The following is a 56,252-nucleotide window of genomic DNA, read 5'->3' on the forward strand; positions in this document are numbered from 1 at the left end:
CGGCAGTCCTTCGACGACGCCCGCTCGGTCCGGAGCTGGGACGGGGCCGGGCTCGACGGCCCGCCGCCCACCGGCCCGCTGTCCCGGCAGGCCTGGTGCTACGGAACCCCGGGCATCACCTGGGCGCTCTGGGACGCGGCCGACGCGCTGGGCGACCGGGAGACCGCCGACTGGGCGGCGCACGCCTTCACCACCGTCGCCGACCAGTACGACATGGCCTTCCACCTCTACGGGGCCCCGCTGACCGACCGGCTCGGGCTCTGCCACGGCGCGGCGGGCGTCCTCGTCGTGGCGGACGCCTTCCACCGCTGGGCCCGGGTGCCCGCCGCCGCCCCGCTCGCCGCCCGCCTCACCGAGCACCTGGGCAGCCGCCTCCCGGACGCCCTCGCCGCCGCCCGCCCGTCCGCCGCCCTCCTCGACGGGGCCCCCGGCGCCCTCGCGGCGCTGCTCACCGTCACCCACCCCGCCTCGCGCGACTGGCTGCCCTGTCTCGGGCTGCGCTGACGGGGCCGCAGCGCCGGCCGGGGTCACCCGGCAGACCCTCAGCGCAGGTTCCGCAGGGCGAACCACAGCTCCGTCCGTACGTCCATGTCGTCCAGGTCCGCGTCCAGCAGGGCCGCGCAGCGGGTGATGCGCTGGCGGACCGTGTTGCGGTGGATCCGCAGGGCGGCGGCCGTCCGGTCCCAGCTCCCGTGCAGGCTCAGCCAGCAGCGCAGCGTCTCGGCCAGCGGTTCGGTGAGCGGGGCGAGCAGGGCGCGGGCGTGCGCCTCGGCCCGGTCGGCGGGGACCAGCGCGGCCAGGCCGGTGCCGGCGGGGTCGCGGTGGTGCGCCAGCGGGGTCCGGGTGGCGACGGCGCGGCCCAGGGCGCGGGCGGCCTGCCGGTCGGCGTCGGCGAGGGCGGGGAGGGCGGCGGGGGCGGAGGCGCCCAGGACCCAGCCCGGCTGCGGGGTGATCCGGCCGCCGCCGGGGAGCGCGGGGACCAGCACCCGTACCGCGTCGCCGCCCCGGCCCGCGTCGACCAGGGCCGAACCGAGCGCCGCCCCCAGCGCCCCCGTGGTCAGCGGGTCCACCGGCCTGTCCCCGCTGCGCCGCGCGTGCACCACCGTCCACTCCTCCGCGCCCCCGAGCAGCGGCGCCACGTCCTGCGGGCCCGCGCCCAGCAGCAGCCGCACCAGGGCCGCCGACCGGCCCGCCGCGTCCGCGCCCTGGTGCGGGGCGGCCAGCAGGGAGAGCAGCACGACCGCGACCCCGGCGATCGTGTGGTCACCCGCCTCCCGCCGGTCCGTCGCCAGCGCCAGGACGAGCCCCTGCCCGCCGCCCAGCGCGTACGCCGACAGCCGGGTCTCCCGCAGCGTGTCCCCGGCCGACGCCGGACCGGGGCGCTCCCCGGCCGCGACCACCCGGACCAGCCGGGCCAGCGCCGCCCGGACGTCCGGCGCCGGAAGACGGCCCGAGGCGTGCAACTCCTCGCCCTGGGCGGTGAGCAGGACGGCCCGGCCGCCCAGCTGGACCGCCAGCTGGCGCAGGACCGCCGGGACCGGGTCCGGGCGGGCCGCCGCCGAGGCCAGCGCCTGCTGGGCCCGCGTCACCCGGCGCAGCTCGCGCAGGCGGGCCTCGGCCATCAGCCGCCACACCGCGCGGGCGATCGCTGTGAACGGCGTACCCGGCCCCACCTCCACCAGCGGGAGCCCGTGCCGCTCGCACGCCTCGACCAGCCCCCGGGGCACCGTGTCGAACACCGGCGTCACCCCGAACCCCAGCGCCGCCGCCCCCGCCTCCACCAGCCGGGCCACGAAGGTGTCCGGGTCCGTCAGCTGCACCCCGGCCGTCAGCAGCAGCTCACCGCCGAGCAGATACGGGTACGGGTCGGCCATCTCCGAGGTGTGCACCCACAGCAGCTCCGCGTCGGCCGACCCCGCGATCAGCCGCAGCCCCAGCTCCTCACGGGCGAGCAGCTCCGCCAGCGGCACCGGGGGAGTGGGCGGCGGGGCCGGGGACAGGGGGGAGCCGGGCGGGATCTGGGACATGGACGATCCATCCATACAGAACGGCGATGATGGATGAAACGTACTCTTCAGCGCGGTGCGCGGGCCACCTACCGTTCTTCCTGTCGGAACATCGGACACGTACGCCGCCTGCCACCCCCGGCGGCACGCCACCCGCGTACGTGATCGAGAAGCGAAGGAAAGGCACCCCACATGAGCAGCAACGAAACGCCGCGCGGCCCCGTCGACTCCTCCCGCGTCCCCCGGTACGCCGGCCCCGCCACCTTCGCCCGGCTGCCCCGCCTCGACGAGGTCGGCACCACCGACGTCGCCGTCGTCGGCGTGCCCTTCGACACCGGCGTCTCCTACCGCCCCGGCGCCCGCTTCGGCGGCAACGCGATCCGTGAGGCCTCGCGCCTGCTGCGCCCGTACAACCCGGCCCAGGACGCCTCCCCGTTCGCGCTCGCCCAGGTCGCCGACGCCGGGGACATCGCGGCCAACCCGTTCAACATCAACGAGGCCGTCGAGACGATCGAGGCCGCCGCCGACGACCTGCTCGGCACCGGCGCCCGGCTGATGACGCTCGGCGGCGACCACACCATCGCCCTGCCGCTGCTGCGCTCCGTCGCGAAGAAGCACGGCCCGGTCGCCCTGCTCCACTTCGACGCCCACCTCGACACCTGGGACACCTACTTCGGCGCCGAGTACACCCACGGCACCCCGTTCCGCCGCGCCGTCGAGGAGGGCATCCTCGACACCTCCGCCCTCTCCCACGTCGGCACCCGCGGCCCGCTCTACGGCAAGCAGGACCTCACCGACGACGAGAAGATGGGCTTCGGCATCGTCACCTCCGCCGACGTCATGCGGCGCGGCGTCGACGAGATCGCCGACCAGCTCCGCCAGCGGATCGGCGACCGCCCGCTGTACATCTCCATCGACATCGACGTCCTGGACCCGGCGCACGCCCCCGGCACCGGCACCCCCGAGGCCGGCGGCCTGACCTCCCGCGAGCTCCTGGAGATCCTCCGCGGCCTCGCCTCCTGCCACCTGGTCTCCGCCGACCTCGTCGAGGTCGCCCCGGCGTACGACCACGCCGAGATCACCTCCGTCGCCGCCTCGCACACCGCCTACGAGCTGACCACGATCATGTCCCGGCAGATCGCCGCCGCCCGGACGAAGTGAGCCCGCACGGCACCCGCCGACGGCCGGTGCCGACTGCGCCGCCCGCATGACACCGGCACACCTCGCCGGGTGATGTGAGCCGCACAACGCGTGTCTCGTACAACTTTTCCGTTCCCCAGGAGTCATGTGTTTCGGGCGTGCCGGGCGCGCGCCCGAAACGATGACTCGGGGAACGGGGAAGCCTCATGACCGCTGGATCCCACATATCCCGCCGCACGCGGGGCGCGCTGTCCGTCGCGCTCGCGGCCGGCGTACTCGCACCGGTGGCGCTCGGTGCCGCACCCGCCGCCGCGGCGACGACACCGACGGTGAGCTGCACCTCCGGCAAGGCGGGGCTCGCCGCCAAGCTGTCGAAGGACATCACCGCCGCGCTCAAGAACCGTAAGTCCACCACCGCCGTGGCGCTCTACGACCGCACCACCAAGACCAACTGCACCCTGCGCGCCACCAGCGCGTACGACTCCGCCAGCGTGGTGAAGGCGACCGTGCTGGCCACCCTGCTCTGGGACAACAAGAAGCAGAACCGCTACCTCACCCAGCGCGAGATCAACCTGGCCACGGCCATGATCACCAAGTCCGACAACGACGCGACCACCAGCCTGTGGAAGCAGCTCGGCGTCACCAAGATCAAGGGCTTCCTCAAGGCCGCCGGGATGACGCACACCGTGCCCGGCTCCGGCGGCTACTGGGGACTCACCCGGATCACCGCCCAGGACGAGCTTCGGCTCCTGCACCTGCTCACCGTGAAGAACAGCGTGCTCAGCGACAACTCCCGCGCCTACGAGCTCGGCCTGATGAAGAAGGTCGTCTCCGCCCAGCGCTGGGGCACCCCGGCCGGAGCTCCCGCCGGGGTGACCGTCCAGGTCAAGAACGGCTGGCTGCCGCGCGCCACCCACGGCTGGCGCGTCCACAGCATCGGCGCCTTCACCGGCAAGGGCCACGACTACGCCATCACCGTGCTCACCCACGACAACAAGACGATGAACGACGGCATCAACACCATCCAGGCCGTCGCCCGCGCCGTCCACAAGGACCTCAACCCGGCGGTCGCCGCGAGCACCACCACGACCGTCGCCCCGCCCGCCGCCCCGCAGGAGGCCGTCCCCGCGGTCCCGGAGGCCCCCGCCGTCCGCATGCTCACCGCGACACCGCAGCGGTCGTAGACCGACGGCCTACGACCTGATCCGCCGGACACGCCCTGAGGCCCGTCTTTGTAACGGCGGGATGAAATCCGAGGCCGGCCGCGTTGGTGCCTTCCGGTAGACCAGGTCTGACGGGAGGCACCGGTGACGGACGCAGAGGCAGAGGACGCACAGCGCGCGGCACGGACCCCGGGCTGGGCCCGGCGGCTGTGCGGCTACGCATGGCGCTACCGGCGCAATGTGCTGCTGGCGCTCGGCTCTTCGCTCGCGGGCATGGCGGTGATGGCCCTCGTCCCGCTGATCACCAAGGTGATCATCGACGACGTCGTGGTCGGCCACACCCGGTCCCTCGCCTTCTGGACCGGGCTCCTCATAGCCGCCGCCGTGCTCGTCTACGTCGCCACCTACATCCGCCGCTACTACGGCGGCCGGCTCGCCCTCGACGTACAGCACGACCTCCGCACCGAGATGTACGGGACGATCACCCGGCTCGACGGGAAGCGGCAGGACGAACTCTCCACCGGCCAGGTCGTCGGCCGCGCCACCAGCGACCTCCAGCTGATCCAGAGCCTGCTGTTCATGCTCCCGATGACCATCGGGAACATCCTCCTCTTCCTCATCTCCCTCGTGATCATGGCGTGGCTGTCGCCGCTGCTCACCCTGATCGCCGTCGCCGTCGCCCCCGCGCTCTGGTACATCGCCCGCCGCTCCCGCGCCCGCCTCTTCCCCGCCACCTGGTACGCCCAGGGGCAGGCCGCCGCCGTCGCCGGAGTCGTCGACGGGGCCGTCTCCGGCGTCCGCGTCGTCAAGGGCTTCGGGCAGGAGGAGCAGGAGACCGGCAAGCTCCGCGAGGTCGGCCGCCGCCTCTTCGCCGGGCGGCTCCGCACCATCCGGCTGAACGCCCGCTACACCCCCGCCCTCCAGGCCGTCCCCGCCCTCGGCCAGGTCGCCATGCTGGCCCTCGGCGGCTGGCTCGCCACCCGGGGACAGATCACCCTCGGCACCTTCGTCGCGTTCTCCACCTACCTGGCCCAGCTCGTCGGCCCCGTCCGGATGCTCGCCATGGTCCTCACCGTCGGCCAGCAGGCCCGCGCCGGCGTCGAACGCGTCCTGGAGCTCATCGACACCGAACCGACCATGAAGGACGGCACCAAGGACCTCCCGGCCGACGCCCCCGCCGGCGTCGAGTTCGACGACGTCCGCTTCGGCTACACCGAGGACCACCCCGTCCTCGACGGCTTCTCGCTGACCATCGAACCCGGCGAGACCGTCGCCGTGGTCGGCGCCTCCGGCAGCGGCAAGTCCACCGTCTCCCTCCTGGTCCCCCGCTTCTACGACGTGACCCACGGCGCCGTCCTCGTCGGCGGCCACGACGTCCGCGAACTCACCCAGTCCTCGCTGCGCGCCGCCATCGGCCTCGTACCGGAGGACAGCTTCCTCTTCTCCGACACCGTCCGCGCCAACATCGCCTACGGCGTCCCCGACGCCACCCAGGAACAGATCGACCAGGCGGCCCGCGCCGCCCGCGCCGACCGCTTCATCGCCGAACTGCCCGAGGGCTACGACACCAAGGTCGGCGAGCACGGACTCACCCTCTCCGGCGGCCAGCGCCAGCGCGTCGCCCTCGCCCGCGCCATCCTCACCGACCCCCGGCTCCTCCTCCTCGACGACGCCACCTCCGCCGTCGACGCCCGCGTCGAGCACGAGATCCACGAGGCACTGCGCCAGGTGATGGCCGGGCGCACCACCCTGCTCATCGCCCACCGCCGCTCCACCCTGAACCTCGCCGACCGGATCGCCGTCCTGGAGAACGGCCGCCTCGCCGACATCGGCACCCACGAGGAGCTGGAACGCCGCTCCCCGCTCTACCGTCGGCTGCTCACCGACCCCGACGAACTGGGCGGCACCTCGCCCGGCCACCGGCCGCCCACCCCCGCCGCCCCCGGCATCGAGGACGACCGCGCCCTCCAGGAGGAGCTGGACGCCGAGTTCGACGCCGAGCGCGGCATCAGCCCCCACCTGTGGGTCCGCAAGGAGGAGCCTGGCGATTCCACGACCGCCGGGATGCCCGCCACCCCCGAACTCCTCGCCCAGGTCGAGGCGCTGCCGCCCGCCACCGACACCCCCGACATCGACGAGGCCCGCGCCGTCCGCGCCGAGGACTCCTACGGGCTGCGCCGGCTGCTGCGCGGCTTCGGACTCCCGCTGCTGGTCAGCCTGGCGCTGGTCGCGGTCGACGCGGGCGCCGGGCTGCTGCTGCCGGTGCTGATCCGGCACGGCATCGACCAGGGCGTCACCCAGCTGGCGCTCGGCGCGGTCTGGGCGGCGTCCGCGCTGGCCCTGCTGGTCGTCCTCGTCCAGTGGGCCGCCCAGACCGGCGAGACCCGGATGACCGGCCGCACCGGCGAACGGGTGCTCTACTCGCTGCGGCTGAAGATCTTCGCCCAGCTCCAGCGGCTCGGCCTGGACTACTACGAGCGCGAGCTGACCGGCCGCATCATGACCCGGATGACCACGGACGTGGACGCGCTGTCCACGTTCCTCCAGACCGGACTGGTCACCGCCTTCGTCTCGGTCGTCACCTTCCTCGGCATCATGGTCGCGCTGCTCGTCCTGGACGTGCAGCTGGCCCTGGTCGTCTTCGCGACACTGCCGTTGCTGGTCGTCGGCACGTTCTTCTTCCGCCGCAAGAGCGTCCGGGCCTACGAACTGGCCCGGACCCGCATCAGCGCGGTCAACGCCGACCTCCAGGAGTCCGTCTCCGGGCTGCGGATCGTGCAGGCCTTCCGCCGCGAGCGCGACGGCGCCGACCGGTTCGCCGACCGCAGCGACCACTACCGCGAGGCCCGGGTGCGCGGCCAGTGGCTGATATCGGTCTACTTCCCGTTCGTCCAGCTGCTGTCCTCGGTGGCCGCCGCCGCCGTGCTGATCGTCGGCGCGGGCCGGGTCGACAACGGCACCCTCACCACCGGCGCGCTCGTCGCCTACCTGCTCTACATCGACCTGTTCTTCGCCCCGGTCCAGCAGCTCTCCCAGGTCTTCGACGGCTACCAGCAGGCCACCGTCTCCCTCGGCCGCATCCAGGAACTGCTCCGCGAACCGACCTCCACGAAGGACGCCGACGAACCGCTGGACGTGCTGTCGCTGCGCGGCGAGATCGCCTTCGAGGACGTCTCCTTCGCGTACGGGGGCGGCGGGACGGCCGACGACGACGCCGAGGCGGCGCTGACCGGCGTGGAGCTGCGGATCCCGGCCGGGCAGACGGTCGCCTTCGTCGGCGAGACCGGTGCGGGCAAGTCCACCCTGGTCAAGCTCGTCGCCCGGTTCTACGACCCGACCGGCGGCCGGGTCACCGTCGACGGCACCGACCTGCGCCGCCTCGACCTCACCGCGTACCGGCACCGGCTCGGGGTCGTGCCGCAGGAGGCGTACCTCTTCGCGGGCACCGTCCGCGACGCCATCGCCTACGGACGGCCCGACGCCACCGACGCCGAGGTGGAGGCCGCCGCACGGGCGGTCGGCGCCCACGACATGATCGCCACCCTGGACGGCGGCTACCTGCACGAGGTCGCCGAGCGGGGCCGCAACCTCTCCGCCGGGCAGCGCCAGCTGATCGCCCTGGCCCGCGCCGAACTCGTCGACCCGGACATCCTGCTCCTCGACGAGGCGACCGCCTCCCTGGACCTGGCCAGCGAGGCCCTGGTCAACCAGGCCACCGACCGCCTGGCCGGCCGCCGCACCACCCTGGTCGTCGCCCACCGGCTGACCACGGCCGCCCGCGCCGATCGGGTCGTGGTGATGGACCACGGCCAGGTCGTCGAGGACGGCACCCACGACGAGCTCCTCGCCCTGGACGGGCGCTACGCCGTGCTGTGGCGGACCTTCATCGGGGAGGACGAGCCCGCCACGGTGTGAGCGGCGGGCCCGTCCGCCGGGTCACCCGGCGTCGTCGGAGCGGTCGGAGATGGCGGAGATCTTCCCGGTCCGCAGATCGGAGCGGACGGTCAGGTACGTGTACGTGGGGTGCTTCCCGGCGCTCCAGGTGAGCCGCACCGTCGTCCAGGTGTGCCCGGCGGCGCTGTCCTCCGGGGTGACCCGGAAGTCGAGCGGGGTGTTCTGGGCGCGGAACACCCCGTCCGCGTGGTTGCGCCGCTCCCAGGCGTCCAGCTGGGACCGGAACCGGGGCGTCAGGTAGAACGCCCGCAGCTCGGCGGCGACCTTCTTGTCGGCGTCCCGCGCCGACACCGCGTCGATGTAGGCGCCGTAGAAGTGGGCGACCTGCTGGTGGGCCGAGCTGCTCAGCCCGGCCCGGGCCGGCGCCCGGTCCGGTGCCTGGGCCGCCCGGGGGCCCGCCGCGACCGCCGGGACCGCGGCCAGGGCGGTGAGCAGGGCGGCGGCGAGCAGCGTCCGGCGGACGGGGCGGCGGAGCCGGGGGCCCGACGGGGTGCGGAGAGGAGGCATGAGGGTGTTCCTGCCTTTCGTGCGGTGCTGTTCCGTGGAGCCATGCTGGCGCCTCGGCCGCTCCACGGACCGGGCACCGCGCGCGCAACCTTCGGACGGGCTTCCCGCGTCGTACACCTGTATGCGCATGTACCGAATCAGGGTGCGTATGTTCGAGTGATGATGGGGCGACGGGTGACCACAGCGACGGAGAGGCCCGGGGAGTCCGCGGACACCGCCGGAGACCGGAGCGGCAGCAGGGCCGGGGCGGTGCGCCGGGGGCTGGTGCGACCGGTGGTCCTGTCCGTGGTGGCCGCCCTCGGGCTGGTGCTCGGCGGCCCCGCGGTCGCCCCGGCGGGGGCCGTCTCGGTCTGTGCCGGGCGCCCCGCGAAGACCGTCCCGTTCGGCACCGGCGAGCTGCGCGTCTACAAGAGCCGCTCCTACGCCTGCGCGCTGGCGGTCGCCAAGAAGTCCGGCCCGCGCCGCGCGATGTCCGTGACGATCCAGGCACGCGGCGGCCAGCCCGTCACCGACAGCGGCCGGTACACCAAGCAGGCCGGCCCGGTGACGGTCCACGCCCTCAACCGCTGCGTCCGCGCCACCGGAAAGATCTCCGGCAAGTCCGGCTCCACCGGCTGGATCCTCTGCTGACCCTCCCTCCGGAGGTACGACAGCCCTTAGGCTCGCCGCCGACAAGGCGAATCGAGGGAGGTCGTATGCGCAAGGCGTTGAGAGGGTTCCTGTCGCTCGCGGTGCTCATCGGGACGGTGGGGGTGACGGGTGCGTCGACCGGGGCGGCCACCGCCGTCGGACCGGCCGCGGTGACCAGCGGGGCCGGAACCGCCGGCGACGGCACAGGCGCGGACATCACGGACATCAAGGACCGTCTCCTGGCGATCCCCGGAATGAGCCTCGTCCAGGAGAAGCCGTACGAGGGCTACCGCTACTTCGTCCTCGAATACACCCAGCCCGTCGACCACCGCGACCCGTCCCGGGGCACCTTCCAGCAGCGGATCACCGTTCTGCACAAGGACACCTCCCGCCCGACGGTCTTCTCCACCAGCGGATACAACGTCTCCACCACCCCCGGCCGCGCCGAGCCGACCCGGATCGTCGACGGCAACCAGGTCTCCCTGGAGTACCGCTACTTCACCCCGTCCCGCCCGTCGCCCGCCGACTGGTCCAAGCTCGATATCCGGCAGGCCGCCGACGACCAGCACCGGGTTTTCACCGCGCTGAAGCGGATCTACCCCGCCAAGTGGCTGGCCACCGGCGCCTCCAAGGGCGGCATGACGGCCACGTACTACAAGCGTTTCCACCCCGGCGACATGGACGGCATCGTCGCGTACGTGGCGCCCAACGACGTCGTCGACAAGGAGGACTCGGCCTACGACCGCTTCCTCGCCCGGGTCGGCGACAAGGCGTGCCGCGACCGGCTCGGCGCCGTCCAGCGCGAGGCCCTGGTGCGCCGGGCGCCGCTGGAGGAGAAGTACCGCGCGTACGCCGCCGAGCACGGCTACACCTTCGCCACCACCGGCTCGCTGGACAAGGCGTACGAGGCCGTGGTCCTGGACTACTACTGGACGTTCTGGCAGTACAGTCGGCCCGCCGACTGCGACACCGTCCCCGCCGATGCCAAGTCCGCCACCGACCAGGAGATCTGGGACTCCGTCGACGCGATCACCGGCTTCTTCGCCTACACCGACCAGGGCCTGGAGAAGTACACCCCGTACTACTACCAGGCGGGCACCCAGCTCGGTGCGCCGACCATCCGCCAGCCCTGGCTCGGCAACCTCAGCCGCTACGGCTACCAGCCGCCGCGCGCCTTCGTACCGCGCGCCATCCCGATGAAGTTCCAGCCCTCGGCGATGCGCGACATCGACGGCTGGGTGCGCCACCACGGTGAGCGGATGCTGTACGTGTACGGCGAGAACGACCCGTACGGCGCCGAGCCGTTCCGGCTGGGAGCGGGCTCCCGGGACAGCGCCGTCATGACCGTGCCCGGCGGCAACCACGGGGCCACCGTCGGAGCCCTCGCCGAGAGCGACCGGGCGTGGGCCACCGCCGCCGTACTGCGCTGGGCGGGCGTCGCCCCGGCCGCCGTGCGGGACGACCCGGCGAAGGCGAAGCCGCTCGCGGAGTTCGACGCCCGGCTCGACAAGCAGGACGTGAGGAACGAGCGGCAGCTGCGCCCGTAACCGGCCTTCGGGCCGGGGTGTACGTGCGACGCGTCGTGCGCGTATACCCCGGCCCGCTTGCTAGGACAGGGCCTGGCCCTGGCTCTGGGTACGGCGGCGACGGGTGAACATGAGCAGGCCCGCGCCGAGCGCGCCGAGTACGGCCGCTCCGGTCGCGTAGAAGCCGACCTGCGCGCCGGTGCTGGCGAGGAAGCCGCCTTCGTCCTTCGGCCCGGCGGCGGGCGTGGACGGGGCGGGCGCCGGCTGCGAGGACTTCTCCGACTCGGACGGCTGCGGCGCCGGAGCGCCCGGCGTCGAGGCCGAGGGGGTCGGGGTACCGGGCCGGGCCGGCGGCTGCGACGGCTGGTCGGGCGTGGACGGCTTCGGCGTCGGGGTGCCGGGCTGGGCCGGTTCGGGCTTGCAGGTGAAGGCCGGGGAGCCGGTCCACGGGTAGTTGTGGGTCTCGTTGCCCGTGCCGTGGGTCCGCATGTCCCCGCCGACGTACACCCGCCCGTTGGTGCTCGCGGTGAAGTCCGCGGAGGCCTTGGGAGCGAGGATCGAGCCCATGAAGTTCCCGCCACCGCCGAGGGTGAGCGAGGTGGAGCCCTCGAAGTTGTACAGGATCCGCGAGGCGGCGTCGCCGAAGTCGGCGGAGCTGTAGACGTCGACGCGGTCGTTGTTGAAGCCCACGGACATCGGCGATATCGACACCGGCTGCGAGCCGGTCACGTTGACCACGACGGAGTCGCCGTCGGGGATGGACGCGAAGCCGAACGACGAGGCGCCGTCGAGCTCGGCGGCGGTGATCTCGAAGACCTGGAGCGTGCCGTTGCCCGCGCCGGTGCTCTTGAAGGTGACGGTGTCGCCCGAGCGCGTGGTCGTGCCGGTGGCCTTCAGCTTCCCGAGGGAGGACGACTCGGTGCCGATGGTCCTGTCGAAGGACTGATAGGGGCTGAGGGCGGCGTCGGTGCCCAGGCCGGACGAGCGCTTCCCGCCGTTCGTCTCCAGCTCGCCCTTCTCGTCGATCTTCTTCCCCACCTGGACGGCGCCGCCGTAGCCGGACTTGGACGTGATGCCGTGGCCGACGTCCACCCTCGTGCCCTTGGCGATCGTCAGGTCACCGCCGACCGCGAGCATCAGCTCGCCCGCGTCCGGCAGGATCCCCGATCCGGCCCCGACCCGTCCGACGTTGAAGACGCCGCCCGAACTCTTGGCGAACGTCGCGTCGCCCTTGACGACGAGCAGCCCCTCCGCCTCCGCGGACGCGCCGTCGACGGTGTAGTCGCCTCCGGCGAAGAGGGCCACGTTGCCGTCGATGAACTGCGGGGTGTTGCCGATGCCCGGAAGCTTCCCGGAGGACGGGCAGTACTGCGACTCGCCGTCGGTGGCGGCGACGGGGGTCGCGAAGGCGCTGCCGGTGCCGAGCAGTCCGAGGGAGAGGAGGACGGCGAGTGCGCTTCCGGTCCGCCCGGCATTTCTTCCGGTGACGTGCATGATTTTGATCCTTGTCTTTTCTTCGGGAGGGGCGCGGCCGGGCATGGCGAATCGACTCGCCCGCGCGGTCGGAGCATGTGGAGAGGAGGAGCGGCGAGGAATGAGGGACGGGGTTACAGGGCCGCGGAGTTACGGAGTTACGGGGTGTGGAGTACGGGCGCGATTACCGGTACGGGTACGCATTCCCGTACCGGCCCGATTCGCCGTGCCGGTCCGGCCTTCCGTGCGAGGACGAGTTCCCGTTCCGGTGGGGATCCCGGTCGGTGGATTCGGTCTCCGCCCGAAGGGCCGCCCGGGTCAGTGGCCCGTAGACGCCCGACTCCTCGGGAATGTTCCGGGCCTTCTGATAACGGATCAGGGCGATTTCCACGGCCGCCGTGAAATTCCCGTCGGCGCTTCCCAGATACAGCTGGAGCTGTTGCAGCCTGCGCTGGAGGTCCGCGACCTCGCGGCCGGTGGATCCCAGGGCGAGGCCCGGCCGGTCCGTCGGGCGTGTCCGGTCCCGTGGGGGTGACGGGCGGTTCGCCGGCGGACCGGCCGGAGTGGAGGGGGCCGTGGGCGGCGACGCGGACGGGGTCGTGGACGACGTCGCGGCGGGCGGCGTGTCGGCCGTGGCCCGGGTGTCCGGGGCCTGGGCCCGTGCCCGGGCCTGGTCCGGGCGCGCCGTGCCGGTGGGCGGGGCGGAGGGGGAGGGCGGTGTGACGGAGTCCTGGGAGGAGAGGTTGGTGGAGATCGGGGCGACGAAGTCGGACCGCCGGGCGGTGAACGCGTCACAGACGAGGGAGACCGTGATCGCGACGCCGACCCCCACCGTCACCGTGCCGATGAGCAGCGCGGGGGACTGCTTCCGCCCCTTCGCGGAACGCCGGGCGGACCTGCGGACGGCCGGAGCCGGCCGGGACGGACGCGACGGCCGCGAGGACGGCGAGGAAATACCCGGCACGGGATTCTTTTCCCCGAACGGCCCGAAGGAACTGACCGGACCGACTGGACCGACCGGACCGACCGGACCGATAGGACTGGCGGAATGGGCGGGGTCGAAGGAATCGGTGTGACCTGCGGGGCCCGCGGGCTCGAAAGCGCCGGCGGACTCGAAGAGTTCGAGGTCGGCCGGGCGGACGCCCTGTCCGTTCTCACGGGAGGTGGACACCTTTCCGAAAACCCGTTCCTCGCCGGTCGGCACCCGGCCGGGTGCCGACCGCGGTCCGCATTCTTCTTCCGGTGTGCGCGACGCGAATTGCTGAAAGCCCACGTGCTCCGAGCTCCTTGTCCGGGCAGTCCGACAGAACTTGTTCAACGTGCGGGGGTTCGGGGCCGCCTTACCCGCCCGAACGGCGCATGCGCGCAGGCGGGGAGAAGGTCGCGCGACACATCGAGAACTCCAGGTTGTGGCGGAACCGAGGGTGTGGGGAGGAGGTTCCGTGACCTTCGCGCAGAACGTGAGCAGGAGTCAACTTAGAACAAAGCGCAACAAGGTGGCGATGATCGGGCATGCCACCTTAATTGGAAATTAAAGCGTGACGCACCTCACATCGCGGAGGTGGGAAGTGGGCTCCGGGCGGGGCCCCGGGCCGCGCCCGGCGGACATGACGACGGACGGCGCGCGGGACCAGGTGGTCCCGCGCGCCGTCCGTCGTTCCGGCGCTCCGTTGTTCCGTCGTTCCGCGTCGCCCGAGGCGTCCCGGGCGTCGCGGAACGACGGGGCCCGTCTCAGTACTTCAGGCCGTACCCCACCGGGTGCAGCACCCGGGCCGGGTCGTCCGCGCGCTGCACCGGGACCGGCAGGGTACCGCGCGGCGCCACCCGGCCCGCGATCACCCGGACGGCGGCCCGCAGCTCCACATCGGTCCAGGAGTACGTGGCCAGGTTCGCCGCGAAGCCGGTACCGGCCAGCTGGGCGACGTCGTACGGGTTGCGGATCGCGACCGTGATCACCGGGATCCCGGTCGCCGCCAGCGCGCTCACCAGGGTGCGCTGCGAACTGTTCGCCGTGACGTTGTACGTCGCCACGACCACCGCGTCCTTGCCGCGCGCGGCCTCCACCGCGCGGGCGATCACCGACGCGCTGGGCGCGGTGCCGGTGGAGAGCGCGGTCGCCGCGAAGCCCAGCTCGCCGAAGGCGGTGGCCAGGGTGGTGGTCGGCGGGCCGGTGGTGCCGGACGGGGACGCCGGGTCGGCGCCGACCACCAGCAGGTTCTTGTGCGAGCGGCGGGAGAGCGGCAGCACCGCCCCGTCGTTGGCGAGCAGCGTGGTGGTGCGCTCGGCGATCCGGTCGGCGGCGGCGAGATGCGCCCGGGTGCCGACGGTACGGTCCACGCCCGCGTGGCTGACGAACGGGTTGTCGAACAGCCCCAGCTTCGTCTTCAGCCGCAGGATGCGCAGAATCGATTCGTCGAGCCGGGCCTCGGTCAGCTCGCCGCTCTTCACGGCCCGGAGGACGGCGTTCCACGCGACGGCCAGGTCCGGCGGGTTCAGCAGCTGGTCGACGCCCGCCTTCAGGGCGAGGACCGGCACGCGTTCGTCGCCGTACTTCGTCCGCACCCCCTCCATGCCCAGCGCGTCGGTCACCACGACACCGTCGTAGCCCAGCTCCTCGCGGAGGATGCCGGTGAGGATCGGGTGGGAGAGCGTCGCCGGGTCGCCCGAGGGGTCCAGCTCCGGGACCACGATGTGCGCGGTCATGATCGAATCGATGCCCGCCGCGATGGCGGCCCGGAACGGCGGCGCGTCCAGCTCGGACCACTGCGCCCGGGTGTGGGTGATGACCGGCAGCCCGGTGTGGCTGTCGGTGCTGGTGTCGCCGTGGCCCGGGAAGTGCTTGGCGGTGGAGGCGATCCGGCTGCTCTGGTACCCCTTCACCTGCGCCGCGACCATCCCGGCCACGGACTGCGGGTCGGAGCCGAAGGAGCGTACGCCGATCACCGGGTTGGCCGGGTTGACGTTGACGTCGGCGTCCGGGGCGTAGTTCTGGTTGATGCCGACCGCGCCCAGCTCGGCGCCCGCGATCTGCCCGGCCTTACGGGCGTCGGAGCGCGAACCGCCCGCGCCCAGCGCCATCGCGCCCGGCATCAGGGTGGCCGGCTCGCCGACCCGGCAGACGATGCCGTGCTCCTGGTCGGTGGAGACCAGCAGCGGCAGCGGGGTGGGCCCGGCGAGGCCGGCGCGCTGGATGCCGTTGGAGAGGTCGGCGATCTGGTGCGGGTCGCGGGTGTTGTGCGCCCAGGCGAAGTAGATGATCCCGCCGACGTGGTACTTGGCGATCATCTCGGCGGCCGTGCGGACCCCGATCTCGGCCAGGTTGGCGTCGATGTCGGCCTGGTCGGGCTCGGTGGCGGAGTGCCCGTACACCCGCATCACGAAGAGCTGCCCGACCTTCTCCTCCAGGCTCATCCCGGAGACGATCCGCCGGATCCGGCGGTCGGTGGCGGCTGATTCGTGCGGCCCGCTGCTCGCGGACCTCGGGGCGGCGAGGGCGCCGGGGGCCAGGCCCGCGCCGGTGACGGCGGCGACCGCAGTCGCCGCGGTGGCGGTGAGGAGGGTGCGTCTGGAGGTGCGGTGGTGCACGTGAGCTCCTTCGGCCGTACTCGGGGACGAGAGGTGGGGAAAGAAACCTCTGGTGAAAGAAACTGCCAAGGAGCACGGATATCCAGAAAATAACTTCCGGTCAAGGGCTCGGACCGTTCCGGCCCGCGCGGCGTGGCCCGCATTACCGGCCACTGCGGGTGGAATCGGTCAGCGAGGCGGGGGCGGAGGGGCAGAGGGCGCGAGGCGCGGACAGCGAGGCGGGGGCGGTGAGGGAGGGATGGCGGGGCAGGGCCGGTGAGCGAGGGGCGACAGGGCAGGGGGCGGCACGGCGGCCGACGGACCGGTCAGCCGACGGGGCTCAGCCCCACCGCCGCCCCGTGCGCCCGCAGCGCCGCCACCGCCGTCGTGATCGCCGGGCGCCGGGCCGCCTCCGTACGCCACAGCGCGTACAGCCGCCGCACCGGCACCGGGTCGAGCTCCACCGCCACCACCCCCGCCGGCAGCGGCCCCCGCCCCAGGCGCGGGATCATCGCGACCCCGAGACCGGCGGCGAGCAGGGCGAGCTGGGTGTGGTTCTCCTCCGCCTGGTGCCGCAGGTCCGGCTCGCACCCGGCCGCCCGCAGCGTCCGTACGAGCCAGTCGTGGCAGACCGTTCCCGGCGGCTGGCAGATCCACCGCTCCTGCGCCAGCTCCTCGCGCCGTACCGAGCTCCGCCCGGCCAGCCGGTGCCCCTCCGGCACCAGCAGATCGCAGCGGTCGTCACCGAGCACCGCCTGCGCCACGCCCTCCGGGGCGGGCAGCGGGGCGATGTCCCAGTCGTGCGCGACCGCGAGATCGATCACGCCCTTGGCCACCAGATCGACCGACAGATGCGGATCGACCTCGGTCAGCCGGACGTCCAGCGCCGGATGGTCCCGGTCCAGCTCCGCCAGCACCCCGGGCAGCAGCCCGCGCGCCGCCGACGCGAACGCGCCGACCGACAGCCGCCCGGTCGGCAGCCCCCGGCGCTCCTCCAGCGCCGTCTCGGCGCGCTCCACGATCGCCAGCAGCTCCTGGGCGGTGTCCGCGAGCCGCAGCGCCTCCTCGGTCAGCGCGACCCCGCGCCCGCGCCGCTCCAGCAGGGTCGTACGGGTCTCCCGCTCCAACTTGGTGATCTGCTGGGAGACCGCCGACGGGGTGTAGCCGAGCGCGGCGGCGGCGGACGCCACCGATCCGTGCACGGAGACCGCGTGCAGGGCGCGCAGCCGGGGCAGATCCAGCACGGTGCCTCCCGGAGGGTGATTCATTAGCGTTGCTCAATTCCACCATGAAGGAATCCGCGCTGGTGCTACATGGTCGGGGCGGGTGATGCTCGCCGCATGCGTCCCTTCCACATCGCCCTGGCCGTCCTGGTGGCCGCCGTCTGGGGTGTCAATTTCGTCGTCATCGAGCTCGGCCTCGACCACTTCCCCCCGCTGCTCTTCTCCGCCCTCCGCTTCCTGGCCGCCGCCCTGCCCGCGGTCCTGTTCGTCGGCCCGCCCAAGGTCGCGTGGAAGTGGATCGTGGGTGTCGGGCTGGCCCTCGGGGTCGCGAAGTTCGGCCTGCTCTTCATCGGCATGGACCGGGGCATGCCCGCCGGGCTCTCCTCGCTCGTGCTCCAGGTCCAGGCCGTCTTCACCGCCCTCTTCGCGGCCCTCGCGCTGGGCGAACGGCCGGGCGGAATACGGGTGTTGGGCATGGGAGTGGCACTCGCGGGCATCGGGTTCGCGGCGGTCGACGAGGGCGCGAGCGGGCCCGTGCTCGCCTTCGTCCTGGTGATCGCGGCGGCGGCCTGTTGGGGCGTCTCCAACGTACTGACCCGCAAGGCCGCCCCGCCCGACTCGCTCAACTTCATGGTGTGGGTCTCGACCGTGCCGGTCCTCCCCCTGCTCGGCCTCTCCCTCCTCTTCGAGGGCTGGGACCGGGACCGGGCGGCGCTGGCCGCGCTGGACTGGAGCGGCGCCGGGATCGTCGTCTACGTCGCCTGGATCACCACCGTCTTCGGCTTCGGCGTCTGGGGCTTCCTGCTCCGCCAGTACCCGGCCTCCTCGGTGGCACCGTTCACCCTGCTCGTGCCGGTCTTCGGGATGTCCTCCGCCGCACTGCTGCTGGGCGAGTCGGTGAGCCCGCTGCGGTGGTGCGCGGCGGCCCTGCTGGTCGGCGGGGTGGCCCTGACCTCCCTGGCAGGGGCGCGCCGACCCCGTACGCGGGAGGCGGTGCCCGGCCCCGAGCGGGTCACGGCCGGGCGGTAGCCGCCCGGGCTCAGGACCCGCCGACCGGAGGCTGCCGCGCCAGGAACTCCTCGAAGGCCGCCGCCTGTTGAGGGCTCATGTACCCCTGGCGCGCCTGCCGGGCCCGGTCCCTGAGCCATGCCGCGTCCTCGGCGCCCACCTGCACGGCGACCACCATCCCGCCCCGGACGAAGCTCACCCGCCGTCCGTCACCGCGTACGCAGCGGACGTACGGGCCGTACTCCAGCGGATCGGCCAACGCCTCGACCCGGAGCCGGCCGACCTCCCACACGGGCCCGCCCTCGTCCTCGGCCTCCTCGCCCTCTTCCTCGTCCTGCGGTACGGGTTCGGGCGCGGGAGGCTCGGCGCGGGCCCAGTGCTCCCACTCGGCCACCTTCCCCGCCGGAAACAACACGCTCACCGGCACACCGTGCTCGGCGAGCATGACCTGTTCACCGGTGGACTCGACCAGGGAGACAAGACGTTCGTAGTCGATCGGGGCCGATTCGTACCCGCGCTCCACAACGATCCTCACGGCATCATCCATGGCCCCGGACGCTACCGGCGGCCACCGACAACGGCGGTTCCGTGTGCGTCCGTATGCCAAGCGACCGGCTCCCGGCGGCCGGTTGCGATCAGTCGGCCACCGGTGCGGCGTCGTGGGCCGCCGCGATCCGGTCGACCTGTTCGGCCACTGGTTCGTCACGAGCCCGATCGTGCGATGCCACGCGGGTGGGCGGCCCTGCCCATACCCTGAAGTGACGAGCTGTTCAGAGAGGGGCAAGGCCATGCCGCGCGACGCTACTCCGGACCCGTACACCGACCCGCTCGTTTTCGGGCAACGCATGCAGATCCTCCGGGTGAAGCGAGGCATGTCCCGCCCGGTCGTGGCCGGGCTTCTGGGCATGTCACCTTCGTGGGTGAAACAAGTCGAGACGGGGCAGATCGGCATGCCGCGACTTCCGGTGGTGCTGCGGATCGCCGAGCTGCTGAGGGTGGGGAACCTCTCCGACCTCACCGGAGACCAAAGCGCGACCATCGACCTGTTCATCGGGCCGGGGCACTGCCTTCTTCCGGCGGTACGGGAAGCCGTGAACGCGCTGACCCTGAGCGGGGGGCGCGAAGCGCCGTCGGCCGCGCATCTGGCGGCCCGGCTCGCGACGGCGTGGAACGCGCGGCACAGGGCGCCGAACCACCGCGAGGTCATCGGCGCGTTGCTGCCCGACCTGATCCGCGACGCCCAACTCACCGTCCGGGAGGCCGACTCGGCCGCTGACCGGCGGGCGGCGCAGGCCGTCCTGTCCGAGGTGTACAGCCTCAGCCAGTTCTTCATCGCGTACCAGCCCGACTCGGCGCTGCTGTGGCGGGTGGCCGAGCGCGGAATGGTCGCGGCCCAGGAATCCGAGGACCCGCACGCGATCGGTGTAGCGGCATGGCTGGCCGCACAGGCACACCGTGACGCAGGCCCGGGCCACTTCGACGCGGCGGACAGGGTCACCATGGAGGCACTGGCCCACCTGGGGCAATTCCTTCCCGACGCCGATGACCGCGTGCGCGCGATCGCCGGGGCCCTTCAGTTCGAAGCCGGGTACACGGCTGCTCGCCGGGGTGCGAAGGGGGAGGCGCAGGGCTGGTGGGACAAGGCCAAGTCCATGTCGGAGAAGCTCAGCCCCGGTTACTACCACCCGGTCACCAGCTTCTCGCGGGCCATCATGGGGGCGCACGCCGTCACCATCGCCGTAGAACTCCGCGCGGGCGGCGAGTCCGTACGGCTGGCCGTGGAGGCGGACGCGACCGCCATTCCGTCCCGGCCGAGGCTGGCACGTCACCGCATCGAGGAGGCGCGCGCCTACCAGCTCGACGGGCAGGTGGAGACCGCACTGGCCACACTGGAACGCGCGCACAGGGCCGCCCCGGAGACGATCCGCTACAACGGGTACGCGCGCCGGATCGTGCTGGAGGAGACGGAGTCGCGCATCCCGGCGCGACGGCGACGCGCGGCCGTGCTGGCCGACCAACTCGGCTTGCTTGCCGCCTAGGTCGAACGAGTGGGCGAGGGGCAGGATTCCTGCCCCTCGCTCCATTCACACACTTCTAACGTGCTGAGCTCCAGTCCACACATGGAGCCGAGCATGCCAATGACGATCAAGGTGTACGAGGTCGACCGGCACGGCTTCACGACACGCGTCGTGAAGCCCAAGACCGTGGTCACCCCCGTCGAGTCCGTCCCCATCTGCCACGCGTACCCGGTGTGCCGGTGCAGACGCTGCACCGGCATGACCGGATGGTGCGACTGGCACAAGGGGCCGTCCAGCACCGCCGCTCCGGTCGACGTCATGGGCGAGGCGCCGGGTTCCGTCGTCTCGCGGTACGCGTGCGCACCGTGCCGGGAGCAGCGGGGGATCCGCCTCGCCCCCGAGCAGCCGTGACCGCACCGGTCTGCCGCGCCTACCGCGGCCGCACCTGCCTCTGCCGCATCCGATCCCTTGACGATGACAAGGACCGATCTTGAGCACCTCGCCCGCAGAACCCGTCGAGCCCGTCCAGACGCCGCAGGTCCCGCAGGAACACCAGGACCCGCAGCCGGCCGACTCGAACCCGGTCCTGGAGAACCTGGAGTGGTTGCAGCGGACGCGGGCCGACCGGCTGGCCGCGAGGCGCGGTCAGGGATGAAGAGGGGGCTACCGGGCTACCGCCCCATCGTCCTCAGCAGATAGTCCCGCCCGGCGGTCAGCAGCCCCGGGAGTTCCGCTGCGTTCGGGTGCCAGCGCTTCTCGTACTCCCAGCAGAGCCAGCCGTCCGGGTCGTCCCCGTCCAGCGTCGCGAGGCAGGCCGGGAGGGGGAGCACCCCGGTGCCCAGGAGCATGGGGGTGGTGTCCTGGGCCGAGGCGACGTCCTTGACCTGGACGTAGCCCAGGTGCGGGGCCAGTACGGCGTGGCTGGCTACCGGTTCCTCGCCGGCCAGCCAGGTGTGCATGACGTCCCAGATCGCGCCGACCGAGCCGTGCCCGACCGTTCCGACGATCCGGGCCACGTCGACCCCGGCCCGGTGCGAGTCGTGGGTCTCCAGCAGGAGGCGTACGCCCCGGTCGGCGGCGTGCGGGGCGGCGGCGGCCAAACGGCGGGCGGCGATGGCGTCGGCCTCGGAGGCGGGCAGGCCGCCGCCTCCCGGGAAGACCCGGACGTTCGCCGCGCCCAGGTCGTGCGCCAGGTCGATCAGCCCGGCCAGCTCCGTCAGCACCGGCGCGTCCGCGCCCTCGGCGGCGGCCCGTACGTACCCGGCGACGGTCAGGATCTCCACGCCGCCCTTGCCGAACTCCTCGGCCACGGCGTCCCGTTCGTCCTTCGAGAGGCCCGGGTGCACCGGCTCCTCCGGGTGGGCGCGCAGCTCCACCCCCTGGTAGCCGTGGTCGGCGGCGAGCCGGACGACTTCGGCTACCGGCATCCCGGGCACTCCGAGGGTCGAGAAAGCGAGCTTCACGTGGTGATCCTTTCGCCGTGGTCCGGCCGCCCATCCGGCCCGTGCTCTGCGGGGCTCCCGGAGCGGCCGTCCCAGACTAACCAGCACCCCGGCGGTCGGTGCCCTGCCGGGGCCGCACCACCCGCCCGGCCGCCGCGTCCGCGTGGGCGGGCAGGCTTTCCCGGGGCGGCTACGCCTTGTGGGTCACCCAGAGCATTTCCGCCGGCCAGCGGTGTGCCCAGTCGGGCGGGTCGGTCCGGTTGTAGCCGTTGGCCGTTCCGGGGTCGGGCCGGGGCTCTATGAGGTCGTCGATGACGAGACCCGCGCCGCGCAGGACCCTGATCCAGCCGCCGTAGGTGAGCTGGTAACTGACCGCGCCCTGGCCCTCGTCGATGGCGTCCAGCCCGAAGTAGTCCTGGTGCAGCGTCGTGGTCGCGCGGCTGGCGGTTTCGTCGTAGCAGGCTTCGAACCAGGGGCTGGCGACGTTGAACACGAGGCGCCCACCGGGGCGCAGGACGCGCGCGGCCTGTGGGACGGCCAGGTGCGGGGGCGCCCAGCTGAGCCCGCCGTAGTCGCAGAAGACCAGGTCGAAGCTGTCGGCGGCGAACGGGAGGCGTTCGGCGGCGCCCTGCACCAGCGGATAGCGGGCCGCTCCCATCGCGCGAGCCGCCGCCGTGAGCTGGGCCTCGGACAGGTCGAGCCCGATCACGGTGGCCCCCTCGGCGGCGAGCACCCTGGACCACTGGCCGGCGCCGCAGCCGAGTTCGAGGACGCGCTTGCCGGTGACGTCGCCCAGGGCCCGCAGCTGCGCGTCGGGGATGGCGTACGTGCCCCACAGCCGGGGCGCCGCGCCGATCTGCGGGTCGTGTTCGCGCTGGTAGGAGCCGCTGATCCGATTCCAGAACCGGCGGTTGGCTGAAACGCTGTCCATGCGCCGACCCAAGCACCGCCTGCCGGGGCGGTCAACACGATTGCGCCGCGACGACCGGGAGGCCCTCCCCGGGCCCTCCCCGGTCAAGGCACGAGGCCCCGACTGCCGGGATACGCCGGGTCGTCGGTGATGCGGACCTCCTGGGGCGCGTCCCGGGGGAAGGTCCAGATGCGGCCGGCGGTGCTGATCGCGGTCACCGTCGTGTCGTCCAGGGTGACGGCGTGGAACGGATCGGACCAGTTGGAGACGGCGAGCCACTCCAGGGTGCCCTCGTCGTCGTCCCGGGCCAGGGCGACCCAGCCGATGGAGCCGTGGTGGGCGGATTCCCCCGCCCAGGCGCGGCCCCCCGCGTGGACGTGGGTGGCGAGGGCGGAGTCGATCTCCACCCAGCTTTCGGTGCTCCACTCGGTGGCGCGCAGCTTCTCGGTCCAGTACCAGCTCTCGGCCCGTGGGTCGTCGGGCCGGTCGTGCGGCCGCATGCGCAGCAGGTCCATCACGACGAGGGAGCCGTCGGCGAACACGAGGAAGTCCCCGTCGGGCGCCTCCCGGTCGCGCCACCGCCGACGCACCTGCCGGGCCATGGGCGACATCGTGGCCGGATCGTTCATGCGCGGCATTGTGGCACGCGGCCCCGTGCGGGGGCCGAGGGCGGCCAAGGCCGTCAAGGCCGTCAGGGCTGCCGGGGTGGTCAGGGCTGCCGGGCGATCGACGTGACCGCGCGGCTGGGCAGCGGACTGGAGTAGACGACGCTGGTCGTGACGGAGCCGAGTCCGGCGATACGGCCCGTCGTCGTCTCCAGGTGCCGCATGGAGCGGGCGAGGACCTTCAGTACGAAGCAGTCCTCGCCGGTCACGTGGTGCGCCTCCACGATCTCGGGTGTGGTTGCCAGCAGGTCGTGGAACGGCTTGTAGTTGCCCGTGGGGTAGCGGAGGCGGACGAAGGCCAGGATGTCGAGCCCCAGCCGTTCCGGGTCGACCACGGCGGAGTAGCCGCGGATCGCCCCGCTCTCCTCCAGCCGCCGCACCCGTTCGGTGACGGCGCTGGGCGACATGGACACGGTCCGCGCCAGCTCGGCGTAGCTGGCCCGGCCGTCCTGCTGGAGGGCTTCCAGGATGCGGATGTCGGTCTCGTCGAGGGAAACAATGGCCATGGTCGACGAATACCACGGGATCCCCTGTCGCTGCCGAGGACGGCCGGGGATCTTCGGTTCCGGGCCTCGGTCGCCCCGCATAGCGTTTTCCTCATGACCGCGACCACGATCACGACTGCAGCCATGACCTCGACCTCGACCACACCCCGTACCGCCCCGAGCCCCGCCCTGAGCGTGCCGCCCGCGGCCCCGGCCGAGGCCGCCGCCTTCTTCGCCGCCCGGCTCGCCTTCCAGGCGGACGTCTCGGACGTCCGCGCCTCGCTCGACGCCGGTGACCCGGGCTTCGTCCTCGTCGACTCGCGCGGGGGCGCCGCCTGGGCGCAGGGCCGGGTTCCGGGCGCCCTCCACCTGCCCACCGCCGACATCCCGGACCGGGCCGGGGAGCTGCTCGACCCGGCGGTGCCGGTCATCACCTACTGCTGGGGGCCGGGCTGCGACGGGGCCACCCGCGCGGCGCTCGCCCTCGCCCGGCTCGGCTACCGGGTCAAGGAGATGATCGGCGGCATCGAGTACTGGATCCGTGAGGGCTTCCCCGTCGAGACCCCGGCCGGTGTCGAGCGGCGCGACGCGGATCCGCTGACCGCCCCGGTCGGCTCCGTCAGCTGCGCCTGCTGACGGCGGCCCGGCTGACCGGCGGCCCGGCGGAAGACGCACCGTCCGATCGCCCACAGGGACGGTCCGCGCCAGCAGCCAACCCCCCTGGTTCTGGCCCGAGTTCCAGGGGCGCCGGACCGGGACCCGGCCGCCCCGAAAACCGAGGCGCGGTGGGCCCCGGCGTGTGATGATCATTTCGGTGCGCCGGGGCCGCCGGTGCTCCATCACACCCTTGGGGGTAGCAATGAGCCTGTTCTCCGGACGCCCGGTACGACTCAGATCCGGTGCCGCCGCAGTGGTGGCGGCCGGTCTGCTGGCCGTCGGCCTCGCCGTGCCCGCGTTCGCCGCCGACGACCCGTCGCAGACCGACCAGTTGTGGATCAACGAGACGTCCGAGCTGACGCTTCCGCTCGGCATCGACGGCGGTCAGCCGCAGTCCCGCACGGTCGACATCGGCCTCTCCCACGACAACGACAACTTCACGGTGACCGACGGGAGGCTCGCCGTCGACGTCTCCGGTCTCGCCGGGGTCGCCGAGGTGACCTGGCCCGACAACTGCACGCCGAGCGGGACGAGCGCGGTGTGCGACGTCCCCGTGGTGCCCGTGATCGGGGACGGCTACCACCGGCAGGTGTCCCTGACGGTGCGCGCGGCCGACGGCGCCGAGGTCGGCGCGCGGGGCAGGATCACCTACGAGGCGACGGCGACCGGCGGACCCGACGGCACGCTCTCCGCCCCGCACGACAGCTTCGACACCACGCTCACCGTCGGCTCCGGGCCCGACCTCGCCATCAACCCCGTCCCCGCCGTCGAGAAGGGACGCCCCGGCGACGAGCGGACGATCCCGTTCAAGGTCACCAACAACGGCAACGAGAGCGCGCACGGATTCACCGTCACCCTCTCCGCCTCGTACGGTCTGACGGACCTGACCCGGTACGGTGCCTGCGCCTACACCACGACGGACGGCACCGACTACGCCCCGATGGCCCACGCCACCTGCACGTTCGACCAGGTGCTGGCGCCGGGGGACTCCTTCGAGCTGCCCGAGCCGCTGACGGTGCGGCTCGCCCCGCACGCGCTGAACGAGCGGCTCGACATCGACGTCCAGCCGCGTGGCGGCGCCCAGGACACCGAATCCGAGAACAACTACACGGTCGTTCCCCTCGGCGCCGAGAACACCGCGGACTTCTCCGTGACCGGTGACGCCGTCTCCGGCGCCGCGGGCGAGACGCGCACCGCCGAACTCACCTTCACGAACAACGGTCCGGCCTGGTTCGGCAACCTCGGCTCCGGCGACCCGGTCGCCCAGGTCCGGCTGATCGTGCCCCAGGGCACCACGGTCACCGGCGCACCGTCCGGCTGCACCCCCCGCACCCTCACCGGCGGCTACTACCCGAACCGGGCGGGCGCCCCGCGCTACGACTGCTCCCTGCGGTACTGGGTGATGGAGGACACGCAGCGCACCTTCGCGTTCTCCGTGCGCATCGACACCGTGGTGCCCGGCGCGACCGGTGCCGTGAGCATCCACCCCGTCTTCGGCGAGTTCGGCACGTACCCCTTCGACTTCGACCCGGACCTCGCGAACAACACGGCCCTGCTGGCCGTCAACTGACCGGCCGTGGGGGCGGGGCGGCCCGCCCCGCCCCCACGTACCCGGACGGCGGTCCGGCCCCCTTCAGTCCCGTTCGGCCGCGCATTCGGCGGAGAACGCGCAGAGGGCCGCCCGGTCCGGGCGGCCCGTCTTGCTCAGCAGGCTTGCCATGTGTTTCTCCACGGTGCGCGGTGAGATCGACAGCCGCCGGGCGATCTGCTGGTTGCCCGGCCGCTCCGCCAGCAGGACGAAGACCTCGTACTCGCGCGGCGTCACCCCGTTCGTCCGCAGCAGGGCGGGGATCCGGTCCCAGCCGCCCCGGTGCTGGCCCACGCTGGCCCCCGCCTGACGCAGCGCCGCCCGGCACGCGGCGGCCACCGGCTGGATGCCCGCGCCGTAGAAGTGCTCCTCCGCCGTCCGCAGCCAGCCCACCGGCTCCCCCCAGCCCTCGTCCAGCGCCGCCCCGGCGACCAGCCGCAGCCCCAGATGGCGAGCGAGCGGGAAGGCGGCGGCCTCGTCGAAGGCCGACCCGATCGTCTCCCCCGCCAGCTCCGTCCGGCCCGCCCGGCCGTGCAGGACGCCCTCGGCCAGCCGCAGGAACAGCTGGTTCCAGGCCAGGTCCGCGCCGGGGCTCGCCAGGATCGCGTTCAGCTCCGCCCGGCCGCCCAGCCCGCCCCGCCGTTCGATGATCCGCAGCAGCGGGCGCAGCCCGTAACGCCCGCTCAGGTAGAAGAAACTGGGATGTTCGCGCTCCCAGGCCAGCGAGGAGTCCAGCGCCTCCAGCGCACTCTCCCGGTCCTCCTCCAGCAGCGCCGCGAAGGCCCGGCAGAGCCCCAGTTGCAGCGGCACGAGCAGGGACTCCTCACCGCCCGCCCGGCGGAACCGGGCCAGCGCCCGGTCCAGGTCCCGTCTTCGGCCCCGGTGCGCGGCCAGCGTCGCCGAGGCGAGCAGCAGATAGCGGTGCGCCCCTAGATTGCGGACCCGGGCGCTGGCCGCCAGCGACCGCTCGATGATCGCGTGCGCGCCGTCCCACTCGCCCCGCATCACCGCGTTCATGGCGAGCAGCCCGTCCACGGTCTGCGTCGGCACCAGCGCGCCGAGCGACTGGGCGGCGGTCCGGGCCGTCTCCAGCCGGACCGGGTCGCCGGTCCGCATGAACGTGTTGGCGCCGAGCCGGACCAGCGCCTCCACCCGCCACACCGGCAGGGCGTGCTGCTCGGAGACGGCGAGCATCCGCTCCAGGCACGCGTCGGCCTCGTCGAAACCGCGCTCCCGGGCCAGTAGCGCCAGCAACTGCCAGGCCTGGCACGCGACCACGGGCAGGCTCCGCTCCTCCGCGACGGCGGCGGCCCGGCGCGCGGCCTCCTGCGCCCGTTCCTGCCGCCCGTCGCCCGCCCGGCCGGGCAGCAGGGCGAGGTGCCCCTCCACCACGTCGAGCGCCGCCGCCGGCTCGGGCCCGACCGCCGCGCCGAACATGGACCGCGCGGTACGGATCTGCCCGGCCGCCTCGTCCACCCGCTCCGCCATCACCGCCGCCCAGGCGATCCGGACATGGGCCTCGCCGCGCTGCTCGGCGGCGTCGGAGCACGGCGGTACCGGGGGCAGCTCCGCGGTCAGCGACAGGGCCGTGTCCAGCTCACCGGCCTCCGCGTGGGCGATCGCCAGGGACTCCGTGATGGACCGCAGATCGCTCTCGTGGGCGAGCGCGCGGGCCCGCTCCAGCAGCGTCACCGCCGAACCGGACGCGCCCGCCGCCAGCATCCGCCGCCCGACCCCGGCGAACTGCCGGGCGGCACCGTGCCGGTCGCCCCCGGCCAGTTGCAGCGTCGCCATCAACTGCCGCTGCTCGTCGCCGAGCCGGTTCTCCACCCCGGCCAGGGCCAGGGCCGCCCGGCGCGCCGTCGCCGCCCGCTCCGCCGGGGCCAGCGACGCCACCAGGGCCTCGGCGGTCAGTGTGTGCCGGAAGGTGTAGCGGTCGGGGTCCGCCCCGTCGGGGGCGATGATGTTGGCCTCCACGGCGGCGCGCAGATGGCTGAAGAGCGTACGGTCGTCGAAGCCGGTGACGATCTGGAGCACGGTCACCGAGAACTGGCTGCCCAACGTCGCCGCGCACAGCAGCAGTTCGCGTACCGGCTCGTCGAACCGGTCCAGCCGCCGCGACCAGCTGCGCACCACCCCGGTCGGCACCGAGGCGTCCGGGTTGGCGTGCTCCTCCCACCGGTCGTCGGTCCGGCGCAGCTGCCCCGAGTCCAGCAGATCGGCGAGGAGCACCTCCACCAGGTACGGATTGCCGCCCGCCCGGTCCGCCAGCCGCTCGTGGGTCGCCGGCGGCACCTCGTCCGGGCGCGCTTCCAGGCAGGAGGCGATCATCTCCCGTACGTCCGGGTCGCCGAGCGGGGCCAGCTCCCGCACCGTGGCGACCTGCCGCTGTTCCGCCGAGCGCACCAGGTCCAGCGCGGCGCCGGGCTCCGGGCGCAGCGTCCCCAGCAGCAGGACCGGCAGGTCCGCCACGTTGTCGATGACGTACTCGACCACCGCGATGGTCTCGGTGTCGGAGTCGTGCAGGTCCTCCAGCAGGATCACGCAGCCGTGCTCCTGGCCGAGAACCGACAGCAGCCGCAGCAGCGCCTCGGCCAGCTCCACCACCGTCTCCGGATAGCCGGGCGCCGAGCCCTGGCGCCACTCCGGCACCAGCCGGGCCAGCGCCGGACGGTACGGGTCCAGTTCCGGGTCGGTGGGGGTGCCGGCCGCCCGGAACCGGGACGACAACGCCTCGATCAGCGGGCGGAACGGCACCACCAGCCCCGTCGACGTGGCCCGGCCGCGCAGCACCGGCATGCCCCGCTCGTACGCCCGGTAGGCGCACTCGCCGGCCAGCCGGGACTTGCCGATGCCCGCCTCCCCGACGAAGAGGACGGCCCGGCCCGAACCCCGCGACGCGGCGTACAGGGCGTTGCTCAGCAGGTCGGTCTCAGCGACACGCCCGGCAATCACCGACGAAGTGGCACGCATGTGCGCAGGCTACTTGAGTCGATGACTACCGGTCAGCGTGTCAAGTCGCTTGATCTCAAACGGAATTGGCTGAAATTTGGGTTCTCAGTTCCAGGTCATCGTGGTCCAGGGCAGGTCCCCGGTCATCTCGCCCACGGTGTCGGCGGCGCCGAGGATTCTGCTCCGCAGCCCGAGGCGGCCACCCGCGCCCAGGGCTATTCCACCCACGGGGTGCTCGTTGCCGGCGTCGTCGAGCTCGACGGAGCGGAAGGCGGAAGCTTCGGTGGTCTGCATGGTCTGCCTCTTCTCATTTCGTGGGAGGTTGGTCGTGCGCGAGTGGTTCGTGAGGGGCGCGTGGGTGGTGCGTGAGTGGTTCGTTGGTGGTGCGTGGGTCGTGCGCGAGTGGTTCGTTAGCGGTGCGTGGGTCGTGCGCGAGTGGTGCGACGAGGGGTGAACGTGAGAGGGGAGGGGGCTCACGGACCCGCGAGCAGCAGCACCGACGGCACCCGGTCGGGGAACCCGGCCCGCAGCAGCCCGTGCCCGATCCCCGCGAGCCCGGTCAGCAGCCCCGGATGCGGCACCTGGCCGGGAGTCCCGCAGCGCGGCTCCGTACGGTCGGCCGCCGCGAGCAGCGCCCCGGCCCGCTCCACCCAGCGGGTGCGGGCCCCGGCCGGTTCGCCCAGGCGCAGCAGTTCGAGGACGCCGAGCTCGCCGTGGCACAGGCTGTCGTCCGGCGGTGGCGCGGCCTCGGCGATGTCCGCCGCGGCCCGGTGCGCCCAGCCGGACAGCTCCGGGTCGGCGCGGGCCGCCGGGCTGTCCAGCACCGCCAGCGCCACACCCGTCCGCCCCCGGCACCAGGAGGCGCTCCGGTCCACCGCCCCGGTCGCGGCCCGCAGCGCGGCGAGCCCCGAGGCGCGGTACGGTTCGCCGCCGCCCGCCCCGGCGAACCGCAGCAGCGCCCAGCCGACCCCGGCGGACCCGTCGGCGAAGCCGGGCGCCTCGGGCAGCGGTGCCCCGCGCAGCGCCCCGGCGCAGCGCTCCGCCGCCCGCCACACGTCGTCCCGGCCGGTGATCCGGTACCCGGTGAGCAGCGCGGCGAGCCCGCCGGCCGTGCCCGCGCGCACCCCGCGCTCCTGTTCTGCGGCGGCCGCCGCACCCGTCAACCGCAGGGCGGGCGGCACCAGTTCGGCCAGGCGCGGGTCGTCCAGGATGTCCGAGACCTGGGCGAGCGCGTACGCGATCCCGCCGATCCCGGCGAAGGCGCCCGAGCCCACCGCGCCCAGATCGTCCGGGCGGGTGTGCAGCAGGTCCAGCAGCCCGGCGAGCGGGGAGAGCGCGGCCCGGGCGGCGGTGGCGTACCGGTCCGCCCCGGTGAGCGCGGCGAGCTGGGCCAGGAAGCACGCCGTACCGGTGTAGCCGCCCGCCAGATCGGCGGCCATCGGCGTCAGCCGCCAGTACCGCTCGTCGAGCAGCTCCAGGCCGATCCAGTTCAGCCGGGCCTCGCCCGCGTACCCCTGGGAGACCAGCTCGTCCCCGACCGACCGGGCCGCCGCGAGGAGCTGCTCCGGCTCCGGGGCGGTCGCGGCGGTACGGGCCCGGCGCGGGCCGGAGCGCGACACATGGGCGGGCTCGCGCGAGGTGGTCACCATCGCGGCCCGGATGATCCGTTCCTGGTCGTGCCGGTCCACCGTGTCCATCGCCGAGAGCTTCGACCGGACCAGGCAGAGGCCGGTGTCCGCGAGGGTGCCGGGCAGCAGCCGGCCGGTCCCGCTCCACAGGTCGGCGCGCTCGGGCAGGGCGGTGAAGAGGGGGACGTCGCCCGCCCACAGCTGGGCGATCTCCTCGTCCAGGATGCCGGGCAGCGCGGCGGAGCCCAGGGTGCCGGTGCCCAGGAGGGCGAGCACCCGGTGGCGTTCGGCGGCGTCCTTCATCAGGTCCGGGTGGGTCGACTCGTCCAGCAGCGAGGCGTAGATCCAGGTGGGGCGCGCCACCACCCGCACCTCGTCATGGGCGAAGCGGTCCAACGGGCCACCCGGGCGCAGGAGTTCGGCACGGGCCCGCATGAGCGCGGTGTACCCGGCGCGGAACCCGGCGCACAGGGCGCGGGTGAAGGCGGACGGGTCCGCGGGCGTTCCGGTCAGCCGGGGCCGGTTCGCGGAGCCGCCGATCCGGCCCGCCCGGCGCACCAGCCGCATCCGGTCGGTCCCCGCGTCGGCCCAGTCGACCCCGCACACCGGGGACTCGGCCGCCTGCCCGCCGCCGATCCCGGACATGTCGAGCGCCGACTCGTCGCCGACGAGCAGTTGCGGCAGGAGCCCCACCCGGTGCACCGAGCGGTGCAGGGCGCGGGCCGCCGGATCGTCCGAGGTGGCGACGGGCAGCGGCGGGTGGAACAGCGTCTCCACGTCCACGAGGACCGGGTACTCGCCGTCCGCGATCAGGTTCTCGTGGTGCAGATCGGTGCCGTCCAGCACGTGCAGCAGGGCCAGCAGCGCGCCCTGGCGCCGGTAGAAGGCGTCGACCTGGCGGGCCGCGTGGCAGGGCCGCTCCGCGACGAACTCCACCCAGCCGTACGGGCCCCGGTCCAGCAGGGCGAGGGCGCGCAGCCCGGGGGTGCCGGGCAGGGTGTTGAACCACTGGACCAGCTCGTTGAAGTGCCGGTGCGCGGCGAGCGGGCGCGGCTTGTAGACGAGCCGGGCACCGTTCTCGAACCGGAGCAGCATCACGGTGCGCCCGCCCCGGTGGCCGTCCCCGGCGCCGGGCTCGACGCCCACCAGCCGGCTCTCCTCGGCCGCCGTGCCCCAGGGGGCGCGGACTCCGGGCAGCGAGGACCGGTCGGTGGCGTACCGGGCGAGCATCTCGGCGAGTGCGGCGGCGGCGTCGAGCGCGGTGCGGGCCAGGATCCGGGCCAGTACGGGGTACCCGGCGCAGAGCGCGGCCAGCCCGGACCGGGCGCCGGTGCGCCGCAGGAAGTCGGTGAACCGCGCCTCGGGGCCGTCCCCGGTCAGCCGCCCCTCGCGCCGCGCCGTGTGCAGCTCCAGGACCAGGGTGCGGGCGGCCTGGCGGGCGAGGCGCCGGGCGAGGTGGCGCTCGAAGTCGGCCTGCACGGCGTCCAGATCGGCCCACCGATCCAGCCGCCGGGGCAGCCCGTCCCGTAACCGCCGGGCCGCGTGGACGGTGAACGGGGCCACCACGTGCTCGAAGCCGCGCAGCCCCGACAGGTCCTCGCGGTCGTCGATCGCCACCCGCTCGGGCGCCTCCGTGACCGCCTCTTCGGCGAACACCGCCCAGTCCGGGGTAAGTTCGGGCGACGGGCGGCTGTCCGCCGGTAAGGCGTCGGTCAGCGCGGGGCGCCACCACGGGCCGTCGGCGGACACGGTCCCCGGCAGTCCGGACGGGGCGGCGGAGGGAACCGCCGGCCCGGCCGGACATGACGCGGAAGCGACACGGGGCCGCTCGTCGCCGCCCGCACGGATCTTCTGGATCTTCGCCATCGCACCTCCTCGGTCCGGCGCCGGCACCACCGGTTTCGCCGCGCCCCATACTTCCGGCGCGGCCCCCGGGGTGCATGGGGGCAACACCCCCATCTTTCCTTCCCCGCCCCGAACGGTGCCCGGGGCCCTTGTCCGCCCGCTCGCCGGTCGCCCAGACTGACGGACGGATCGCGGCAACGAGGCTGCTGCGTACAGGACTTGAGCGGGCCGACGGTCGAACGGCCAGAACGCGAACGGTCATGACTCGAACGGTCGTGACTCGGGCGGGCGTGACTTCGACGGCCAGGACTTCGACGGGGGACTGATGGTCAGGGAAGCCGAACGCGCGCTGGGCGCATTCATCCGCAACCACACGACGGACAACGGGCGCCGCGGACGCATCGCGATCGTCGCTCTGCTGCTGGGCCTGGTCGCCCTGGGCATCGCCATCCCGGTGACCTTCGCCGTCTTCGACCAGAACGGCACGGGCACGGAGGTCGCCGGACTGCTGTGGGGCGCCGCGCTCATCGGCGTCTACGGCGGGGTCTCCAGCGGCCTGCGGACCCTGCGACGGCACGGCGAGATCTTCGTCCTGCGTGAACAGGGCCTGGTCTACAAGCGGACCGGGGAGACCAGGGTGCTGCCCTGGACGGAGATCCTCGGCGCGGTCGACCGGGGGCAGAACCACGCCCTGGGGCGGTTCATGGGCTGGGACGTCCACCTGGTCATCCGGCCCCGGGAGGGCGGCCGGCTGCTGCTGACCGGCTACACCGAGGACGCGGCCCGGCTCTCCGGCGAGATCCGGGCCGCGGTGGCGGCCGCCGCACGGTAGCGCGGGCGCACGGCTCCGGTCGGGACGAGGTCCGACGCGAAGGACGGGCCTGACGGGAAGGGGCCCCGCGCGACGTACCGGTGGGCGTCCTGCCGGGTGGCGCGGGGGTGTCAGCCCGGCAGAACGATCAGCTTGCCGCGGACATGGCCGCCGGCGCTCTCCCGGTGCGCGTCGGCCACCCGGGACAACGGGTACGTCCCTGCCACGGACACGTCGAGAACGCCGCTCAGGACCAGCGTGGCCGCCCGTTCGAGCCGCTCACGGATCGCGTCGGGCCCGGCGAAAGCGAAGCGCACCCCGTGCTCCGCCGCCCGGTGGTCGGCGATGGTGACCACACGTGCCGGCCCGCCGGCCAACTGTACGAGGGCGGCCAACGAGCCCTTCCCGGCGGCGTCGAACGCAGCGTCGACCCCCTGCGCCGCCACGGCCCGTACCCGCTCGGCGAAGCCCTCGCCGTAGGCCACCGGCTCGGCGCCCAGGGAACGCAGATACGCGTGGTTCCGCTCGCTCGCCGTACCGATCACGCGCGCGCCGAGCTGCCGGGCGAGCTGCACGGCCACGGACCCGACGCCACCGGCGGCCCCGTCCACGACCAGGGTCTCCCCGGACTTCACGCCGAGATCGTCCAGCACCTGGTACGCCGTGTTGACGGCCACCGGCAGCCCGGCCGCCACATCCCAGGACACCCCCTCGGGCTTCCGCGCGAGCTGCGCCGCCGGGGCCAGGGCGTACTCGGCGCAGCCGCCGGAGCCGATCGAGCCGAACACCGCGTCACCCGGCGCGAATCCGGCCACGTCCGCGCCCACCGCCGCCACCACACCGGCGACGTCACCACCGGGAACGAAGGGGAACTCCACCGGCATCATCTCCGCGACGGCCCCGCTGCGCAGCTGCCAGTCCAACGGGTTGACCCCGGCGGCACGGACCTCCACCAGCACCTGCCCGGGGCCGGGGCGGGGAACCTCGCGGTCCACCACGCGTAAGACCTCGGGGCCGCCGTACTCCGCGAACTCCACGGAGCGATACGTCCTCGTCATGCTCGAACCTCCGTACACGTAGTTCATACGAGGCCGAACAGTATCCGTGACGCCATGTCAATTCCCTGACCGACGCGGGACGTTACCGCTATCGCACCCGGGGCGGCGCCGTCGAGCCGCGCACCATCAGCTCCGCCGCGATCGTCTCGACACCCCCGGCCGGCGGGTTCTCCTTGCCCATCGCCAGCCGCCCCGCCCGCGCCCCCGCCTCGAACAGCGGCAGCCGTACGGTGGTCAGCGCCGGGACCGCGTCCACCGAGAACGGCAGGTCGTCGAAGCCCGCCACCGAGACGTCCCCGGGGATGCTCAGCCCCCGGTCCCGGAGCGCCGCGCACGCGCCCAGCGCCACCGTGTCGTTGGCGGCGACGACCGCCGTCACCTCCGGTTCGCGGCGCAGGAGTTCGAGCGTGGCGTCGTAGCCGGAGCCCCGGTCGTACGGGCCGTGCACGGTCAGCCGGTCCTCGTCGCCGCCGAGCCCCGCCGCCCGCATCGCCTCCCGGTGGCCCTCCAGGCGGTGCCGGGTCGTGGTCCGTTCCAGGGGGCCCGCGACATAGCCGATGCGGCGGTGGCCGAGGGAGAGGAGGTGCTCGGTCAGGCGCCGGCCGCCGCCCCGGTTGTCGAAGGCGAGCGCCGCGACGACCGCCGAGCCGTCCGGCAGCGGGGGACGCCCGCACAGCACGACGCGGGTGCCCGCGTCCGCGAGCCGGACCAGCTTGGCGGCGACGGCGGCCTGGTGCTCCGGGTCCTCCACCGCGCCGCCGGTCAGCACGACGGCGGCGGCGCGCTGGCGCTGGAGCAGGGTGAGGTAGGTCAGCTCGCGCTCGGGAGAGCCGCCGGTGTTGCAGACCACCGCCAGCTTCTCGCCGCCCGCCCGGCCGGAACCGTCCCCCGGCCCGCCGATCTCGGTCTGCGCGGCCCCCGCCATGATCCCGAAGAACGGGTCCGCGATGTCGTTGACGAGGATGCCGACCAGGTCGGAGGTGGCCGCCGCCAGCGAGCTGGCCGGGCCGTTGAGGACGTAGTCCAGCTCGTCCACCGCGCGCAGCACCCGCTCCCGGGTGGCGGCCGCCACCGGGTAGTTGCCGTTCAGGACGCGCGAGACCGTGGCCGGTGACACCCGGGCGCGGGCCGCCACATCCGCCAGGGTGACCGTCATCGCTCTCCTCCGATGTTTCGGGCCGGGCCCTCTTGTCCGCGCCGCTGTCGGCAGGCTAGCGTCACCTCGCATAGAAAGCGCTTGCTACGACGGGCCGGCGCCGACGAGGGTGGAGGAAGTTTCGTGACACGCAGGACAGTGCGCATCGCCATGAACGGCGTCACGGGTCGCATGGGGTACCGGCAGCACCTGGTGCGCTCGATCCTCGCGATCCGCGAGCAGGGCGGCCTCGACCTCGGCAACGGGGACGTGCTGTGGCCGGAGCCGGTGCTCGTCGGCCGCCGCGCCCACGCGCTGGAGGAGCTGGCCCAGAAGCACGGCCTGACGGAGTGGTCCACCGACCTCGACGCCGTCCTCGCCGACGACAGCATCGACATCTACTTCGACGCGCAGGTCACCTCGGCCCGGGTGGACGCGATCAAGAAGGCGATCGCCGCCGGCAAGCACGTCTACACCGAGAAGCCCACCGCCACCGACGTCGAAGGTGCCCTGGAGCTGGCCCGGATCGCCCGGGACGCGGGCATCAAGCACGGCGTCGTCCAGGACAAGATCTTCCTGCCCGGCCTGCTCAAGCTGAAGCGCCTCATCGACGGCGGCTTCTTCGGGGAGATCCTCTCCGTGCGCGGCGAGTTCGGCTACTGGGTCTTCGAGGGCGACTGGCAGGAGGCGCAGCGCCCCTCGTGGAACTACCGTGCGGAGGACGGCGGCGGCATCGTCGTCGACATGTTCCCGCACTGGGAGTACGTGCTCCACGAACTGTTCGGCCGGGTCACCACCGTCCAGGCGCACGTCCAGACGCACATCCCGCAGCGCTGGGACGAGCAGGGCAAGCCGTACGCCGCCACCGCCGACGACGCCGCGTACGGGGTCTTCCAGCTGGCGGGCGGCGCCGTCGCCCAGATCAACTCCTCCTGGGCGGTCCGCGTCAACCGCGACGAGCTGGTCGAGTTCCAGGTCGACGGCACGCACGGCTCCGCCGTCGCCGGGCTGCGCAACTGCCGCGTCCAGCACCGCTCCGCCACCCCCAAGCCGGTCTGGAACCCCGACCTCCCGGTCACCGAGTCCTTCCGCGACCAGTGGCAGGAGGTTCCCGACAACGCGGTCTTCGACAACGGCTTCAAGGCGCAGTGGGAGCTCTTCCTGCGCCACGTCGTCCTCGACGAGCCCTACAGCTGGGACCTGATGGCCGGTGCGCGCGGTGTGCAGCTCGCCGAGCTGGGCCTGAAGTCCCACGCCGAGGGCCGCCGTCTCGACGTCCCGGAACTCTCCCTCTGAGGACGTTCCTCCGAGGATGTTCCTCCGGGGCCGTTCCCTTGAGGACGTCCTGTGACGACGTCTCCGCGATGACGTCCCTGTGACGACGTCTCCGCGATGACGTCCCTGTGACGACGTCTCCGCGATGACGTCCCTGTGACGACGTCTCCGCGATGACGTCCCCGTGACGACGTCCCTGCGACGACGTTCCTCCCGGGCGGCCGTCCCGGAGCAGACCCCGAGACGGCCGCCCACCCCTCGTCCCGAAGCCCGGAACCGCCCCCGGGACGACTCGTCCCCGCCTTCCGCCTTCCGCCTTCCGCACCGTGCACCGGAGCTGATCCGCGTATGACCATCCACCTCCCGCAGGGCCCGTACGAGCCCCGCACCACCCCGCTCGACCTGGCCCCCGGCGGCAGCCCGCTCGCCTCGCGCACGGTCTTCTCCGCCGCCCACGTCGTCGCCGACCCGTACGCCGACATCAGCCCGGACTCCCCGGCCGCCGTCGACTGGGACGCCACCCTCGCCTTCCGCCGCCACCTCTGGTCCCACGGCCTGGGCGTCGCCGAGGCGATGGACACCGCCCAGCGCGGCATGGGCCTGGACTGGGCCGGGGCCGCCGAGCTGATCCGCCGCTCCGCCGCCGAGGCGAAGGCGGTCGGCGGCCGCATCGCCTGCGGCGTCGGCACCGACCAGCTCACCGGCCCCGCCACCCTCGCCGAGGTCCGGGCCGCCTACGAGGAGCAGTTGGCGCACGTCGAGGAGAGCGGCGCCCAGGCCATCCTGATGGCCTCGCGCGCCCTCTCCGCCGCCGCGAACGGCCCCGAGGACTACCTGGAGACCTACGCCCACCTGCTGCGCCAGGCCACCGAACCGGTCGTCCTGCACTGGCTGGGCCCGATGTTCGACCCCGCGCTCGACGGCTACTGGGGCTCCACCGACCTCGACGCCGCCACCGACACCTTCCTGAAGGTCATCGCCGAGCACCCGGACAAGGTCGACGGCATCAAGATCTCCCTCCTGGACGCCGAGCGCGAGATCGACGTACGCCGCCGCCTCCCCGGCGGGGTCCGCTGCTACACCGGCGACGACTTCAACTACCCCGAGTTGATCGCCGGCGACGACCAGGGCTTCAGCCACGCCCTGCTCGGCATCTTCGACCCGCTGGGCCCGCTGGCCGCCCACGCCGTCCGGGTGCTGGACACCGGCGACGTCCAGGGCTTCCGGGACCTCCTCGACCCCACCGTCGAGCTCTCCCGCCACCTCTTCCAGGCCCCCACCCGCTTCTACAAGACGGGCGTGGTGTTCCTCGCCTGGCTGGCCGGGCACCAGGACCACTTCACCATGATCGGCGGCCTCCAGTCCGCCCGTTCGCTGCCGCACCTGGCGAAGGCGTACGAACTCGCCGACCGGCTGGGCCTGTTCCCCGACCCGGAGCTGGCCGAGTCCCGGATGCGCGCCCTTCTCACGGTCAACGGAGGCACCCGATGAGCGACGGCCGTCTCTCCATCAACCAGGAGACCATCAAGCAGTGGTCCCTGCCCGAGCTGGCCGAGGGCTGCGCCAAGGCGGGCATCGACAAGGTCGGCCTGTGGCGGGGCCCCGTCCAGGAGTACGGCGTCGAGCGCACCGCCGCCCTCCTCGCCGACCACGGACTCACCGTCACCAGCCTCTGCCGGGGCGGCTTCTTCACCGCCGTCGACGAGGCGGAGCGCGCCCGCGCCCTGGACGACAACCGGACCGCGATCGACGAGGCGGCGGCCCTGTCCACCGACACCCTCGTCCTGGTCTCCGGCGGCCTCCCCGCCGGGGACAAGGACCTGCACGGCGCCCGGGAACGCGTCGCGGACGCCCTGGCCGTACTCGCCCCGTACGCGGCCGAGCGCGGCGTACGCCTCGCCATCGAGCCGCTGCACCCGATGTTCGCCTCGGACCGCTGCGTCGTCTCCACGCTCTCCCAGGCACTCGACCTCGCGGAACGCTTCCCGGCCGGGCAGGTCGGGGTGGTCGTCGACACGTACCACATCTGGTGGGACGACCAGGCCCTCGCCCAGATCGCCCGTGCGGGCGCGGGCGGCCGCATCCACTCCTTCCAGCTCGCCGACTGGATCACCCCTCTCCCGGCAGGCGTCCTGCTCGGCCGGGGCCAGATCGGCGACGGCTCGGTGGACTTCCGCGCCTTCCGCTCGGCGGTCGAGGCCACCGGCTTCGACGGCCCGATCGAAGTGGAGATCTTCAACGAAGCCCTCTGGGCCCGCGACGGTGCCGAAGTCCTCGCGGAGGTGGCCGCCCGCTACGCGGAACACGCCTGCTGACACCGTTCCGGCCGGTCTCTTGCCCCAAAGGCAAAGAGATCGTCAAGGAGCCCGGCCCTGTACAACCGTTCCGCCCCCGCCCCGGTCATACGTTGCGTCGGGTGCTTCCGGGGAGGGATCTGGGGGGATCTGGGAAGCCCTGACGGTGGGGGAAAACGAGGGGGGTCCGGTCATACGACCGGGCCCCATTTCGTTCTGCCTGTGCACGGAAGATACCGGTTGGCGGACCGCACAGCCCCCTGCTACGGTCGCGGAGGCCGTGCAGGAGAACAAGGAGGTGGTACCCGTGAACGCAGTATCGACATGGGTGCTCCCCTCCGGGGTCATGGTCGGACGGTAGAAGAACGTCCGGGAGCGCCTTCACGAGCACTCCCGAAAGGCACGACCGTGCATTTGGAATTCACTTCCGAACAGCGTCTCGACGGCCACGTCCTCGAACGCGAATTCACCCTCGGCGAGATCCCCGGCATCCTGTGGACGCCCGCGGCCGCCGCCCCTTCCGCACCGGTGCCGCTGATCCTCATCAGCCCCCCGCCGATCGGACTGCCCAGGACCCGCACCCGGCTGGCCGGACGGGCCCGGCACTACGCGACGGAGTACGGCTTCGCCTCGGCCACCCTCGAACTCCCCGGCAACGGCGACCGGCCCCGCTGGGACGACCTCGAACAGGCCCGCGCCGACCTGCGCCGGGCGATGCGGGCCGGTGAGCCGGTCGGCGACGAGATCATCGACGCCCTCATCCTCCCGCTCGTCGAGAAGGCCGTACCGGAATGGCGGGCCGCCCTGGACGCGCTCCTCGCCCTGCCCGGCATCGACGGTCCGGTCGGGTACGAAGGGGGAGTCATCTCCCTCGGCATCCGGCTGGCCGCGGTCGAGCCGCGCATCGCGGCCGCCGGGCTCTTCGCCGGGAGCTTCGTACCCGCCGCCATGTACGAGGAGGCCCGCCGGGTCACCGTTCCGCTGCAGGTCCTGCTGCAGTGGGACGACGAGGGGAACGACCGGCAGGCCTCCCTGGACCTGTTCGACGCCTTCGGTTCCACGGAGAAGACCCTGCACGCCAACATGGGCAGACACACGGGCGTCCCGCAGTTCGAGGTGGACGCCGGAGCCCGGTTCTTCGCCCGGCACCTGAGGCGGTAGCACCGACCGGGCCGTCGCCGTCCTCGTTGTCGCCGTCCGAGCCGCTCGACGCGGACGGCGACGGCCCCTGGTTCCTGCCTGCCCCGTGCCCCCTGCCCCCGCCTCCGTCACGCGTCGAACTCGCCGCGCCAGGCGAAGTCGAGGAGAGCGCTCGGGAGGTAGCCGGATTCGACTTCGATCGGGATGCCGTTGGCTTTGGCCAGGCAGGCGACGGCCAGGGGAGCGCCATGTGCGTCTACGTGGGGAATTCTCCGCACCAGTTGCGTCCGAGGAGGGTGCCGGGCACGTACTCGGACTCGACCTCGATGGGGAAGCCCGCGTCGTGGGCGAAGCAGGCCATGGCGAGCGGCGCGAGCGCGACGAGGCCCGTGACCAGGTTGGCCCGGTCCTCGTGGGACCAGTACTCCTTGTGCCATTGGAGGGCGGCGGCGAGGGCGCGGTTGAAACCCGCGTGGTCGTTGCGGACGATCCGGTGGAACATCTCCATCGGCGGGTAGAGGAGCTTGCCCGTCACCTCCTGGTTGGCGCTGGTGTCAGAGTCCGCGCCGCTAATGGCGGCGACCAACTTCGGGCCGAGGTCGTCGCCGCCGAGCCAGTAGGTCTGGAGAGCATCGATCCAGGCGTAATCGAACTCGTCGTAGGGGGCGCCGTTCTCCCGTAGCAGGGACAGGGGCACGCGACACAGGGCGGTGATCCTGTCGCGTTCCCGGCACACCACGGCAAGGTAGAAGGCGATGAGCCAGGTGCTCGGGCCCACGTACGGCTGCGGGCCGGTGGCTTGGAGCGTGCGGTCCTTGTGCGCGATGCGGCACTGGACGTGGCTCTCGGTCGTGGTCGCGGCAGCGAACACGGCGGAGCCGAGCTGCATCGCGTTCACCCAAGCGTTCCATGTGGGGAAGAGCGACCCTCGCGGATTCAGCAGGCAGTTCCCTTTGGCCACCATGAGGCAGGTGTCGAGGGCCTCGCCCAACCCGGTGGAGTCCGCCTCCAGCCCGTCGATCCACCTGTCGGCGCTCTCCTGGAGAACGGCGAGGCCCGCTTCCGCGTGCTCAGTGGGGAAGGGATGGCGAGGAATGATCGAGACCAATGTGTTTCCTTTTGTGGCGGTTGGGTGGGGAGTGCCCGAGGCGTTCCGTCAAGATGCCATGCGATCGGACTACGATTTCCGGTGGCGACAGGTGAAGTCCCTTGGTGGCGTCCGATGGCGTCACGTGTCGAACTCGCCCACCCAAGAACGGTCCAGGAGACGGATGGGCAAGTAGTCGGACTCGACCTCGATGGGGAAGCCCGCGTCGTACGCGAGGCAGGCCATGGCCAGCGGCCCGAGGGCCAGGAACCCCGCAATGTCGCCCGAGCGCTCCGGCGCGCTCCAATACGCCTTGTGAAGTTCCAGAGCCTCCGCGAGCGCTTGGTTGAACCCGGCGTGGTCCTTGCGCAGGAACTGGTAGAAGAGGTTGATCGGCGGATACAGCACGCACTGGAGCAGATCACGTGGCGTGATGGTGGCGATGGCCGGATGGGACTGCTCAATGGCCGCCGTGAGTTTCTCCGGCAGCCCCGGCTGCTCGTGCCAGTACGTCTGCAGGGCGTCCACCCAGTGGTAAACGTATGAGTCGCCCTCGGCACCGGACGCTCGCAGGAGATCGAGCGGAATCCGGCACATCGCGTCCATGCGGGGCTGGTCCCTGCAGACGATGACGAACCAGAGCGTGGTCAGCCAGTTCCCGCCGTTCGCGAAGAACTGGGGCCCCGTGGCCTCGATGGAGCGCACCTCGTGTGCGATGCGCGCTTCGATCGAGCCCTCGGTGGCGGAGGCGGCGGCGAAGGCGGCTGAGCCCACCTGCATGGCGCAGACAGTGGAATCCCAGGTGGCGAAACGGTTTCCGCGCGGATTGAGAGCCTGATTCATCTGCATCTGCAGGAGTGCCTCGTTCAGCGCCATACCGAAATTCGCAGGCGAGGAATCCAGGTTCTGAATGCGTTCCTCGAATTCCGCTGCCAGGCGCTCGGTGGCCTGTTGGTCGACCGTAGGAGTGGTGTGCCGCTCCACCGCCACCGTCATGAACTAATCCTGACTCTTCTTCTGATTGGCGCCGATAGGAGGATCCTCCTCCTATCGGTGCCGGATGAGGGAAACGAGGGCTCGCGCCCACAGCCCCGTGGGCTACGCGTCGAACTCGCCGCGCCAGGCGAAGTCGAGGAGGGCGCTCGGGAGGTAGCCGGACTGGACCTCGATCGGGATGCCGTTGGCCTTGGCGAGGCAGGCGATGGCCAGGGGAGCGAGTGCCACGGCTCCTTCGGTGCTTCCGGAGCGGCTTTCGTCGGCCGTCCAGTACTCCTTGTGCCAGCGCAGGGCGTCGTTCAGGGCCTCGTTGAAGCCGGCGGCGTCGTTGCGCAGGTACCGGTAGAACATCATCATCGGCGGGTATTCGAGCTTGCTCATGGTTTCGGTGTCCATGACGCGGGCGTGCTGGGGTGCGGTCAGGTCCACGGCCCGTACCAGGTGCTGGCCGACGTCGTCGCGTCGCAGCCAGAAGCTCCGAAGGGTTTCCACCCAGGCGTAGACGTAGTCGTCCGGGACGCCGCCGCAGTCACGCAGAAGTGATTCGGGTACCCGGGCCAGCATGTCGAGCCGTGCCGTCTCGCGGCAGATCAAGGCCAGGTAGAACGCATCGATCCAGGTCCCCGCGTTGAGGTAAAACTGCGGCCCCGTGGCTTCGAGTCGCTGCTCCTCCTGACGGATCTTGCAGGTCACCGACTCCTGGTCGGTCAGAGCGGCGGCGAAGACCGCCGAGGAGACCTGCATGGCCAGCAGCCACGACTCCCAGGTTTCCAGCTTTCCGGCGTCCGGATCCCCGATGCAACGGATGCGCGCGACGTTCAGAGACGTTGACAGTGCCCCTGCCCTGGCATCGTGGGAAGTTTCGACGTGCCGCAGCGAATCGGCCAGGGAACCCTCCAGAACCGGCACAACCTTCTCCATCGCCGCCACCGGATAGTTGTGCCGGGACACGCTTGCGACCACTGTTTTTCTCCTGTCAGGTTCAGATCTTGAAATACTCAAGGACAGCTCCGGCGTACGAACCCTTGCCCTCGGATGCCTTCACCATTGCATACTCCAGATTCCCATCTCGGAGTGCAGGCCTGAGCTCAGCCACCAAATCGGCATTAGTCCAGACCTTCCCGGTGGCATCGGTGACGTAGAGGTCTGGCCGGGCCTCCATCTCGAAGAGAATGGTCTCCAGGTAGTGTCTAGTGCCCTGTTGGACCATGAGCTTTGAAGCCTGGCCTTTCCCTTTACGCCAGATAAGCCCCGACTTCGGCGCCTTCGCCTCGATGATCAGAAGCTTGCCGTCCGGCCGCCGGTACAACTGGTCGAACATGTTGGCACCGTTGGGCGTCTTCGGCAGGGGCTGCTCGACCGCGCCCTCGAACCGCTCGGGTATCACGTGCAGCCGTGCGGCGTCCTCTCCCAGGCGCTCGGAGTAGCTGCTGTTGTTGGACGTCTGGTCGTCGAAGTGGTCGATGAACTGCTGCCTGGCACGTTCCACTTCCGCCAAAGTCTGCTCGGTCGGACCGGCCTTGTGCGCGCGCTCGGCATTGGACAGCTCCACGGAGACCTTGCGGTCCCTCGCGACATCGTCGAGATGGTCGATCTGGTCGACCGGAGTGCTACCGCGGGTCAGCGGGTCGGTGCCGTACTTGACCGCTCCCGGGGCCGAGGGCAACTCGTTCTTGGAGATCCAGGACCCGTCGCTGTCCTTCGCGAGGATGGGCAGCTCTACGCCGTCGATCCTGGTATGGATGCTGTGGCGATGGCCGTCGATCCGGTAGTACTGGTCGAACCAGGTCTTGTCCGGGTCGTTCGCGCGTCGGATGAACTCGTCCTGCTTGGCCTTGACCTCCTCGGCGGTCATCTGGCGGCCGTCCGGGTGCGCCGGCTGGGCCGCGTCGTCCGCGCCGTGCGCCGCGCCGCCCGGACCGCCTGCCCCCGGCGTGTCCGGCACATGGCCGCCGCTGTTCACGTACGGCGGCTCGTGGTGCCCACCGCCGGGCCCGTCCGTGTGGCCGGAAGGGCCGTCGGTGTCGCCGTGTCCCGAGGGGCCGTCGGTGCGGCCACCACCAGGGGTGTCGTCGAGACGGTTGCTGGGCATGTGATCGCCCGCATGGCCGCCGGGTGCGTGGTCCGGCCCGTGTTCAGGCAGGTGGACCGGATCGGAGATGTCGCTGCCCAGGCGGATCGCGTCGTCGCCGCCGCGGCCGCCGACGCCCACCAGTTCGCGTTCCGGGACTGCGGCGGTGGCCGGGGAGTCCATGTTCGGGGCGTCGGTGCGCGGGAGGTCGGCGCCGGCGTCCGGCCTGCCTGTCGGGGCGTCCTTCGCGTGCTGGGTGATGTCGCCCGCGGCGTCGTAGATGTTGCCCTTGGGGTCCATGAACTGCGGCGGGCCGTCCACCGGCAGCTTCACCGTGCCCGGCGGAAGGGTGGTGGTGCCCTCGGGGAGTCTGATGTTGCCGTCGGGGAGCTTGATCGCCCCGTCCGGGACCGTCGAGCCGGACGGAAGGTGGACGGTCCCGTCGGGGAGGTGGACGGCGCCCTCGGGAAGCGCGAACGCGCCGTCCACGTCGATCTTCGGGACCTCGAACTTGCCGAGCCCCTTCAGACCGGTCATGACGTCGCTGATCTTCGAAAGTCCGGCGCCGGCGCCCTTGAAGATGTACGTCATGGGGTCGACGACCCGGCCGGCCTTGCCCGCGAAGGACAGCGCCTTGGCCGCCATCGCGGCCTTGCCCGCACCTGCCGCCGCACCGCCGGTGCCACCGGTGAAGACGGTGGTCAGGACGTTGAACGTGACCGCACCGGCCGCGCGGGACGGGTTGCTGCCCCACTGGTCCCAGGCCACCAGCGCCTTGCCCGTCTCCTTCATCGCGGTGCGCGAGTCCCGTATCCAGGAAGGGAGTTTGTCGTCGGGAAGGGCCCAGAAGAGAGTGTTCGCACCGGGCGTGATGGCGATGGCCACTCCGGTGGCGAGCTTCGCCAGACCGGTCCACGCCTGCTTCATCGAGTCCCAGCCGTCGACGCCGACCAAGGTGCCCAGCCCCTTGATCGTTCCCCAGACCCCGTCGACGACGAAGCCCTTGCCGAAGTCGTAGGCGTGGCGCCACACCTTCCACCACGGCACCGACTCCTCGACCGGGTCTCCCCAGGGCAGCCCCTCCGCCTTCTTGAGGGCTTCGGCGTCGTAGCCGTACATGCCCTCCTTGCCGGAGCCGTCGTTCGTCCTGAGCGCCTTGCCCCCGACCAGGGCGACGATCTTGGCGTGGCAGGCCCGCTCCACCTCCTGGAACGCGGCCCACACCTCGGCTATCTCGTTGTGCCGTCGGTTGTTCTCCTCGACCAGGTCGCTGTCCTCGCGCCACTTGTCGTCACCGTCGACCTTGACGCGGAAGGCGACGGCATCCCGCTTGAGCTGCTTGAGCTTCTCGACCAGCGGGAAGGCGTCGTCCGAGTACGTGCCCAGCGCACCGGAGATGACGCACAGGTCCGAGCTCAGGGTGAGTCCGGTGTCGGCGACCGGCTTGGTCGTGGCGAACAACTGCTCCGCCTCGGGCGCCTTGTAGAAGGCGCTCAGCCCGCCGAAGCTGGTGTGGACGTCACCGCTGGCCGTCGCTATCTTGGCGCCGCCGCCCGACAGTTCGGTCACCTTCGTGTCGAGCAGGGCGAGGTCACCGGTGAAGACCGGTATCCCGAGCGGGTCGACCGGGGCGTTGTCACTCACTTGTGGCCCCCGGGGTTCTTGAGGAGATCCAGGCGCACGGACTTCGCGGCGTTCTGCGCGCGCTCGGCGGTCTCCAGGTCACCCGCGCAGTACGCGTTCGTGGCCTCGACCGCACCCAGGATGGCCGCCTCGATGCGCTCGGCCATGGACTCCAGGCTCTTCCGCCGCGCTTCGAGGTACTCACCCAGCGCCGCCGCCACCGGCCCCATCGCCTTCTGCGACAACGGCGCCTGCCCGGGTGCCACCGGCCCCTGCAGAGGCGTCGCGGCCTGCGGGCCGGGTACGGCCGTACCCGCCGCCTGCGCAGCCTCCGACATGGCCGTCATCAGCGCGGTCAGCGCCTTCTCCAACTCCCCGGCGTGCGTACCGGTGACCTTCAGCTGGCCCTGCACTCCCTGCGGTTTGATGTCCCAACCCACCATGGGAAGCCCCCCTTCCGTCGAACTCTTCCGGTATGCCGCGTCGCCGCGCCCCCACGCCTCAGCGGAATCGTTTCTTCTCGTGGTGCGAGGAGACGTCCTGTCAGTTGCTGTTCCCAGCCCGGGTGTTCGCGCACGTGACCGTGTGCCGGGCCGTTCTGCCGCCCCGTTCCGGCGTCGCGCTCAACGGCTGGGCGAGGTTCCCCGCGCCCTGCGCGGAGAGGTTCCTCCATCGCCGGAGCCTGGGTGCCCGTTCGCCGTCCGGTCCGCGGGCGGGTGCGTCACGACCGCATCCACCTGCGCGTTCTGTGCCGGGGTGACTCCTCCGGTTGCGCGCTCGCCACCAGTGAGCCCGCGCGCCCCTTGCCCGCCCTCTGCTCGCCCCTCACGTTGCCCCCGCCGTGTCTGCGAACGTATGTGCCCTCACCTTTATCAACTCTTCGTTGCCGATGCAATCGAGAGAGGGGCTGAATCTGGTGGCCTTGCAGGGACAAGTGATGGGCCATCAGACTATTTATTTCGGAACATAGTTGAACTTTTCCTTCTGTTTTGGTGGTTGATTTGTTCCTGGATGGCCCAACTGGGATTCGGTGTCACGCTGATTCACGTTCCGTTTGCGGGCTTGAATGTGATGTCGAAATCGGCGACTCCGATTCGGCGGCCCTGGGTGGCGTTGGATCAGGTGAGGCTGTAGCTCGGGGTGTCCGGTCGCGAAGGCGTAGACGGCCATGAAGATCGCGATGCCCGTGACGAGCAGCCCGAAGGGAAGCGCGAACGCCGCGAAGAAGGTGAAGCCCATCGTGGCGCTCAACGCGGTCCGGGTCAGAGGGGGGTGAGCCCCGCTGCCGTCGGTTCGAATCCGCAGGCATCGAGGTAGAAGGGCCGTAGGTCTTCCTCGAAGTCGACGTGCAGCCAGGCGCATCCGGCTTCCCGGGTTCCCCGTGCCGCCTCCGCGACGAGTCCGGCTCCGACGCCCGAGCGGCGGTGGTCCGCGGCGACCACTGTGTCCAGGAGGAACGCGTGTGCCCCGCCGTCCCACGCGACGTTGACGAAGCCGATCAGCTCACCGTCGTACCGCGCGCACACCCAGCCGAGGCTGTGCCGCCGTACCCGGGTCAGCCAGTCGACGACTTCCGTCGCCTGCTCGTGAAAGCCCGCTGAATGCAGCGCGTGAAGAGCCGCGTTGTCGAAGTCCGCCCGCCACTCGTATGAGATCGCCATGGCCGCGAGCGTAGCCAGCCGCCAGCCGCCAGCAGCCAGCAGCCAGCAGCCAGCAGCCAGCCGCCAGCAGCCAGCCGCTGCACATCTGCAGATGCGGTGGGAGTGGAGTTTCTGGCGTAGCGGAGCGCTCTCCCGGTGCCCAGTGCCCGAGGTCCGGTGCCCTACGGGTGCTTCCCGGCGGTCTCCGCGTGCAGGCCCAGGCACAGCCGGTCGAACGCCCGGAGCGCCGCCGGGGCGACCGCGGCGCGTACCCGCGCGGCGGGTTCACCGGACATGACGCGACGTCGGATCTCGCCCAGTACCGCCCGGTACGTTCCGGCGACGGCCCCCGCGAGGAGGGTGGACGCCAGGGGGTCGGTGTCGTCGCCGGGAGTGGCCGGCGACGGATGCTCCGCCAGTGCCACCGCGAGGGCCGCCTCGGCGTGCTCACCGATCTCGCGCTCACGGGCACGGAGTGCCGGACTGTCGTGGACGACCCGCAAGAACCTGACCGCGCCCGGATGGAGCCCGAGCATCGGCTCGTTCTGCCGCAGTGCGGTCAGCAGGCCGTCCCGGACCGCCTCCACCGGGCAGGTGCCGGGCGCCCGGTCGCGTACGAGCGCGGCGAGATGGTCCTCGGCCTCGGCCTGCCGGTCGAAGAACAGGTCCTCCTTGGCCGGGAAGTAGTTGAACGCGGTGTTGGTGGACACCCCCGCCTGCCGGGCGACCTCGGCGACCGTGACCCGGTCGAATCCGTGCTCCAGGAACAGGCCCAGGGCCGCGTCCGCGATCGCCGTCCGGGTCTGCTGCTTCTTCGTCTCTCGAAGTCCCACGGATGAATGATAGCGTCACTCCAAAAGTGGTGTGACACCAAAATTTTGGAGGGGGATCATCATGACCTTGACCTTCGGCATCTACCCCGGCGGCCTTCTGGGCGACGACCACGGAATCGTCCACCCGGCCCTGCCCGACCTCCCGGACCGCATCGCCGACGCGCTCGACCAGTTGCAAGGTGCGGGCCCCGCGCTGTCGGTCCGTGCCTACCAGCCCTTCGCCGTCACGTCCCCGCAGGAACCGCCCACCCCCGCCGACCCGCAGCAGTACCTCGGAGGCGGGCGCGGACTCGATCTCGTGCTGCCCTTCCGGGAGCAGTCGGGACAGCTGGACGGCTGGCCCGAATTCGTCCGCGAGGCCGTCCGTGTCCACGGGCCGCACCTGGCCTCCCTCCAGATCTGCGAGGAGCCGAACGCCGACCTTCCCGTTCTGGACGGCAGCAGCCCCAACGTCCTGAACGCCCTGGTCCAGGGCGTCGTCGCCGCCAAGGAAGAGGCTCGCGCGCTGGGCCATACGATCGCGGTCGGCTTCAACGCCGTACCGACCTTCGACCCGGCCGACACCTTCTGGTCCGACCTCGCCGCCCTGGCCGACGAACGCTTCCTGGCCGAACTGGACTACGTCGGACTGGACTTCTTCCCCGACGTCTTCCGCCCCATCGCAGCCGACCAGTTGGCGGCGGCGGTCACCGGGATCCTCACCGCCTTCCGGCGGACCGACCTGCCGAAGGCCGCCATCCCGGACACCGTGCCGATCCGCATCTGCGAGAACGGCTGGCCCACCGGCCCCGACCGCCCCGAACACCGGCAGGCGGAAGTCCTCGACACGGTCGTCCGGACCGTCGCCGCCCTCGCGGACGACCTCAACATCGACTCGGTTACTCGTTCTTCTCCCTGCGTGACGCCGACACCGGCGCCGACGGCCTCTTCCACCACTTCGGCCTCCTGCGCGACGACTACACGCCCAAACCGGCCTTCGAGACCTACCGGCGCCTCATCGCCGAAATCGGAAACCGGCCGGTCGCGGTCGGGTGACAGCTCTGCCTGTCGGTGTCCGTCGGCCGCCCAGCGGCGAGATCCGGTCTATGTGTAACAGTCGCCCGCGAGTTTGATGCCTTACGTGACGGCGGTACGGTACGTAATAACTGGAATGCTCTTTTGGGTGTTACGTGGACTGTGGGTGCGGTCCCGCGACGGGAGGACGCGATGCTTGAGGAAATGGTCAGGACGTGGGTGGCGGGCTGGGCCGTGTCCCGGCGTACGCCTCCACCCGTTCGGCAGCCCTGGGGCTACTACATCGAGGTGGCCGACAACCCCGCCGAAGTGGGCCGCCATGTCCTCCCGGTGACCGAGGAGTCGTTGGTCCGCGCCGCCGCTGCCTCCGTGACGGTTCCGCGTACCTGGATGAAGATGCCCGCCGAGCCTGAGGAGATCGAGTCCTGGCTCACGCCGGGATGGGTGGTGGCCTGGGAGGAGACCGGCCACCTGATGGCCATCGACCTGACGGTCACGACACCGCGTGCGCCCGAGGAGTACGCCGTGGCCGTCGAATACGTGGACGGCGTCGTCCACGTGTACGTGCGGGATGCGGCAGGCAGGTCGGCGGCCCAGGGGCAGGCGGCGATCATCGGCGGGGCGGCGGTGGTGGACCGCGTGGTGACCAACGAGGCCCACCGGCGGCGCGGCCTGGGCGGCCTCGTGATGCGCACGCTCGCCGACCAGGCCGTGGCCCGGGGCGCGCGGACGGGCGTCCTCGGCGCGACAGACCCCGGCCGCGCGCTGTACGAGACGCTCGGCTGGAAGAAGCACTCGACGATCGCGGAGTGCATCTACCGGCCTTGACGGAGACGTTGTCACGCAGAGCGAGCCGGTCCCGTGCGGGGCCGGCTCGCTGGGTGCGGTACGCGTCAGGCGTTGAGGCTGTCGCTCTTGACCGCCGCGACGAAAGCCGACCAGCCGTGTGCCGTGAAGAGGATTGCGGGGCCGGTGCGGTTCTTGCTGTCTCGTACGGGGATCGAGGCGTGGCCGTCGACGACTTCGAGGCACTCGCCGTTGGACGCGCCGCTGTAGCTGGACTTGCGCCAGCCGGTCAGTCGGGTGCTGTCAGGGGTGGTGGGCTTGTTGCTGTGCATGCTCATGCTCCTCAGCGATGGCCCTGATGAACGCCACCGACTTCTTGTGCGGAAGTGCATCGCCCAGTGCGAGAGAGAAGGCGGTGCGGCATCCTGCCACCAGTGCCGGATCGTCCATCAGATGCCCTGTCCTAACACCCTCAACGTAGGCGAGTGGCGGGGCGTCTGCGAAATCGAGCAGGTAGAGCATGCTTTCCGCGAGTGCGTGTGCTCCCGAGGAGAAGGGCAGCACGTGTAGTCGGAGCCGACCGGCCTCGCCCATGTCCGCAACCTTGCGCAGCTGCTCCGCCATGATCTGGGGGCTACCCACACAACGTCTGATCACTGCCTCGTCGAGCAATGTCCAGGCGGTCGGGGCCGATGTCTTGTCCAGGAGCTTGCCTCGCTTCAGGCGGTTGACGACGAACTCGTCAAGGTCCTCCGTTCGGAAGTTGGGTCGGTAGGCCTGGAATACCGCACGAGCGTAAGGAGCCGTCTGGAGCAGTCCGGGGATCAATGAAATGCCGTACTGGCGGACCTCCGTAGCCTCGTGCTCCAGTTCGGCAACCGTTGTGAAGTACTGGGCGAACTTCGACTCCAGGTCACTCAGCCACCGCTCGAAGAACCCGTCCGTCCCCAGCGCGCGGTCGATGCGGCGGGCGTCCTCCGGGGACGGCAGGCGGCGGCCCGCCTCGTAGTGGCTGATCAGCGTCGGCGAGCAGACGATGATCTCGCTCAGGGCCTCCTGGGTGAGCCCGGCGGCCAGGCGGCGGAGGCGTAGCTCCTCGCCGTACTTCTCGCGTGGTGTGCGTGGACTTCGTTTCGTTGTCATGCGGTCCAACTCCCCGTCTTGACCCGTGTGCCGTCATCCCCGCCCCTCTGGCAGCGTAGCGACGATCGACCCCACTCTGTGATGAGTTCGCTACAGAAAGAGAGCAGGTCGAGATGGAACAGCACGTCACCGCCGAACGGCCGGGCGCCGAGCCCTCGATGGCGCGGTTGCTGCCGTGGACGGGGGAGGGCGGCAAGCCCTGTTATCTGCTGGCGGGGGGCGACGGGGGCGGGCTGATGTCGCGGATGGCCGACGACATGGAGAGCGTCCAGCTCGGCATGGCGGGCGATCTGCTCGGGCACGCCGATGACCTTCTGGCCGACGAGAGGTCGACGGCGCCGCAGATCCGGTTCCTCGCCGCCCGGCTGAGCGAGTCGCTGCGGCAGGTCGTACGCGTCGCGGAGAGCCGGGGGTTGCGGCTGGCCGGGGTCGTGCCGGGCGACGGGGAGCCGTGAGCGCGATACGGACCGTCCGGGGCGCGTGCGATGGCGGCCGTGCCGCATCCTCGGCGTGGGTGCGGCGTTGAAGTGGAAGGGGCGCGTGGTGGCCGCGGCGGTTCCTGCTCGGGTGCGCCTCTTCGTCCCGTCCGTCGCCCAAGGAGGAGACAGCATGTCCTCGGAACTCCGGCGGCCGGTCCCGTCCGACACCCGTAGCCGCACCCGTAGCCGTAGCCGTAGCCGTAGCCGCGGTCGCGGTGGGAAACGGGCCCGGCTGCGCGGTGACCTCGGTGTCGCGAGCATCGTCTTCATGGTCACCGCCGCCGCCTCCCCGCTCGCGGTCGTCGGCGGACCCGTACCGCTGGGCATCGCCGGGGGCAACGGGACGGGCTTCCCGGCGACCTATGTCGTCGCCGGGGTCGTGCTCCTGTTCTTCGCGGTGGGCTTCACCGCGATGACGCCCCATGTGCGGAGCGCGGGGGCCTTCTCCTCCTACGTCGACCGGGGGCTCGGCCGGGGCGCCGGGCTCGGTGCGGGCTTTGCCGCGCTGCTCTCCTACGCCACGCTGGAGGCCGGGGTCTTCGGGCTGCTCGGCCCGGGGCTCGCCGCCCTGCCGGCCGGTGGTCGGGTGCTCGGCGCGCCCTGGTGGGTGTACGCGGCGTCGGCGCTCGCCGTGGTGGCCTTCCTCGGATACCGGGACGTCGAGCTGTCCGGCAAGGTGCTCGGCGTCGGGCTGGTCTCCGAGGTGCTCGTCGTGGTCGTGTTCGACGCCGTCGTCCTCGTCACGGGCGGCGACAGCGGGCTGTCCTCCGGCATCGTCAGCCCCGACCGGATCATGTCCGGGGCGCCCGGGGTCGGGGTCCTCTTCGCCGTCCTCGGCTTCATCGGCTTCGAGGCGACGGCCGTCTTCCGCGACGAGGCGCGCGACCCCGGGCGCACCGTCCCCCGGGCGACCTACCTGTCACTGGCCCTGATCGGCACCTTCTACGCCCTCTCCAGTTGGGCGCTGATCACCGCCGTCGGCGACGCGCACGCGGTCGGGACCGCCACCGACCACGGCGGCACCATGCTCGCCGACGCCACCCGCCACCACCTCGGCGCGGTCGGCGGGCACCTCGTCCACGTCCTCTTCGTCACCAGCCTGTTCGCCGGGATCCTGTCGTTCCACACGATCGTGGCCCGGTACGTCTTCGCGCTCGCGGGCCGGGGCGCGCTGCCCGCGTGGCTCGGTGCCGCGCACCCACGCCACGGGTCCCCGCACCGGGCCTCGAACGCCACCGCCGCCGCCGTCGCGGTGCTGCTGGCGGTTTCGGTGGCCGCCGGGCTCGACCCGGCCGACCAGGTCTACACCTGGCTGGCGAGCTTCGCCTCCGTCGGAGTGGTACTGCTGTACGCGATCACCAGCGCTGCGGTGGTGGTGTTCTTCGCCCGGCACCGCGAACACCGGACGGGCGCCTGGCCGAACGCGTGCGCCCCGGCGCTGGGGCTGATCGGGCTGGTGGCCTTCCTGGTGCTGATCCTGGACAACCTCACGACTCTCGTCGGCGGCAGCACCGCCCTGGCGGTCGGTGTCCCGGCGCTGCTGGTGGCGGCGCTCCTGCTGGGGCCGGTGGTGGCGCGGCGAGGAGCGGACGACGGGCCCTGACCGGCCGGACCTCGCCGCGCTGTCACGGTCCGCCGGGCGCCGGTGCGGTGTCCTCGTACGCGTCCCGGGCGTCCAGGAGCTCCGGGAGGTGGGCGGCGGCCCAGGTGCAGCAGGCGTCGAGCGGGGCGAGCAGCGTACGGCCCAAGGGGCTCAGCTCGTAGTCCACCCGGGGCGGGACGGAGTCCGTGACGGTGCGGGTGAGGAAGCCGTCCCGTTCCATCGCGCGAAGCGTCTCCGTGAGGACCTTCGGGGTGATGCCCCGCAGCGGGATCTCCAGTTCGCTGAAGCGCCGGGGGCCGGTCTCCAGGCACCGGATGATCATCGGCATCCACTTGCCGCCGATCCGGAACGGGGTCGGGGCGTGGGTGCAGCCGGTGAACATGTCGGGATCGAGAGGCTCGTTCACCTCGCGAGCGTACGCAACTATCGTTGCGGAAACCATGGGTCGCGGGTCTAGCGTCCGGCGCATCGGCCCGCGCGGTGCGGGCCCGGCGAGGGGGTTCCCATGGGTGGCGTCAGGATCGTTGTGTTCGGGGCCGGAGGGCGGGCCGGCCGGCGCGCGGTCGCCGAGGCGGTGGCACGCGGGCACCGGGTGACCGCCGTCGTGCGGGACCCGGACAAGTACCGGAACCCGGACGCGTACCCGGAGTTGGCCGGTGACGGCGTACGCGTGGTCGCGGGCGACACGACCCGCGCGGAGAGCGTCGCGGAGGTCGCGGCCGGGCACGATGCGGTGATCGGCGCGGCGGCCCGTACCGATGTGCCCGCGGCGGAGTTCTACGTCGGCGCGACCCGCGCACTGCTCGACGGTCTCGGCCGCGCCGGGGTCGGCCGGCTCGTCCTCCTCGGGATCGGCACCACGCTGGAGACCGCCCCCGGGGTGGCCGTCCACGACGCGCCCGGCACCCCGGCGGAGCACCGGGCGTTCTCGCTGGGGCACGCCGCCGCGCTCGACGTGCTGCGCGCCGCGGAGACGGACGTCGACTGGCTCGTCCTCGCCCCGCCGCCCGTCTTCCTCGACGACGAGGCGCCCCGGACCGGCCACTACCGGACGGGGGACCAACAGGTGCTGCCGGACACCGGCGGCCCGTCCGGGTTCTCGTACACGGACCTGGCGGTGGCCCTGATCGACGAGGCCGAGAGCCCGAAGCACCACCGTTCGCTGGTCGCGGTCGGCGCCTGACCGGCCCCCGGCCCCTGGCGCTCCGTGACGGTGGTGCGCCCGCGCCCCCGCCGACCTGCCCGACCCGGTCCGGTCCGCTGTCGGTGCCCCATGCAATCATGCGGTCGCGCCCCGGGCGGAGTGGGCGGGATCTGCTGGTGACGGACGGGGAGTTGGGGATGGGCGCGGGTACGGAGTCGGACGGCTCGTCCAGATCGGACGAGGAGTGGGAGCGGTTCCTGCGCGAGTCGGTGGAGGGGGTCGCCGACGCGCCCAAGGAGCCCTCGGCCCGGGCCCGTGAGGTGACGAGGCGGCTGCGCGAGGAGCCCGACCGCGTACCGGACGGCTGGCGCACCTACACCCCCGCACGGCCCAAGCGGCGCAAGGGGTGGTACCTGTTCGGGCTGGTGGCCTCGGTGGCGCTGCTGGTGGTGGCGCTCGTGCCGGGGCGGGTGGTCGACCTGTTCTCCGGTGCCGACCCCTCGCCGTCGGCGGCCGAGACCGCCCGCCCGACCGAGGCACCCCCGTCGGGGCCGGCCCGGCGCGCCACCCTGGACGAGCCGTTCCGCGGCTCGCCTGCGGCGAGTTGGGCGGACGGGGCGGCGGGGATCACGGTGCCGGAGGCCGCGCCGGTCGGCTGGATGAACGAGGCCGAGGTGGGGCGGGCCCTCGCCCGCACCCGGGACTTCCTCGTCGCGTCCGGCCTGGACCGGGGAGTGCTGCGCGGTGAGCGCCCGGAGAAGGCGATATCCCTGCTCAACCCGCACCAGAAGGACGTCCGGGACCTTGTGGGGACGGCGCTGCGGAAGCCCAGCAAGAAGAACAACCCCCTGCTCCTCTTCAGCCGCTTCCAGCCCTCCCGTACCCGCCTGGTCGGCGACGTCGTGAAGACCCGGGGGCGCCTCACCTACCGGGAGGGCGAGCGCGGCGCGCTCCAGGTGACCGCCGACGTCACCTTCGTCTACCCGGTCACCCGCGCGGGCGAGGACGGCGGCGACGAGGTCGTCCGCACGATCATCCGGCGCGAACTGGTCCTGAACTGGGACGACCCCGACAAGGTGATCACCGAGCCGGGCACGTTCTCGGTCGTCTCGTACAAGTACGACATGACCAACGGCGGGTGCGGCGACGAAACCGGCTACTTCGACCCGCCCTTCGGCGACGACCGCCCGGCGGACGTCACCGGCGAGAGGACCGACCCGTACGACCGCACCACACCGGCCGGACGCGGCGGCTCCGGGGACGAGTGCCGGAAGGCGACGCGGTCCTGAGAAGCCCGGAGCCTCCAGGGCCCCGACACCGCCGAACCGGCTCCCCGCACGCGCCGCGCCGGGGCGGCCCCACATAATCATCAGCGCCGACATCGGCACGCAACGGGGCCGTTCCAAGGGGGAGTTGACATGCAGGGCGTGTACGGCGGGGGCATCCCCGTATCGCTGGTGGCCGTCGGCCTGGTGGTACGGCAGCAGCTGCGCACCCGCCCGGTGCGACGCAACGGCTCACTCGTCGTCCCTGTGGTCCTCGCCGTCCTGGGGGCCGCACTGATCGTCCTGGGGGTCGCCTCGGTCGCCAAGGACCACCCACTGCCCGCGCTGTCGGTTGTTCTCCTGGCGGTCAGTCTGCTCGTCGCGGGGCTGTTCGGCGCGGTGCGGGCCCGGACCGTACGGGTCTGGCGCGAACCCGGGGGCGAGGTCGTGCGCCAGGGGGCGGCGGCGACG

53 protein-coding genes (2 of these 53 running past the window's edge) are annotated in these 56,252 nt (G+C 72.3%); 25 read left to right on the forward strand and 28 right to left on the reverse strand.

The window, feature by feature from the left end:
* Positions 1-504, forward strand: partial view of a lanthionine synthetase LanC family protein gene (locus ACF08W_RS15405; RefSeq protein ID WP_385210118.1) — the final stretch only. 687 nt of this gene lie to the left of the window's left edge; 504 of the gene's 1,191 nt are visible here — the last part of the coding sequence; the start codon falls outside the window, past its left edge; the stop codon is at positions 502-504.
* Between the two features lie 38 nt (positions 505-542).
* Here the strand turns inward: ACF08W_RS15405 and ACF08W_RS15410 are convergent, their stop codons facing one another.
* Positions 543-2,042 (reverse strand): PucR family transcriptional regulator ligand-binding domain-containing protein, encoded by a 1,500-nt coding sequence (locus ACF08W_RS15410; RefSeq protein WP_392279492.1) that lies wholly within the window; start codon positions 2,040-2,042, stop codon positions 543-545.
* A gap of 156 nt (positions 2,043-2,198) precedes the next feature.
* Here ACF08W_RS15410 and speB point away from each other — a divergent pair, with 156 nt between their 5' ends.
* The 3 genes from speB to ACF08W_RS15425 all read left to right on the forward strand — a co-directional run bounded on the left by speB (position 2,199) and on the right by ACF08W_RS15425 (position 8,224).
* Complete coding sequence (speB, locus tag ACF08W_RS15415; protein WP_352273855.1) at positions 2,199-3,167, forward strand: agmatinase; 969 nt, start codon at positions 2,199-2,201, stop codon at positions 3,165-3,167.
* 185 nt (positions 3,168-3,352) lie between these two features.
* Positions 3,353-4,330, forward strand: coding sequence for a serine hydrolase (locus tag ACF08W_RS15420; protein ID WP_352273856.1), 978 nt, complete (start codon positions 3,353-3,355; stop codon positions 4,328-4,330).
* A gap of 123 nt (positions 4,331-4,453) precedes the next feature.
* A complete protein-coding gene (locus ACF08W_RS15425) occupies positions 4,454-8,224 on the forward strand; it encodes an ABC transporter ATP-binding protein (protein WP_392279493.1) in 3,771 nt (1,256 codons plus the stop codon).
* A gap of 21 nt (positions 8,225-8,245) precedes the next feature.
* On the opposite strand, the gene ACF08W_RS15430 is transcribed toward ACF08W_RS15425, so the two are convergent.
* Positions 8,246-8,770 carry a hypothetical protein gene (locus ACF08W_RS15430; RefSeq protein WP_392279494.1) on the reverse strand — a complete coding sequence of 175 codons (525 nt, stop codon included), beginning with the start codon at positions 8,768-8,770 and terminating at the stop codon, positions 8,246-8,248.
* 162 nt (positions 8,771-8,932) lie between these two features.
* On the opposite strand from ACF08W_RS15430, the gene ACF08W_RS15435 reads away from it, so the two are divergent.
* Positions 8,933-9,400, forward strand: coding sequence for a hypothetical protein (locus ACF08W_RS15435; RefSeq protein ID WP_385210385.1), 468 nt, complete (start codon positions 8,933-8,935; stop codon positions 9,398-9,400).
* Positions 9,401-9,465: 65 nt separating this feature from the next.
* Positions 9,466-10,947 carry an aminopeptidase gene (locus tag ACF08W_RS15440; protein WP_392279495.1) on the forward strand — a complete coding sequence of 494 codons (1,482 nt, stop codon included), beginning with the start codon at positions 9,466-9,468 and terminating at the stop codon, positions 10,945-10,947.
* Between the two features lie 60 nt (positions 10,948-11,007).
* Here ACF08W_RS15440 and ACF08W_RS15445 read toward each other — a convergent pair whose 3' ends face one another.
* Together ACF08W_RS15445 and ACF08W_RS15450 are read right to left on the reverse strand one after the other, a co-directional pair.
* Entirely contained in the window at positions 11,008-12,420 is a 1,413-nt protein-coding gene (locus tag ACF08W_RS15445) for a choice-of-anchor A family protein (RefSeq protein ID WP_392279496.1), read from the reverse strand.
* 163 nt (positions 12,421-12,583) lie between these two features.
* On the reverse strand, positions 12,584-12,886 hold the full coding sequence (locus ACF08W_RS15450) for a peptidoglycan-binding protein (RefSeq protein ID WP_392279539.1): 303 nt from the start codon (positions 12,884-12,886) through the stop codon (positions 12,584-12,586).
* 88 nt (positions 12,887-12,974) lie between these two features.
* On the opposite strand from ACF08W_RS15450, the gene ACF08W_RS15455 reads away from it, so the two are divergent.
* The gene (locus ACF08W_RS15455; protein ID WP_392279541.1) at positions 12,975-13,475 is read left to right on the forward strand and encodes a hypothetical protein; all 501 of its coding nucleotides are present in this window, start codon (positions 12,975-12,977) and stop codon (positions 13,473-13,475) included.
* 655 nt (positions 13,476-14,130) lie between these two features.
* Here the strand turns inward: ACF08W_RS15455 and ACF08W_RS15460 are convergent.
* A complete protein-coding gene (locus ACF08W_RS15460) occupies positions 14,131-15,984 on the reverse strand; it encodes a glycoside hydrolase family 3 protein (protein ID WP_385480125.1) in 1,854 nt (617 codons plus the stop codon).
* Between the two features lie 305 nt (positions 15,985-16,289).
* Positions 16,290-17,207, reverse strand: a complete 918-nt coding sequence (locus ACF08W_RS15465; protein ID WP_385210151.1) for a LysR substrate-binding domain-containing protein — start codon at positions 17,205-17,207, stop codon at positions 16,290-16,292.
* A gap of 96 nt (positions 17,208-17,303) precedes the next feature.
* On the opposite strand from ACF08W_RS15465, the gene ACF08W_RS15470 reads away from it, so the two are divergent.
* Positions 17,304-18,215 carry an EamA family transporter gene (locus ACF08W_RS15470; RefSeq protein WP_392279497.1) on the forward strand — a complete coding sequence of 304 codons (912 nt, stop codon included), beginning with the start codon at positions 17,304-17,306 and terminating at the stop codon, positions 18,213-18,215.
* A gap of 10 nt (positions 18,216-18,225) precedes the next feature.
* Here ACF08W_RS15470 and ACF08W_RS15475 read toward each other — a convergent pair whose 3' ends face one another.
* The gene (locus tag ACF08W_RS15475; protein WP_392279498.1) at positions 18,226-18,729 is read right to left on the reverse strand and encodes a type II toxin-antitoxin system Phd/YefM family antitoxin; all 504 of its coding nucleotides are present in this window, start codon (positions 18,727-18,729) and stop codon (positions 18,226-18,228) included.
* A 253-nt stretch (positions 18,730-18,982) separates the two neighbouring features.
* Between ACF08W_RS15475 and ACF08W_RS15480 the strand changes: the two genes are divergently transcribed.
* From ACF08W_RS15480 to ACF08W_RS15490, 3 genes are all read left to right on the forward strand, one after another.
* On the forward strand, positions 18,983-20,233 hold the full coding sequence (locus tag ACF08W_RS15480; protein WP_392279499.1) for a helix-turn-helix domain-containing protein: 1,251 nt from the start codon (positions 18,983-18,985) through the stop codon (positions 20,231-20,233).
* Between the two features lie 93 nt (positions 20,234-20,326).
* Positions 20,327-20,623, forward strand: coding sequence for a hypothetical protein (locus tag ACF08W_RS15485; RefSeq protein ID WP_392279500.1), 297 nt, complete (start codon positions 20,327-20,329; stop codon positions 20,621-20,623).
* Between the two features lie 79 nt (positions 20,624-20,702).
* Positions 20,703-20,867: a hypothetical protein gene (locus ACF08W_RS15490; protein ID WP_392279501.1), complete on the forward strand. Its 165-nt coding sequence runs from the start codon at positions 20,703-20,705 to the stop codon at positions 20,865-20,867.
* Between the two features lie 16 nt (positions 20,868-20,883).
* Here the strand turns inward: ACF08W_RS15490 and ACF08W_RS15495 are convergent, their stop codons facing one another.
* The 4 genes from ACF08W_RS15495 to ACF08W_RS15510 form a co-directional block, all read right to left on the reverse strand.
* Complete coding sequence (locus tag ACF08W_RS15495; RefSeq protein ID WP_352273871.1) at positions 20,884-21,675, reverse strand: sugar phosphate isomerase/epimerase family protein; 792 nt, start codon at positions 21,673-21,675, stop codon at positions 20,884-20,886.
* A gap of 169 nt (positions 21,676-21,844) precedes the next feature.
* A complete protein-coding gene (locus ACF08W_RS15500) occupies positions 21,845-22,585 on the reverse strand; it encodes a class I SAM-dependent methyltransferase (protein WP_385210167.1) in 741 nt (246 codons plus the stop codon).
* A gap of 83 nt (positions 22,586-22,668) precedes the next feature.
* A complete protein-coding gene (locus tag ACF08W_RS15505; RefSeq protein ID WP_385210169.1) occupies positions 22,669-23,193 on the reverse strand; it encodes a hypothetical protein in 525 nt (174 codons plus the stop codon).
* Between the two features lie 80 nt (positions 23,194-23,273).
* The gene (locus tag ACF08W_RS15510) at positions 23,274-23,735 is read right to left on the reverse strand and encodes an Lrp/AsnC family transcriptional regulator (protein ID WP_392279502.1); all 462 of its coding nucleotides are present in this window, start codon (positions 23,733-23,735) and stop codon (positions 23,274-23,276) included.
* Positions 23,736-23,858: 123 nt separating this feature from the next.
* Here ACF08W_RS15510 and ACF08W_RS15515 point away from each other — a divergent pair, with 123 nt between their 5' ends.
* Entirely contained in the window at positions 23,859-24,350 is a 492-nt protein-coding gene (locus ACF08W_RS15515) for a rhodanese-like domain-containing protein (protein WP_392279540.1), read from the forward strand.
* A 223-nt stretch (positions 24,351-24,573) separates the two neighbouring features.
* On the forward strand, positions 24,574-25,941 hold the full coding sequence (locus ACF08W_RS15520) for a hypothetical protein (protein ID WP_392279503.1): 1,368 nt from the start codon (positions 24,574-24,576) through the stop codon (positions 25,939-25,941).
* 63 nt (positions 25,942-26,004) lie between these two features.
* On the opposite strand, the gene ACF08W_RS15525 is transcribed toward ACF08W_RS15520, so the two are convergent.
* The 3 genes from ACF08W_RS15525 to ACF08W_RS15535 form a co-directional block, all read right to left on the reverse strand.
* The gene (locus ACF08W_RS15525; protein ID WP_392279504.1) at positions 26,005-28,932 is read right to left on the reverse strand and encodes an AAA family ATPase; all 2,928 of its coding nucleotides are present in this window, start codon (positions 28,930-28,932) and stop codon (positions 26,005-26,007) included.
* An 84-nt stretch (positions 28,933-29,016) separates the two neighbouring features.
* Positions 29,017-29,205: a hypothetical protein gene (locus ACF08W_RS15530; protein WP_352273875.1), complete on the reverse strand. Its 189-nt coding sequence runs from the start codon at positions 29,203-29,205 to the stop codon at positions 29,017-29,019.
* Positions 29,206-29,384: 179 nt separating this feature from the next.
* Positions 29,385-32,405: a type 2 lanthipeptide synthetase LanM family protein gene (locus ACF08W_RS15535; RefSeq protein WP_392279505.1), complete on the reverse strand. Its 3,021-nt coding sequence runs from the start codon at positions 32,403-32,405 to the stop codon at positions 29,385-29,387.
* Between the two features lie 304 nt (positions 32,406-32,709).
* Between ACF08W_RS15535 and ACF08W_RS15540 the strand changes: the two genes are divergently transcribed.
* Positions 32,710-33,216 (forward strand): hypothetical protein, encoded by a 507-nt coding sequence (locus ACF08W_RS15540; RefSeq protein ID WP_392279506.1) that lies wholly within the window; start codon positions 32,710-32,712, stop codon positions 33,214-33,216.
* A gap of 110 nt (positions 33,217-33,326) precedes the next feature.
* Here ACF08W_RS15540 and ACF08W_RS15545 read toward each other — a convergent pair whose 3' ends face one another.
* Together ACF08W_RS15545 and ACF08W_RS15550 are read right to left on the reverse strand one after the other, a co-directional pair.
* On the reverse strand, positions 33,327-34,253 hold the full coding sequence (locus ACF08W_RS15545; RefSeq protein WP_392279507.1) for an NADP-dependent oxidoreductase: 927 nt from the start codon (positions 34,251-34,253) through the stop codon (positions 33,327-33,329).
* 88 nt (positions 34,254-34,341) lie between these two features.
* A complete protein-coding gene (locus ACF08W_RS15550) occupies positions 34,342-35,409 on the reverse strand; it encodes a LacI family DNA-binding transcriptional regulator (RefSeq protein WP_352273878.1) in 1,068 nt (355 codons plus the stop codon).
* 123 nt (positions 35,410-35,532) lie between these two features.
* Between ACF08W_RS15550 and ACF08W_RS15555 the strand changes: the two genes are divergently transcribed.
* From ACF08W_RS15555 to ACF08W_RS15570, 4 genes are all read left to right on the forward strand, one after another.
* On the forward strand, positions 35,533-36,684 hold the full coding sequence (locus ACF08W_RS15555) for a Gfo/Idh/MocA family protein (RefSeq protein ID WP_385210188.1): 1,152 nt from the start codon (positions 35,533-35,535) through the stop codon (positions 36,682-36,684).
* Positions 36,685-37,011: 327 nt separating this feature from the next.
* The gene (locus tag ACF08W_RS15560; protein WP_392279508.1) at positions 37,012-38,154 is read left to right on the forward strand and encodes a dihydrodipicolinate synthase family protein; all 1,143 of its coding nucleotides are present in this window, start codon (positions 37,012-37,014) and stop codon (positions 38,152-38,154) included.
* Positions 38,151-38,978 carry a sugar phosphate isomerase/epimerase family protein gene (locus ACF08W_RS15565; RefSeq protein WP_392279509.1) on the forward strand — a complete coding sequence of 276 codons (828 nt, stop codon included), beginning with the start codon at positions 38,151-38,153 and terminating at the stop codon, positions 38,976-38,978. Before ACF08W_RS15560 ends, ACF08W_RS15565 begins: the two co-directional genes overlap by 4 nt.
* Positions 38,979-39,371: 393 nt before the next feature.
* On the forward strand, positions 39,372-40,118 hold the full coding sequence (locus tag ACF08W_RS15570; RefSeq protein WP_392279510.1) for an alpha/beta hydrolase: 747 nt from the start codon (positions 39,372-39,374) through the stop codon (positions 40,116-40,118).
* Between the two features lie 107 nt (positions 40,119-40,225).
* Here the strand turns inward: ACF08W_RS15570 and ACF08W_RS15575 are convergent, their stop codons facing one another.
* The 9 genes from ACF08W_RS15575 to ACF08W_RS15615 form a co-directional block, all read right to left on the reverse strand.
* Positions 40,226-40,375 (reverse strand): Imm49 family immunity protein, encoded by a 150-nt coding sequence (locus ACF08W_RS15575; RefSeq protein ID WP_392279511.1) that lies wholly within the window; start codon positions 40,373-40,375, stop codon positions 40,226-40,228.
* Positions 40,354-41,205 (reverse strand): immunity 49 family protein, encoded by an 852-nt coding sequence (locus tag ACF08W_RS15580; RefSeq protein WP_392279512.1) that lies wholly within the window; start codon positions 41,203-41,205, stop codon positions 40,354-40,356. Before ACF08W_RS15580 ends, ACF08W_RS15575 begins: the two co-directional genes overlap by 22 nt.
* Before the next feature lie 120 nt (positions 41,206-41,325).
* Positions 41,326-42,180: an immunity 49 family protein gene (locus ACF08W_RS15585; RefSeq protein WP_392279513.1), complete on the reverse strand. Its 855-nt coding sequence runs from the start codon at positions 42,178-42,180 to the stop codon at positions 41,326-41,328.
* Positions 42,181-42,282: 102 nt separating this feature from the next.
* A complete protein-coding gene (locus ACF08W_RS15590; protein ID WP_392279514.1) occupies positions 42,283-43,143 on the reverse strand; it encodes an immunity 49 family protein in 861 nt (286 codons plus the stop codon).
* 19 nt (positions 43,144-43,162) lie between these two features.
* On the reverse strand, positions 43,163-45,895 hold the full coding sequence (locus ACF08W_RS15595) for a hypothetical protein (RefSeq protein WP_392279515.1): 2,733 nt from the start codon (positions 45,893-45,895) through the stop codon (positions 43,163-43,165).
* Positions 45,892-46,317 (reverse strand): DUF6507 family protein, encoded by a 426-nt coding sequence (locus ACF08W_RS15600; protein ID WP_352273889.1) that lies wholly within the window; start codon positions 46,315-46,317, stop codon positions 45,892-45,894. The genes ACF08W_RS15595 and ACF08W_RS15600 overlap by 4 nt, the downstream gene beginning before the upstream one ends.
* 511 nt (positions 46,318-46,828) lie before the next feature.
* Positions 46,829-47,113 (reverse strand): hypothetical protein, encoded by a 285-nt coding sequence (locus ACF08W_RS15605; RefSeq protein ID WP_392279516.1) that lies wholly within the window; start codon positions 47,111-47,113, stop codon positions 46,829-46,831.
* Between the two features lie 23 nt (positions 47,114-47,136).
* On the reverse strand, positions 47,137-47,535 hold the full coding sequence (locus ACF08W_RS15610) for a GNAT family N-acetyltransferase (RefSeq protein WP_392279517.1): 399 nt from the start codon (positions 47,533-47,535) through the stop codon (positions 47,137-47,139).
* A 161-nt stretch (positions 47,536-47,696) separates the two neighbouring features.
* Complete coding sequence (locus ACF08W_RS15615) at positions 47,697-48,347, reverse strand: TetR/AcrR family transcriptional regulator (protein WP_392279518.1); 651 nt, start codon at positions 48,345-48,347, stop codon at positions 47,697-47,699.
* Between the two features lie 61 nt (positions 48,348-48,408).
* Between ACF08W_RS15615 and ACF08W_RS15620 the strand changes: the two genes are divergently transcribed.
* Together ACF08W_RS15620 and ACF08W_RS15625 are read left to right on the forward strand one after the other, a co-directional pair.
* A complete protein-coding gene (locus tag ACF08W_RS15620; protein WP_392279519.1) occupies positions 48,409-49,440 on the forward strand; it encodes a hypothetical protein in 1,032 nt (343 codons plus the stop codon).
* A gap of 113 nt (positions 49,441-49,553) precedes the next feature.
* Positions 49,554-50,189, forward strand: a complete 636-nt coding sequence (locus tag ACF08W_RS15625; RefSeq protein ID WP_392279520.1) for a GNAT family N-acetyltransferase — start codon at positions 49,554-49,556, stop codon at positions 50,187-50,189.
* A gap of 65 nt (positions 50,190-50,254) precedes the next feature.
* Here ACF08W_RS15625 and ACF08W_RS15630 read toward each other — a convergent pair whose 3' ends face one another.
* Positions 50,255-50,479: a DUF397 domain-containing protein gene (locus ACF08W_RS15630; RefSeq protein WP_392279521.1), complete on the reverse strand. Its 225-nt coding sequence runs from the start codon at positions 50,477-50,479 to the stop codon at positions 50,255-50,257.
* Positions 50,451-51,290: a Scr1 family TA system antitoxin-like transcriptional regulator gene (locus ACF08W_RS15635; RefSeq protein ID WP_392279522.1), complete on the reverse strand. Its 840-nt coding sequence runs from the start codon at positions 51,288-51,290 to the stop codon at positions 50,451-50,453. Before ACF08W_RS15635 ends, ACF08W_RS15630 begins: the two co-directional genes overlap by 29 nt.
* Before the next feature lie 113 nt (positions 51,291-51,403).
* Here ACF08W_RS15635 and ACF08W_RS15640 point away from each other — a divergent pair, with 113 nt between their 5' ends.
* Positions 51,404-51,745, forward strand: coding sequence for a hypothetical protein (locus tag ACF08W_RS15640; protein ID WP_392279523.1), 342 nt, complete (start codon positions 51,404-51,406; stop codon positions 51,743-51,745).
* A gap of 292 nt (positions 51,746-52,037) precedes the next feature.
* Positions 52,038-53,372 carry an APC family permease gene (locus ACF08W_RS15645; protein ID WP_392279524.1) on the forward strand — a complete coding sequence of 445 codons (1,335 nt, stop codon included), beginning with the start codon at positions 52,038-52,040 and terminating at the stop codon, positions 53,370-53,372.
* Positions 53,373-53,394: 22 nt separating this feature from the next.
* Here ACF08W_RS15645 and ACF08W_RS15650 read toward each other — a convergent pair whose 3' ends face one another.
* A complete protein-coding gene (locus ACF08W_RS15650) occupies positions 53,395-53,778 on the reverse strand; it encodes a winged helix-turn-helix transcriptional regulator (protein ID WP_392279525.1) in 384 nt (127 codons plus the stop codon).
* Positions 53,779-53,877: 99 nt separating this feature from the next.
* On the opposite strand from ACF08W_RS15650, the gene ACF08W_RS15655 reads away from it, so the two are divergent.
* The 3 genes from ACF08W_RS15655 to ACF08W_RS15665 all read left to right on the forward strand — a co-directional run.
* Entirely contained in the window at positions 53,878-54,555 is a 678-nt protein-coding gene (locus ACF08W_RS15655) for an NAD(P)-dependent oxidoreductase (protein WP_392279526.1), read from the forward strand.
* A gap of 158 nt (positions 54,556-54,713) precedes the next feature.
* The gene (locus ACF08W_RS15660) at positions 54,714-55,805 is read left to right on the forward strand and encodes a hypothetical protein (RefSeq protein WP_392279527.1); all 1,092 of its coding nucleotides are present in this window, start codon (positions 54,714-54,716) and stop codon (positions 55,803-55,805) included.
* 129 nt (positions 55,806-55,934) lie between these two features.
* On the forward strand, positions 55,935-56,252 hold the 5' portion of the coding sequence (locus ACF08W_RS15665) for a hypothetical protein (protein WP_392279528.1). The gene runs 165 nt beyond the window's last position; 318 of the gene's 483 nt are visible here — the first part of the coding sequence; it begins with the start codon at positions 55,935-55,937; its stop codon lies off the right edge, out of view.

The sequence above is a fragment of the Streptomyces sp. NPDC015144 genome (assembly GCF_043079735.1).
Classification (GTDB): domain Bacteria; phylum Actinomycetota; class Actinomycetes; order Streptomycetales; family Streptomycetaceae; genus Streptomyces.

What these genes read in the sequence shown, in the direction of transcription:
- speB (WP_352273855.1), top strand. Translation starts at nt 2,199, where the DNA reads ATGAGCAGCAACGAAACGCCGCGCGGCCCCGTCGACTCCTCCCGCGTC.
- ACF08W_RS15625 (WP_392279520.1), top strand. Translation starts at nt 49,554, where the DNA reads ATGCTTGAGGAAATGGTCAGGACGTGGGTGGCGGGCTGGGCCGTGTCC.
- ACF08W_RS15540 (WP_392279506.1), top strand. Translation starts at nt 32,710, where the DNA reads ATGGTCAGGGAAGCCGAACGCGCGCTGGGCGCATTCATCCGCAACCAC.
- ACF08W_RS15435 (WP_385210385.1), top strand. Translation starts at nt 8,933, where the DNA reads ATGGGGCGACGGGTGACCACAGCGACGGAGAGGCCCGGGGAGTCCGCG.
- ACF08W_RS15535 (WP_392279505.1), bottom strand. Translation starts at nt 32,405, where the DNA reads ATGGCGAAGATCCAGAAGATCCGTGCGGGCGGCGACGAGCGGCCCCGT.
- ACF08W_RS15430 (WP_392279494.1), bottom strand. Translation starts at nt 8,770, where the DNA reads ATGCCTCCTCTCCGCACCCCGTCGGGCCCCCGGCTCCGCCGCCCCGTC.
- ACF08W_RS15505 (WP_385210169.1), bottom strand. Translation starts at nt 23,193, where the DNA reads ATGAACGATCCGGCCACGATGTCGCCCATGGCCCGGCAGGTGCGTCGG.
- ACF08W_RS15520 (WP_392279503.1), top strand. Translation starts at nt 24,574, where the DNA reads ATGAGCCTGTTCTCCGGACGCCCGGTACGACTCAGATCCGGTGCCGCC.
- ACF08W_RS15530 (WP_352273875.1), bottom strand. Translation starts at nt 29,205, where the DNA reads ATGCAGACCACCGAAGCTTCCGCCTTCCGCTCCGTCGAGCTCGACGAC.
- ACF08W_RS15645 (WP_392279524.1), top strand. Translation starts at nt 52,038, where the DNA reads ATGGTCACCGCCGCCGCCTCCCCGCTCGCGGTCGTCGGCGGACCCGTA.
- ACF08W_RS15470 (WP_392279497.1), top strand. Translation starts at nt 17,304, where the DNA reads ATGCGTCCCTTCCACATCGCCCTGGCCGTCCTGGTGGCCGCCGTCTGG.
- ACF08W_RS15515 (WP_392279540.1), top strand. Translation starts at nt 23,859, where the DNA reads ATGACCTCGACCTCGACCACACCCCGTACCGCCCCGAGCCCCGCCCTG.
- ACF08W_RS15445 (WP_392279496.1), bottom strand. Translation starts at nt 12,420, where the DNA reads ATGCACGTCACCGGAAGAAATGCCGGGCGGACCGGAAGCGCACTCGCC.
- ACF08W_RS15510 (WP_392279502.1), bottom strand. Translation starts at nt 23,735, where the DNA reads ATGGCCATTGTTTCCCTCGACGAGACCGACATCCGCATCCTGGAAGCC.
- ACF08W_RS15565 (WP_392279509.1), top strand. Translation starts at nt 38,151, where the DNA reads ATGAGCGACGGCCGTCTCTCCATCAACCAGGAGACCATCAAGCAGTGG.
- ACF08W_RS15485 (WP_392279500.1), top strand. Translation starts at nt 20,327, where the DNA reads ATGCCAATGACGATCAAGGTGTACGAGGTCGACCGGCACGGCTTCACG.
- ACF08W_RS15660 (WP_392279527.1), top strand. Translation starts at nt 54,714, where the DNA reads ATGGGCGCGGGTACGGAGTCGGACGGCTCGTCCAGATCGGACGAGGAG.
- ACF08W_RS15560 (WP_392279508.1), top strand. Translation starts at nt 37,012, where the DNA reads ATGACCATCCACCTCCCGCAGGGCCCGTACGAGCCCCGCACCACCCCG.
- ACF08W_RS15605 (WP_392279516.1), bottom strand. Translation starts at nt 47,113, where the DNA reads ATGGGCTTCACCTTCTTCGCGGCGTTCGCGCTTCCCTTCGGGCTGCTC.
- ACF08W_RS15600 (WP_352273889.1), bottom strand. Translation starts at nt 46,317, where the DNA reads ATGGTGGGTTGGGACATCAAACCGCAGGGAGTGCAGGGCCAGCTGAAG.
- ACF08W_RS15635 (WP_392279522.1), bottom strand. Translation starts at nt 51,290, where the DNA reads ATGACAACGAAACGAAGTCCACGCACACCACGCGAGAAGTACGGCGAG.
- ACF08W_RS15500 (WP_385210167.1), bottom strand. Translation starts at nt 22,585, where the DNA reads ATGGACAGCGTTTCAGCCAACCGCCGGTTCTGGAATCGGATCAGCGGC.
- ACF08W_RS15440 (WP_392279495.1), top strand. Translation starts at nt 9,466, where the DNA reads ATGCGCAAGGCGTTGAGAGGGTTCCTGTCGCTCGCGGTGCTCATCGGG.
- ACF08W_RS15550 (WP_352273878.1), bottom strand. Translation starts at nt 35,409, where the DNA reads ATGACGGTCACCCTGGCGGATGTGGCGGCCCGCGCCCGGGTGTCACCG.
- ACF08W_RS15525 (WP_392279504.1), bottom strand. Translation starts at nt 28,932, where the DNA reads ATGCGTGCCACTTCGTCGGTGATTGCCGGGCGTGTCGCTGAGACCGAC.
- ACF08W_RS15640 (WP_392279523.1), top strand. Translation starts at nt 51,404, where the DNA reads ATGGAACAGCACGTCACCGCCGAACGGCCGGGCGCCGAGCCCTCGATG.
- ACF08W_RS15410 (WP_392279492.1), bottom strand. Translation starts at nt 2,042, where the DNA reads ATGGATGGATCGTCCATGTCCCAGATCCCGCCCGGCTCCCCCCTGTCC.
- ACF08W_RS15420 (WP_352273856.1), top strand. Translation starts at nt 3,353, where the DNA reads ATGACCGCTGGATCCCACATATCCCGCCGCACGCGGGGCGCGCTGTCC.
- ACF08W_RS15480 (WP_392279499.1), top strand. Translation starts at nt 18,983, where the DNA reads ATGCCGCGCGACGCTACTCCGGACCCGTACACCGACCCGCTCGTTTTC.
- ACF08W_RS15610 (WP_392279517.1), bottom strand. Translation starts at nt 47,535, where the DNA reads ATGGCGATCTCATACGAGTGGCGGGCGGACTTCGACAACGCGGCTCTT.
- ACF08W_RS15585 (WP_392279513.1), bottom strand. Translation starts at nt 42,180, where the DNA reads ATGACGGTGGCGGTGGAGCGGCACACCACTCCTACGGTCGACCAACAG.
- ACF08W_RS15545 (WP_392279507.1), bottom strand. Translation starts at nt 34,253, where the DNA reads ATGACGAGGACGTATCGCTCCGTGGAGTTCGCGGAGTACGGCGGCCCC.
- ACF08W_RS15620 (WP_392279519.1), top strand. Translation starts at nt 48,409, where the DNA reads ATGACCTTGACCTTCGGCATCTACCCCGGCGGCCTTCTGGGCGACGAC.
- ACF08W_RS15630 (WP_392279521.1), bottom strand. Translation starts at nt 50,479, where the DNA reads ATGCACAGCAACAAGCCCACCACCCCTGACAGCACCCGACTGACCGGC.
- ACF08W_RS15655 (WP_392279526.1), top strand. Translation starts at nt 53,878, where the DNA reads ATGGGTGGCGTCAGGATCGTTGTGTTCGGGGCCGGAGGGCGGGCCGGC.